Origin of the sequence: Pseudomonas sp. Irchel 3E13, assembly GCF_900187455.1 — a bacterium.
In the GTDB taxonomy this organism is placed as follows: Bacteria; Pseudomonadota; Gammaproteobacteria; order Pseudomonadales; family Pseudomonadaceae; genus Aquipseudomonas.
Genome location: NZ_FYDX01000006.1, coordinates 394,498 through 440,678 on the forward strand (window position 1 = coordinate 394,498; position 46,181 = coordinate 440,678).

A 46,181-nucleotide genomic window follows, 5' to 3' on the forward strand; every position below is an offset into this window, starting at 1 on the left:
CCGTTGGAACCGTGGCTGTCGCGCGTGGAGCGGCGCGATGCGCGGCTACCGGCGACCGATTCCGCTTGCCCGCCACAGGTGCCAGCAACGGCACCGCCGCTGTCCATCGTCGGCGTGCGCCAGGGCGACCAGCTACGGCGCCCGGCCACCAGTCGCGAGACACTGCATGTGGATGTGTCCGCGCTGGGTGGCGATGGTCAGCGCTGGTGGTTCCTCAACGGTGCGCCGCTGGGTGAAACCGCCGGCCAGAGCCTGTTGAAGGCCAACCTCGACGAGGCGGGCCAGTACGAACTGAGCGTGCTCGATGCCAGCGGCCAGACCGCGCGGCTGACTTTCCAGGTCACTCAGTAGCGGCGAATCATCCACACCCCGCCGAGGATCAACACCAGCCCGGCGATCTTGCCGAGGCTGGCCGGCGCTTCACGAAAGCCCGCCCAGCCGAAATGGTCGAGGGCCATGGCCATCGCCAGTTGCCCGGCCAGCACCAGCGCCATGAACAGCATGGCGCCGATGCGCGGGCCGGCGAAGGCGGCGGTGGTGATGAAGAACGCCCCCAGCAGTCCGCCGCTCCAGTGCCACCAGGTCAGGCCTTTCAGCGCGGTGAGGCCGGGCATCTCACGCTGGCTCAGAACCAGCGCCAGCAGGGCGACGGTGCCCACCGCAAATGAAATAAGGGCGGCGGCCAGCACGCTGGACACCTGTTTGGCCAACTGGCCATTGATACCGGCCTGCAAGGGCAGGAAAGCACCGGCGATAAAAGGCAGGCAAAGCAGCCACCAGACAGGGGCAGGCATGGAAAATCTCCAGGAAAAAAGTGCTACGAAACTCGCCGGACAAGCTCCCGGCCAAGTGAAAACCCGCAAGGGGGCGCGGAGTCTACTGTAGTCAACGGGGTTTCCCGAATCGCTTTTCATGCATCGCCGCCGGGCTGCCAATGCGTGTGCCAGGCACCAGAAATTGGCGCCAGCTACCCGTCAAATGGATATAGCGCGAAAGTCGAAGTGCTATCACCTGGGCTGAAAGAGGTTCTCAAACCATTGAACTAAAAGAACTTTTTTGGCCATCGCCGGCGTATATAAACGGTTAATACCAAGTTCAGAATTGTGACTCCTCGCTTGGGGGGCTGATATGGCGTTACGGAAGTGGAGGTTCCGCTCTGGGACCGTCCGTAAACACCAAGCAGCGGCAGCGAAAGCTATGGAGTCGCCATCATGAATACTCAAGCGTGGATTAAGGCAAGCACAGCACTGGCATTGGTTCTGGCTGTAACCGCATCGGCGGGTTGCAGCAGTGGTGGCGGTGGCCATCACAGCTCAGTGGACGGTTCTTCGCAAACTGACGGCGGCGGTGCTGCCGGCGGAGGCGATGGTGGAACCGGTGGCGGCACGGGCGGCGGTGATGGTGGAACCGGCGGCGGCACGGGCGGCGGCGATGGCGGAACCGGCGGTGGCGGCACGGGCGGCGGCGATGGCGGAACCGGTGGCGGCGGCACGGGCGGCGGCGATGGCGGAACCGGCGGTGGCGGCACCGGCGGCGGCGATGGTGGAACCGGTGGCGGCGGCACGGGCGGCGGTGATGGTGGAACCGGCGGTGGCGGAACCGGTGGCGGCGGTACGGGCGGTGGTGATGGTGGAACCGGCGGAGGCGGCACCGGCGGTGGCGGTACGGGCGGCGGTGGCACTGGCGGTGGCGGCACCGGTGGCGGTAACGCCGGCGGTGGTGGCAACACCACCACACCTCTCATTACCGGCCAGGTTCTGGATCAGGTCGGCACCGGGGTCTCCGGGGTTGGAACGGCTGTCAGCAGCCTTGGTACGACTGTCAACGCGTTGCCGGTGCTGGGCAACGTCAATGCCGGTGGCCTGGTGAACTCCGCGGGTCAAGCAGTCACCAGCATCGGTACTGGGGTGAGCAACGGCCTCGGCGAACTGGGCACTGGCGGTAATGCCGTTGGCAAGACCCTTTCCGGGGTCGGCGCTGGTGTCGCGAACCTTGGCAGTGGAGTACAGGCACTCGCCGGTAGCAATGTCATCGAGCAGGTACCTGTGGTTGGTGGCCTGGTCGGCCAGGTTGGCCAAGCGGTCACCATGCTGGGCAACACTCTCGACACTCAGAGCACGACTGGCCCGCTCGGCAGTCTCAACCAGCAACTCAGCAACACCGCTGTGCAAGTCGTGTCGTTGGTGGAGAACACCACCGGCAACCTGGGCAAGGTGACCGGGCTGGGTACCCCGGTTGATGGTGTGGTACAGAAAGTCGGTGGCCTGGTCGACAAGGTAGGCGACAGCGTCACCGCCGCCGGCAACGGTAACCCCCTTACTACTGCGGTGGGTGGCTTGCTGAGTAATGTCGGTGGTGGCACCTCTACCGCCGGTGGCCTGGTTGGCGACGGCAAGGCGGGTGGTTCGACGGGCTTGCTGGAAACCGTGGGCGGCGTCGTTGCAGGTGTCGGAACCGGCCTCGATGCAGGCAGCAATAATGGTGTGGTGAGCGCTGGCGGCAATGCCACGACCGGTGTTGGCGGCACGGTGGCTTCGCTGGGAACGCTGCTTGGCGGTAACGGTGTCGCCAGCAGCGGCGCGGCCGCACCGGCTGCGGCACTGACCAGCTCGGTGAGCTCGGCGGTTACGCCGGTCGTCAACACTGTCGCTGGCGTGACCCAGCAGGTCGGGGCTGCTACTGGCCTGGGCGCTCCGGTGAGCGGTCTGGTCGGTCAGGTCGGCGGTGCAGTCAGCGGGCTTGGGACCCAACTGGCCAATGCTACTAACAACCCGGTAGTGGATCAGGTTGGCGCAACGCTTAATGCAGTCGGGGCAACGGTTACCCAAACGGGCGGCCTGGTCAACGGCCAAGCCAGCGGTGGTGGTGTCGGCGCAGGGCTCAGTGGCGTGGTCAACACGGTAACCAATACCTTGAGCGGTGCGACTGGCGGAACGGGTGGTGCAGGCGCAGGGCTTAGTGGCGTGGTCAACACGGTAACCAATACCTTGGGCGGCGCGACTGGCGGAACGGGTGGTGCAGGCGCAGGGCTTAGTGGCGTGGTCAACACAGTAACCAATACCTTGGGCGGCGCGACTGGCGGAACGGGCGGTGCCGGTGCAGGGCTGGGTACCGTGGTCAGTACCGTGACAGGAACCTTGAATGGCACCGTCGGGGCCAGTGTCGGTGGTTCCGTGGGGGCCGGTGCCGGAGCTACCGGCGGCGTTGGCGGCCTGCTCAACGGCCTGACCGGGGGCCTCAAAAAATAAAAAGCCATCACTGTTGTTAGACGATCTTACGGGCAACACCTACGCTTGAGTCTGACGAGGGAACCGCCTTGGTTCCCTCGTACTTTTCAGGATCATGGAGTGTCCTATGCGATCGATGGCAGTCGCGTTAGTGGGTTTGTCCTGGGTCAGTGTGCTTCAGGCCGAGCCGCTCCCAAGCTATCTGAACAGCAACGAAACCGAACGCAACCTGCCGGCGCCCAACTTGCCGGCTGATGCTTTCAGGCCGACAACTCCCAAGCTGCAAGTGCCGAGTCCGGCAACCGCTCAACCCCAGCCGCTGATGATGAATACCAAGGTGCTGATCCACAAGATTCGCATCGAAGGCGGGACGGTTTACCCGCTGAGTGAATTGCGTGAGAACTACCAGGGGCTGATCGATCGCGAGGTGACGGTCGGCGAGCTGATCGAGGCAACCCGGCGTCTCACCCAGCGGTACCAGCAGGACGGCTACCTGTTGTCCTACGCGTTTCTCCCCGTGCAGGATTTCGCCGAAGGCCGGCTGCGGGTCGTGCTGGTCGAAGGCTATATCAGTGATTACGAACTGCAGGGCGATGTTGGTCGTGTCTCGGGCTACCTGGACAAACTGGTGACCAAGCTCAAGGCCGTACGACCGCTGACGCGCAAGGCATTCGAACGCTACACCTCGCTGATGAGCCGCGTGCCCGGGATCACCTTGCAGGCCAGTGTGCCTCCACCCGGCACCACTGACGGGGCGAGCAAGCTGATGGTGCAGGCTTCCCGCAAGCCGTTCACCACCACGATGAACCTCACCGACGGTAGTCGCGACGATATCCAGGCCCTGTTCGGCGCCAACAGCAACGCGCATACCGCGGTAGCCGAGCAATTGAGTATCAGCGCCCTGTTTCCTCCCGGCGAGGACAAGGAACACTACTTCCGCGCCGACTATTCGCAGTCCCTGGACAGCGAAGGCACCCAACTGATCCTGTCGGCATCCCGCTACCGCAGCGACCCCAGCGCGGTGGTGCGGCTGACGGATAACATCAACCTCAAGCAGCACCGCGAAAACGACCGCTACTCCATCGGCCTGACCCATCCGCTGATCGCCTCGCCCAACGAGTGGCTGAGCCTGTCAGCGCGCTTCTACGCCGTGGACGACACCACCGATTACCGGGTCATCGGCTTCCCGCTGAAAGTCAGCACCAACACCGACATCCGTGCCCTGGCCTTCGAAGGCGATTGGCGCAAGGCGACTGAAAAACAATTGCGGATCATCAGCGCGGGTGTCTATCAGGGCCTCGATAATTTCGGCGCCAATACCAACGCGGGCTACGACCTGGATTTCTTCCGCCTGCGCCTGTCCGGTGTACAGAGCGACCGCTTCTTCGACAACTGGCAGGGCGTGGCTTCCGCCGCGTTGTACTGGACCGACGACAGCCTGCCCGACAGCGAGCGGGCGGTGTTCGGTGGGCAGAACTTCGGGCGCGGTTACCCCGTGGATCAGGCGTCAGGCGACAAGGGCTGGGGCGCGGCCTATGAGGTCAACTACAGCTTCAAGCGCGAGGGCGAGTGGGTGAAGATGCTGCAGCCTTATGTGGTGCTGGATGCGGCGCGGACCTGGTTCAACGAACTGCAGGTGCAGGATTCGCGAATGTCATCGCTGGCCCTCGGCCTGCGCTTTGGCGATGCGCATTACTACAACATCTCGCTGGAGGCAGCCAAGCCGATGTCGGACATGGCACTGGACAGTTTCAACCGCCGGCCGCGGTTCACCGTGAGCTTCAGTTATCAGTTGTGAGTGAGCCGTAATGGAAAAGCCCCGGGGCTGCAAAGCAACCCCGGGGCTTTTACGTATGCGCTAGGGAACAGCGTGCAGTCTGTCGTGCATGCTCTCCAGCGGAAACAGGCTGCTCAGCGTATCCAGCAAACGGGTGTGATAGATCGGTTTGCGAAAGACCCCCTGTACCTGCAAACGTTCCAGTTCGTCGGCGACAACGGGGTCGATCTGTCCACTGCAGACGATCACCGGCAGATACTCCCGGGCCGTGTGGTCGCGCAGGCGTTTGATCAGGGAGATGCCGGACTCTTCCGGCATGTTCAGGTCGGTGATGACCAGGGCGATATCCGGGTGCCGGGTCAACTGCTGGAGGGCGAGCTTCACCGATGTCGCCGTGTGGCAACAAAAGCCTTCGCCGTCCAGCAGTTCAGCCAGTTCGTTCAACGCTTCCTCTTCATCATCCACTAACAGCAACTGTTCGCGTGGGGGGGAAGCAGGCATGGCGTAGTCCTGTCACGGGTTACGTTGGGCTCGTGGGAGAAACGTTCGAGGCCTTGCCGGGACACGGTGATTATGAAGCGGGCAGAGCTGCCTCGATCGTTGTGAAGATGTTGGTCACACCCTCGGAAATGGTTGGCACAAATGCCACCAGGGCAACGGCGACCATGCAGGCGACCAGCGCATATTCGATACCCGACGCGCCGTCGGTGCTTTTGAAGAATCCCCGGATGGACTGGATGATTTTGGAAAGATGCATGATGTTGCTCCTTAGCGCTGGAAGCGCTGGTAACACGGGGCTTTGGTGATTCCCCTTTGCAACCAGAGCATCGCCAAGAGTTAACCCTTCGGCAAATGTAAGAAAGCATTAACACCAAAGTGATAATGGAAAATTGCCGCCAATAAGCTGTTGTTTTATGAGGGTGACAGAAATGCCACCGAAAATAATCTGACGGTGTAATGGCGTTTTGGCCTACCTGCGCTACCGTCAAATAGCGAAATAGTTACTTCCAATTGAGTATTTGTGAGCCCGTTAACAAGACGTACGGGCTGATGGGGCGCAGGGCAGGGAGGGGCCGGACATGAGCAGTCGCATCACGTTGATACTCGCCGGACTGTTTTTGCTGGGGGCCATCGTCGCCGGCTACTGGGGACTGACCCTGGGCAGGAAGCCCGCGACAGAAACGCCGCCACCCGCGCCGGCAACCCAGCCGGTGACGCAAGCCGTCAACAACGTCCAGGATGAATTGCGCAAACCGGTGGTGGTGTTGCGCCGGGATGTTGCCGCCAATATGCCATTGAGCACCGACGATCTCGCCGTGGAGCGCCTGCTGGTGGCGCCGGCCGGCAGTTTCCAGACCCCCGAGCAAGTTGCCGGACGCACGCCGTGGCGCGATCTGCCCGCAGGCACCTGGCTGGAAGAAAGCAGCTTCGAGGCCGGTGGTCCGCTGGCGCGAATGATCCAGCCGGGCGAGCGGGCCCTGACGCTCGCAGTGGATGAGGTCAGCGGCGCAGCCGGGCAGATCCGCCCTGGCGATTACGTCGACGTGCTGCTCTATCTGAAAGATGAAACCGACAATCCCCTGGCCAGCGCCCAAGTGGTGATCCCGGCCTTGCGCCTGCTCAGTGTCGGCCAGCAGATGGGGCTGGCCAGTGACGGCAAACCGGCCGAGCCGGTCGAGGTCGATCCCAAGGTCCGCGAGCAGAAACGCCGCGATGCCCCGCGTACCGTGGTGGTCGCGGTGCCCGAAGGGCTGGCGAGCCGGCTGGTGCTTGCCGCCCAGGCCGGCAGCCTACGCCTGGCCGTGCGCAGCGCCGAAGAAAAACGCCTGGCCCGCTACTGGGCCGACCCGAAAGCCGCGGACAGCACCCTGGCCAACGCCAATCGCGAACTCTATCGCTTCAGCCAACTGGCCATGGTCCAGGCCCCGGCGCCTGTCCGTGGTAGTCCGGCGCCACCCCGGGCCATGGAAATCATTCGCGGCACGCAGTCTTCCGAACAATCCCATTGAACCCAGCAAGGATGTCCTTCAATGAGCAGCCGTTCTTCACGGATCCCTGGCTACACCTTGATGGCCATGCTGGCGGGGCTGCTGCCGTTGTCCCAAGCGCATGCCGCAAACAAGGGCTGTTCGGCACTGCCGCAGGTGCCGGCAGTGATCGAAATCGACCAGGGTCTGCAACAGGAGGTCCGCCTGCCGGTCGGCATCAGCCGTGCGGCGGTGGGCGATCCGAAAGTCGCCGATGTGCATCCCGTGGGCAATGACGCGGTGCTGCTCACGGCCATGGGGCCCGGCGCTACCAGCCTCACTCTGTGGACCCATTGCACCAGCACACCGCGCCAGACCATGGTGTTCGTGCGTGGGCGGGCGACGGCGGACATGGTTTCCACGCAAGTGCCGGCCTCGCTGGATGCGGAAACGCCCAGCCAGGTGCAGGCCGATATACGCTTCGTCGAAGTCAGCCGCACCAAGCTCAAGGAAGCCGGTGCGCGCTTGTTCTTCAAAGGTTCGAACAACTCGCTGATCGGCTCGCCCGGCACAGTGCCGAATACCAACGTGACGCCGGGCAATGTGCCGGTGGTCAACCCGTTGATCCCGCTTGGCAACGATATGTTCAACATTGTCTGGGGCGGCGGCAGCAGTCGCTTCCTCGCAGCGATCAACGCCCTGGAGAGCAGCGGCTTCGCCTACACCCTGGCACGGCCCAGCCTGGTGGTGCTCAGCGGCACGACCGCAAGCTTCCTCGCCGGTGGAGAAATCCCGATCCCGGTGCCCAGCAGCGGCAGCGACAACGTGTCGATCGAGTTCAAGGAGTTCGGCATTCGCCTGGCGTTGACGCCAACGGTGGTGAGCCGCGACCGCATCATGCTCAAGGTCGCCCCTGAAGTCAGCGAGTTGGATTACTCCCGAACGGTCAATATTGCCGGCACCACGGTTCCCGGTCTTAAAGTCCGGCGCACCGATACCAGCATCTCCCTCGCCGATGGTGAGAGCTTCATCATCAGCGGCCTCATCAGCACCACTAACCGTTCCGACGTGGACAAATTCCCGGGCCTCGGCGACGTGCCAATCCTTGGCGCGTTCTTCCGTCAGTCAAACGTGCAGAGCGAAGAAACCGAACTGCTGATGGTGGTCACGCCGCACCTTGTCAGACCGCTGGCCGTCAATGCGAAGCTGCCGGAACTCCCGGGTGAGCGCCTGCGCACCTACGACCCGAGCTGGGGGCGGCTTTTCTTCCTGGAAAACGGCGACTTCGAACGTCGCAGCGGGTTATCCCAATGAGCGAAAGCCTGAGTCAGACCTTCCTTGCCATCACCCGCAACGAGGGTGATCTGCAATGGCTGCAGACCGCGCTGGCGCCGCTGGGGCAGGTGGTCGGCGCCGGCAGCGGCAGCCTCGATGAAATGCTGGCGCTGGTCGACGTGACCTTCGCCAATCTGGTGTTCATCGGCCTGGACCGCGACCATGTGGTCAACCAGTGCGCACTCATCGAAGGGGTGCTGGAGGCCAAGCCGATGCTGGCCATCGTCGCCCTCGGCGATGGCATGGACAACCAGCTTGTGCTCAATGCGATGCGCGCCGGCGCGCGGGATTTCGTTGCCTACGGTTCGCGCTCGAGCGAGGTGGCCGGGCTGGTCCGGCGCCTGGGCAAGCGCCTGCCGCCAGTGACCACCAACCCGCACCTGGGCGGCCTCACTGTGCTCTATGGCACCCAGTGTGGTTCCGATGGCGCGCTGCTTGCACTGCACCTGGGGGAGGTGGTGCAGAAAAGCGGCCAGCAGACCCTGTTGCTTGACCTCGGCCTGCCGCGCGGCGACAGCCTGGCGTTGCTGGGCTTGGAATCGTCCTTCCATTTCGGTGACGCCCTGCGCCACCTGCGCCGCCTCGACAGCACCCTGATCGACAGCGCCTTCGCCCGCGAACCCAGCGGCCTGCGCCTATTGGCCTACGCCGCGGGCGACGAAGCACTGGAGCGCACCAGCGCCGCCGAGTTGTACATGTTGCTCAGTGCGCTGCGGCAACACTTCCAGCACATCATCGTCAACCTCACCGGACAGGCCGACAGCGAGGCGCTGCGCACCTTCGTCAGCCACTGCGACAAGCTGATCTGGTACACCGACCAGAACGTCATCGAGTGTCGGCGCAACCTTGAAGTGCTGAACACCTGGCGTGAAAAAGGCATGAACCTGGAGCACGCCAAACTGCTGGTCGATCGTTATCTGCGCGGCGTGGTGCCGGATGCCGAGGCCCTCGGCAAACGCTTCGCCTTGCCGGTGCTGACTGAATTGCCCTCCAGCCCCGAAGTGCGGCTCAACTCGCGGAACCAGGGCCTGAGCCTGTTCGAGCTGGCCCCGCGCGACAACCTCACCCATGCCCTCAAAACCCTGGGCGAGCGCCTCGCGCGCCGTTCGGAAAACCTCAAGCCCAAGGCCAACAACTGGCTGACCCGGCTCTGGGGCAACAAAAATGAGCAGTGACGAGCTGTTCGGCGGACCCCGGGCCAACCTCGGCAGCGATCCCCAGGCACTCAAGCGTGCGCTGCACCGCCACATCATCGATGCCATCGAAGACTCCGGCCGCAACCTGCTGGAAGGCTCGCGACCGGCGCTGGCGCAATTCGTCACCGAGCAGGTCGGCGATTACATCGCCCGCCTGCACCTGGCGCTGTCGCGCTATGAAATGGAGCGGCTGGCCGAGGAACTGGTCGACGAACTCACCGGCTTCGGTCCGCTGGAAGTTCTGCTGCGCGACACCAGCGTTACCGAAATCCTGGTCAACGGTCCGTATCGCGTGTTCGTCGAGCGCGCCGGGGTGTTGCATCAGACCGACCTGCGCTTCATCGACTCGCACCATGTCGAGCGGGTGATGCAACGCATCCTCGCGCCGCTTGGCCGGCGTCTGGATGAGTCGTCGCCGATGGTCGATGCGCGCATGCCCGACGGCAGCCGGGTCAACGCGATCATTCCGCCGGTGGCGCTGGACGGGCCTTGCCTGTCGATCCGCAAATTCCGCAAGGACATGCTCAAGAGCGCCGATCTGCTGGCGACCCGCGCCATCGATCCGGGGATCATGGCGTTCTTCGAACTGGCGGTGAGCAAGCGTTGCAACGTGCTGGTCAGCGGCGGCACCGGCACCGGCAAGACCACGTTGCTGAACATCCTCAGCCAGTTGATCAGCCCGCACGAGCGACTGGTGACCATCGAGGACGTGGCCGAGCTGCAATTGGACCACCCTCACGTCGTGCGTCTGGAAACCCGGCCGCCGAATGCCGAAGGCCATGGCGAGATCAAGGCCAGCGAACTGATCCGCAACGCCCTGCGGATGCGCCCGGACCGCATCCTGCTCGGGGAGATTCGCGGGGTGGAGGTCATCGACGTGCTGACCGCAATGAACACCGGCCACGACGGCTCCATGAGCACCGTCCACGCCAACACCGCGCAGGACGCGCTGTTGCGTCTGGAAACCCTGGTCGGCCTGACCGGGCTCCAGGTGGCGGAGAAGACCCTGCGGCAGATGATCTGCGCCGCCCTTGATGTGGTGATCCAGTTGACCCGCCTGCCCGATGGGCGCCGTTGTGTCAGCGAGGTGCTGGAAGTGGTTGGCCTGCGCGATGACGTGTACGTCACCAACACCCTGTTCCGCCTTGATCGGCGAGGCGGCACGGCCTTCGTGCGCGACGCGGTCAACCCGGCCGGAGATAAGCTGCGTCACGATCCGCTGGAGTCCGCGCCATGATCGCCCTGGTCTTGGGGCTGTTCGGCCTGCTGTTGCTGAGCGCTTCTGTCAGCCTGTTCTACAGCGGCGTGCGCAAGTCGGCGCAAGAGCGCACCTTGCAGCGGCTGGGCCAATTGCCGGAGCCAGTGGCGGTCGAGGCGCCGACCCGCGGCTGGCTGGAATTGCTGCTGTTGCGCGCCGGCTTCGACCGGCGCGCCGACCGCCTGCTGCTCTGGGGGGCGGCGTGGCTGCTGCTGATTGCCCTGGCCGGCAGTTTCTCGGGCTGGCCGGGAGCACTGACGATGTTGGTGCTGGGCCCGCTGCTGTGGCGCCTGTACATGAGCTGGCGCTTCCAGCGTCGGCTGCGGCGGATGATCGAGCAACTGCCGACACTGCTCGATCACGCCGTGCGCAGCCTCAAGGCCGGGCGCACCCTCAGTGACGCCATGCTGGGCGCCATCGAAGTCTCCGCCGACCCACTGAAAAGCGCCATGCAACGGGTTCAGCGCAACGTGCAGATGGGGGTCAGTCTGGATGAGGCCCTGCTGGATCTGGCCGAGCTGTATGACCAGGACGAGTTCCACATGCTCGCCCTTGGCTTGCGGATCAACCACCGTTATGGCGGCAATGCCAGCGAGCTGCTGGAAAACCTGGTCAAGCTGATTCGCGAGCGTGAGCAGGGGGGCCGCCAGTTACGCGCCATGACCGGCGAAACACGGATGACCGCTGTGGTGCTGGCGTTGCTACCAATCAGCATGGTCGGCTACTTCATGATCGCCAACCCGGGTTACCTGTTGTCGATGTGGCACAACCACAGCGGCCAGATGATGCTGCTGACCGCGTTCATCTTGCAGTTGCTGGGTTGCGTGACGCTTTGGCGCATGTTGCGGAGTATCTGAAATGGCGTTGCTGATCAGTGCCGGACTGTTCTTGCTCACCTTCATGCTGTTGGTGTTTCACCTGGCGCGGCAACACCGTCGCGAGCAGTTGGTCGCCCTGCGTTTGCAAGGCCGGCAAAGCGCCGAGGCGGCGCAGGATAGCTGGCTGGAGCGCCTGGGCAACAGCTCGCTGGCCCAGCGCTCGCTGAGCCTGGATGGCGAGACCCGTTTGTTGCTCGACCGCATTGGTTGGCGGCGCACACGCCAGCGTTCGCTCTTCGCCGCACTGCAGATCGGCGTGCCGCTGTGCGCTCTGGTCGTCGCCGTACTGGTCCAGCATTTCGTCTACCCCGACAGCAAGACACCCTGGATGCTTCCGGTGTTCGCCCTCGGTATCGGTTACCTGCTGCCCAAACGCATCCTCGCCTACGTCGCGGCACGACGGCAGCAGCAGATTGCCGATGAGGTTTCCAGTTTCATTCCGCTGCTGCGCATCCTCTTCGATTCCGGACTCGCGGTGGAACAGAGCCTGCGCATCCTCGGCACTGAAGGGCGACAATTGCTTCCCGTGCTCAGCCAGGAACTGCAACTGATTCTGGTTCGGGTGGACTCGGGACTGGCGTTGGCGCCGGAGCTGGAAAAGACCGCGAAGTTGCTCTCGGTGGACGAGTTCAACGACACCTGCGTGATCCTGCAACAGTTGCTGACCCAGGGCGGTGGTGCGATGAAGTCGCTGCTGGCGCTCAAGCAACTGCTCGATGACCGGCGCCTGACGCGGCTGCAGGAACGTATTTCGAAAATGTCCGGGAAGATGTCCGTCGTCATGATGGTCTTTCTCTTTCCCGCCTTGTTGATCGTGCTGGCCGGGCCGGGTCTGACCGCGCTGGCCCGGGCCTTCAGTCACTGAATGGGGAGCTGTGCATGAGAGTCGGCGTATTGATACTGGGCGTGGTGCTGTTGAGCGGCTGCGCCAACCAGGGCGGTGCGCCCTGGTTGGCGCAACTGGGCGGTTCGGCCAGTTGCGCCAAGCCGGATTCTTCCCAGGAACTGACCTTGAACATGGCTGATGAAATGCTCGCCGACGGCCGTCCTCATGCCAGCCTCGCGCACCTTGAGGAAATGCCCGACAACCTTGCCCAGGTGCGCGTGCGCAAGGCCAAAGTGCTGCGCCTGCTGGGCAGCAGCGAGGCCGAGCCGCTGTACCGCAGCCTGCTGGGTAGTTGCATGGCCGCCGAGGCGGAACATGGTCTGGGGCAACTGGCCTCGGCACGTGGCGATAACGTCCAGGCCCGGCAGCACCTGCTGCGCGCGGTGCGCCTGGCGCCCACCGACGAGAAAATCCGCAACGACCTCGGCGTGATTTACCTCAACCTCGGCGAAATGGAAAAAGCCCGTTTCGAGTTTCTTACCGCCATCGAGTTGAAAGACACCGACCGGCTGGCGGCGGTCAACCTGGTGACCCTGCTGCTGTACCAGGACAAGTGGCAACAGGCTGCCGACCTGGTCAGCCGCCTGGGTCTGAGTTCGGCCCAGTTCAGCGAAGCCCAGGCCCGTGCCGAGCAACTCAAACCCGGCGGCGCACAGCCGCCCAGGAGTTCCTGATGAACGTGCGAATCCCGTTGTTGATCATGCTGGCCGGCTTCTCGTGTGCTGCCGCGGCGGTTCCCGAAGGGCCTTCGTCCAAGGCCCAGGAAACCACCGAAACCTGGCTGCAACTGCAACCCAAAGGGCTGCACGCCTCCAGCAACCCGCAGGCGACCACGCCCAAGGAATACGACAAGACCATGGAGCGCTGGCAGAAGGTGTACGACTACAAGATTCCTGATGTCTTCAAGTGGGAGAAGGTGACGTCGTCGGGGAGTCAGTGAGTCGGGCGGAAGCTTTCCAGCGTTCTTGAGATCGAGCACCGCCTAAGCGGCGTTCGATCTCAAGGGCGCTCAATGCTCCGTCACCCGCTGCCACGGCGTCGATGATCCAGGCGATAGCGCCAGGGCCAGTTGCGTGCGGTTGTGCATGTGGGTCAGGCGCAGCACCTGCGAGACATAGAGCTTCACCGTGTTCTCGGTGATGCCCAGTTCACAGGCGATCTGGTAATTGGTCTTGCCCTTGCCGACCAGCCGCGCGACATCAAGCTGGCGGGGCGACAGCGGGGAGAAGATGGTCGGGATGGTGACGCTGTCGTGCTCGCTGTCTTCGCTGCCGTCGCCTTTGCCGGGCGCCTGCCCGCGAGCCTTGTCGAGGTCCTGATAGAGATCGTCGATGGAGTCGGCGAGGTACTTGAGCTTCTGGTTCAGGTGGCCAAGTTGATGGAAGTTCTTCTGCCGTTTCAGCAATTCCGTTTCCTGATGCTGCAGGCCCTTGAGCAACTCTTCGAGGTCGACCGGCTTCTGGTAATAGTCCGCGAAGCCTTCGCGCAGGGCCTTGATGACATCCTGCTTTTCGGCGCGGCCGGTCAGCATGATGGCTTCGAAGGCGCGCTCTTGCCCGGCACTTTTCTTCAGCGCCTTGACCAGCTCGATACCGTCGTACTCGGGCATGTTCAGGTCGCAGAGGACCAGGCCGATGGCCGGGTCGGCGTTGAAGCGATCGATGGCAGTGACGCTGGAATGGCAGGGGACGCAGAGATAACCGCTGCTTTCGAGGAATTCACAAAGCTCTTCGACGATCAGTGGTTGGTCATCGACGACCAGAACTTTCACTTGGTTGGTTGGCATTTAACTCGCAACTCCATGCTGAGGTGCCCTCCCTGAAAGCTGCCAAGGCGGTCCCGGGTCACGGTGGGGCACTAACTCAAAAGTAGTCGCTCCTTTCGACTATTTACAAGGCGTAACACCCGTGCCACAGGCACCAGGCGACTAATGGATCCATAAAGCAGCTAGCAGGAAGCCCGCCATGAGGAATGGGGCGAAGGGCTGCTTTTTTGACACTTCCTCGTGGATCGCCTGCAAGCGCTTCTTAACCTTCTGATTAAGCAGCGACCACAGCCAGCGTCGGCTGATCAGCCAGACCAGCACCGCGACTCCTGCGCCGATGAAAGTGCCCAGCAGATACCACTGGTCAGTTGCCAGGGCCAGGGCGCCCAACATCTTCACGTCGCCAGCTCCCAAGCGGCCAAGGATATAACCCGGAAGGGTTAACAACATCACCAGTACCAGCGCGACCGCCGCATCCGTGGGCTCGGCACCGATCCAGGTGTGGCCGGTGACGAACAGATAGGCGAGGGCGAGGGCGGCTGCACCGAGGGTGAGGACGTTGGCGATCTGTCGTTCGCGCACATCCTGTTCGGCACAAAGGGCAAGCCACAACAGCACGACTAGACTTTGCATTGGCGAAAGGCCATCCCCTGGTCTGTTTGATTCTATGCTTGTCAAAGAGGTGTCACTGTCAGGGTAGACGCGATCATGAAAGCGAGCTTAGGTGGACGGGAAAAAGGTGCGGTGGCGATTGAGTTCGCCCTGGTCTTCGTAATGTTCTTTACGGTGTTCTACGGGCTGCTCAGTTACAGCCTGCCCATGCTCATGGTGCAGTCGTTCAACCAGGCCAGCAGCGAAGCGGTGCGCCGCTGCGTGGCGCTGGACCCGACCAGTGCGACCTATGGCACCGACGTCACCAACCTGGCCAAACAGGTGCTGGAGCAACAACTGGCCTGGCTACCTGGTGCATTGCGTTTCCAGTACGCCAGTGACGCCACCGTGACGCTGACGTCGGGCAAGCTGCTGACGGTGAGCGTCCACTACGACAAAGCCAAGATCACTTCGGCGATGCCGGTGCTGGTGTTGCCGGTCATCGGCGAAGTGCCGCGACTGCCGGCGCGACTGGGTGCTCAAGCGAGCCTGCAACTTTGAGCGGCGGCTCGGGGTTATTCGACCGCTGGCGGACCCGCGCCGGCGAACTTCCGACCTGGCCCGAAACCTCGGCACCGCCCGCGGTCGGCCTGCAACTGTGGCTGGATAATCAGGCGCGAGTGCTGCGCCTCAGCGGCCCGTTGCGCACCGTGCTGGCCTTGCCGGCGCAGATGCCGGCGCGATTGCAGGACTATGTGCAGCCTCATAGCCTGCTGGCCCTGGAAGGCGAGCCGCCGGACTGGCAGGCGCACCCGCTTGACCTGGACTTCCGCGCCGCCGCAGGTCACACCTTGCATACCCGTGGCTGGTTGCTGGCTCAGCCCGAGGGCTGGTTGCTGCAACTGTTCGACATCGGCGACCTGGTGCAGCAACAACGCCAGGGCCTGGCTGCGCAGCAGCGACAAATGCTCGCCAGTGAAGTCGCGGCGGCGCTACGCGATTGCAGCCTTGAGCGCCTGGCGGAACAGGCCGGCGAGCAGTTGCGCCGTCTCGCCTGGCACTGGCAGGCGGGTTGGGCGATGTTGTGGGTACGGGGCGCCGGCGGCTGGAAAAACTACGTGCACTACGGCGACAACCTGCCCTGGAGCGAGCAACGGCTGGGCCTGCTGCTCAACGACCTGCCGGCCGAGCACCTGATCCACAGTGCTGCCCAGCCCACTTTGCAGGTGCTGGAATTGCCGTTCTACCTGATGCCCCACACCCAGCAGCACGAAGTGCAGGCCTGGTTGCTGTGCGAGGACCGCGGCCAGCCACGTCTGGACGACGACGCCTTGCTGCTCGCCGACGCCGTGGCCGAGCCGCTGTTGGCACGTCTTGCGGGTGATCGGCTGCAGGCCAGTCAGCAGCGCCTGGACAATGTGCAGGGCCTGCTCGGCGCCGGTTGGTGGGAGTGGTCGCCGCATGATCCTTATCTGCATCTGGCGCCGGGGCTGGCGATCAGCTTCGGCGTGCCGGCGCGGGTCACCCTGGCCGACTGGCTGACCCAGGTGCACCCGGCCGATCGCGAGGCGGCGCTGCTGGCATTCACCAGCCTGCAACGCCAGGGCGACAGCCTGCAATTGTGCCTGCGCCTGCTTGGCGACACGCCGCGCTGGTACCGTTTGTGCGGCGAGCTGCGTGGCCAGGGCGAGGCGCGCCGGCTGCACGGCTTCATGCTCGACATCAGCGACATCAAGCAGCAGGAACAACAGGCCAGCGCCGCCCACGCGCGGCTGGACAACCTGATCGCCAGTTCGCCGGCGGTGATCTATATCCAGCACTACGACGACGGCGCGCTGCACGCCGAATTCTTCAGCGCCAGCCTGCAACCGTTGCTCGGTTGGCAGCCCGTGCCCGGTGAGCGCCTGCAACCGGCGCAATGGGTGCATCCTGACGACCAGCCGCTGTGGCTGGCGCGCACCCGCACCCTGTTGCGCGAAGGCCAGGTGCGCAGCCGCTACCGCCTGCGCGACAGCGAAGGCGGCTGGCACTGGGTGCTCGACGAGGCCCGGCTGTTGCGCAATGACCTGGGCATCCCGGTGGAGGCGGTGGGCATCTGGCTCGACGTCACCGAGACGACCCAGGCCGCCGAGCGGGTGCGCCAGAGCGAGGAGCGCTATCGCGTGCTGGTGGAGGATTCGCCGGCGATGATCTGTCGCTACCGCCCCGATCTCGAACTGCTCTACGGCAACCGGCCGCTGGCCGATTACCTGGAATACACCCCGGCGCAACTGCCGGGCATGAACCTCGGCGACTGGTTGTCGCCGGGGCAGCGCGAGCTGTTTGTCGAGCGTATTGCGCGGCTCAGCCCCGAGGCGCCGGTGAGCAGCGACGAGGTCTGCCTGCAACTGCCGGGGCGCCAGCATGCCTGGTGGATCTGGTCGGACCGCGGCCTGTTCGATGCCGACGGCCGTCTGCTGGAGATCCAGGCGGTGGGCCGCGACAACACCGAGGTCCGGCGCAGCCAGCAACTGCTGTTGCAAAGCGCGAAGATGGCCACCCTCGGCGAGATGTCCACCGGGCTCGCCCATGAGATCAACCAGCCGCTCAACGTGATGCGCATGGCGGTGGTCAACGCCCTCAAGCGTCTGGAAGGCGGCGAGGTGGATGTCGATTACCTGCAGGAAAAACTCAAACGCATCGACGCCCAGGTGGTGCGGGCGTCGAAGGTGGTCGATCACATGCGTGTCTTTGGCCGCCGCTCGGAGGTCGAGCGCGGGTTGTTCGAGCCCTGGATTGCGGTGGAGGGTGCACTGTCGCTGTTGGCCGATGGTCTGGCCGCCAAAACTGTGGCGGTGCGCCTTGGCGATCCGCTGATGGGCTGCCCGGTCAGCGGCCATGTGGATCAGTTGGAACAGGTGTTGATCAACCTGATGGTCAACGCCCGCGATGTGCTGATGGAGCAGAAGCCGGCGCAGGCATGGATCTCGCTGCGCGGCGAGCGCGACGGCCAATGGGTGCGGCTGTTGGTGGAAGACAACGGCGGCGGCATCGAGCCGCGTCTGCTGGAGTGCATCTTTGAACCGTTCTTCACCACCAAGCCGGCGGGTGTCGGGACCGGACTGGGGTTGTCGGTGAGTTACCGGATCGTCGAAAGCATGGGCGGCACCCTGAGTGTCAGCAATGGCCGCGACGGCGCGCGTTTCGTCATCGAGCTGCCGGTTCAGAGCACCAGTTGAGCGCGGTTGCTGCTGCAGTCAAGGTGAGCGGCGACGTCGGTCACCACCAGATCGATGCCCAGCACTTTCAGCAGTGAATTGATCAGCGGATTGGTCAGGTTGTTGAGCAGGGTGGTGATTTGGGGTACCAGAATATTCTTCACGCCCGTGAGCAGGCTGGTGGCCGAGGTGACCACCTGCCCCAGCGGGTGGCTGCCCTGCGGCTGATACGTCAGTAGCTGCACGCCAGTGAGGGTGGTGCCGAGGCTGGCAACGGCATTGCTGGCGCCGTTGATCTCCTTGTACACCGGCGGCTGGTTGAGCTTGGGCAACTCGGTGGGGCCACTGAACAACAGATTCACGGGCGCACTTGGCGGCGTGCCGATCATGGTGGTATCGACCTTGATGCCGACGCCTCCGCCCGCGAAGGGCACGCGGGTCCCGCAGCCAAAGGAAATGATGGTCAGGTTGGTACACACGTTGGTGCCGAAGTCGATCAGCGGGATGGGCTGGATTGACGTGTTGCCCTTGGTGAAAAAGTCGCTGGGCGTGTCGAACTTGCCCACAGCGACTTTCGCCGCCGCGCTTTGGGTACTCGCGGTGAGGGTCTTGGTGGGCGTGCAGGTGTAGTTGCTGACGTGGCTGGTGGCTTCTGCCACTTCCAGGCCGACATTGATCTGCTGCACGTTCGGCAACAGTTGAATGTCACTGACTTTGCAAGGCACCAGCAGGGCGCAGCCGATGGATTGCAGAGTGCCCTTTAGGTTCAGGGTCAGCAGGTTGCCGATCAGCGTGGTCAGCGGCGAGGCGAGCGAGAGCACCGCATTGGTCAGGCCGGTGATGCTGCTCAGAACCGGCAGGTTGAGTGAAATCAGCGCCCGCACCTGGGCCGTGTGCACCGTGATGTCGTCGGTCGCCGGATTGCCAATGGCGGAAAGCTGCTCCGGCTCGATCACCTTCAGTTGAATCGTGCCCGTCACCAACCCCAGCAGGTTCAGCGGAACCTGCGCCACCGCAGCGCTCTGCTGGGCCGCCAGCAGCACCGACGCCTTTACCAGGTCGATGACGTTGACCATGGTGTCGAGGCCCGCCTTGGCCGTGCCGTTCTGGATATCCAGCATGTCGCCCAAGTGAATCACGGTGCTGTTGTTCGCGCCCACCACCACCTTTCCGAGGTTGGTCACGACATCGGCCAGCGCGCCTGACTGGCTCGCCACATTTGCGGCGACCTGGACGATATCGGTGACATGCAGGTCCTTGGTCAGCAGTTCGTCGTAATGGCCGGCGCCGACATTGGCCTTGATCGCCAGCGCGTCGAGAAAACTCAGCAGGTTGATCTGCGTGTTGGCGATGCCCTGCCAGCCCACGGCATCCAGGGTCACGCGCCCGCCCAGTGGGTCGATCAGCGCATTGAGCAGCGCCGACTTTTGCGTGTCCATGGTCAGCAGGGTCGAACGCAGGCGCAGCATGGCCACCGGCGGCAGCGGCGCGGCGGCCACGGCCTGGGCATGCAATTGCAGGGTGTCGGGAATGGACTCGCCGGCCACCAGGTTTCGGATGCCGGCGGCGATGCTGGTGGGCACGTTCACGGTGCCCGCGACCTTGATGGCCTGGGCCAGGCTGGCATTCGGGCTGAAGCTGCGCAGGCTGTTGGCGCCGGTGCTGACGCTGCCGCAAGTGGTGACCAGGGTGTTGCCGCCGCCGAGGGTGAAACCGTTGCGCACCGCGCTGGTGTTCGCCAGCGGCGCGGCCTGCGGTCCGATGCCATTGCACGTGGCGCTCTGGCCGGCGGCTTCCAGGGCGGCCATATCGACGATCCGTTGCAGCTTGCGCTGTTCCATATAGAGCCGCCCGCCGTCCACCGCGAGCAGGCCGAAAACCACGGCGAGGGCCAGTGTCAGCGCGGTCATCAGGCCGATGGCACCGCCCTGGCGTGTAGCGAATCGGGAAGACACGAGCACTCCTTTGCCGGCACATGGCCGTGCACGTCGCGTGCGTCCAAGGAGTGTAGTCAAGAACATGGCCAGTCGCCTTTATCGGCGACCGGCCATGGACGAAGGGTCAATGAGGTGGGTAGTTGGCCAGCACCTGATTGACGGTTTTCTGGATCGCGGTGTTGCGTTCTTCCGGCGTCGGCGGGTAGTGGTTCATGGTCTGCTCGGCGCTGCCGCGCCAGACCAGCTTGCCGTCGCGGCCGTCGAACAGGTCGATCTGGATGGTCGCCACCTTGTACTCGACGGTGCGGGTTTCGTTGAACGCCGGGCCGCCCCAGTAGCCTCCCCAGTAACCGCCCCACGCGCCACCGTACTGGGTGGTGACCTGTTGATGACGGTTTTCCACGATCAGGTAAGTCTGCACGTTCAGATCGCCGCGAGTGCCGGGCTGCGCGGGACGCAGGCCGCGCTGGTCGAGTTGCCCGCTGACGGCCTGGCGAATGCGTTGTTCGGTGAGGTCGCTCTTGATCCGGGGATCATCCGGGCGGTATTGCAGCGCCGGTTCCAGCCAGGTCCAACTGCGGTACGCGGCGAAGTCGCGGCTGGCATCGAAGTCCTGGCTGACGTTGTTGGTCTGGCAGGCTGCGAGCAGTGCCAGCAGCGAGAATAAAGCAAGTCGGCGGAACATGGTCGTACTCCAATGACGTTGACTAGCTGGGAGGATAGCCGCTCATGGCTTTTTCGACGGCCTTGCGCAGGGCCTCTTCGCGATCGCCCAGGGAACCCTGGCTGCCGCTCTCGGCACTGGCGCTCCAGACCGGCTGGCCGCTGCCGGCATCGAACAGATCGACGCGCACCACCATCACCTCGATCTCGTAGGTTCGCACCACGGGCACGCTGCCGTAGAGCCCGTAGCTGTTGCCGTAGTAACCGTGGCGATAGCCCATTCCGCCATAGCCACCATAGGGATAGTAATCATCGTCGCGGTACTGCCGCAGGCGCCGTTCCATGCGCATGCCGGCGCTGACCAGCAGGTCGCCGCGGCCACCACGGGCGGGGCGCAGACCGCGCTGGTCGAGGGCATTGCTGACCACATCGGCCAGTTGCGCGGCGTCGGTCGCGGCGTTGCCGGCGGGCAACTGACCGTCGCGCCAGGTCCAACTGCGGTAGCGACCGTAGTCGCGGGCCGGTGCCGGGTAGGCGCTCTGGTCGAAGGTCGTGGCCGCCTGCGGGGGCGCGGGCGGCAAGGGCCGGGAGTCGGCGACATAAGGGTTGCTGCCCTGGCAGGCGGCCAGGGCAAGACAAGTGAGGGCGAGGACGACACGGTACGGCATGTGGCTCTCCCAGGGCGTTGGGCCCTAACGGGGTCGACATATCCAGTGCAGGTAACGACCGAGGCCGGCGAAGGCCGGGTGACGACGGTGGGCCAGTTCCATTTCGAGCAGGTCGATCAGTTCGGCGCGGGCCTGGAATTCCGTGGGCATATAGTCATGGAACACGCGCACGCCGCTCTCGGTGTCTATCTGCCATAGACCTTCAACTTGCGCCCTGAGTTCGCGCGGATCAAGGGGTTTCTGTGGCGTCAGGCTCTGCTTTTCACCGGCCAGGGTGTTGCGCCGCATCTTGCGGAAATGGCCTTTGAGCAGGTTGCGGTAGACCAGCGCGTCGCGGTTGTAGAACGCCAGCGACAACAGGCCATCGGGGCGGGTGAGCTGATGCAGCACTGGCAGGATGGTTTCCGGCTCGGCGAGCCATTCCAGCACCGCGTGGCAGATCACCAGGTCATAGGGCTCGGTCAGTTCGCCGAGCAGGTCCTGCCACGGCGCCTGGATGAAGGTAGCCGGCTGGCCGGCGGCCGCGAAGCGCTCGCGGGCGCCGTCGAGCATCGGCGCGGCGGGTTCGGCCAGCGTCAGGTGATGCCCGCGCTCGGCCAGCCACAACGACATGTGGCCCAGGCCCGCGCCAATATCCAGCACCCGCAATGGGCGATCCGGCAGGCACTCGGCGAGGTCTGCCTGGAGCACCGCGAGGCGGATCGCGCCTTTGGCGCCGCCGTAGATCTTCTCGGCGAAGCGGGTCGCCAGGGCATCGAAATGACGGTCGTTCATTTGGCGAAGCGCCTCTCGCTGTCGGCCAGTTTGGCGCGCACCACCTGCTCCAGGTCCAGCCCCAGTTCGCTGCACAGCAACAGCAGGTAGAGCACCACATCGCCCACTTCCTGGCCGGCGTGTTCCAGCTGTTCGGCGGACAACTGCCGCGACTGGTCCTCGCTCAGCCACTGGAAGATTTCCACCAGCTCGGCCATTTCAACGCTGGCGGCCATGGCCAGGTTTTTCGGGCTGTGAAAACCACGCCAGTCATTGTTGTCGCGGATGCGGTGCAGCCGTTGAGTGAGTTCTTGCAGATTCATGTGGGGTCTCCTGAGGCGGTATAGCTTCAGGGGGAAGCGGGTGGCTGGCAAGCGATGCGTGTCTAATCGAGCGGTCGCCATGTGCCGCTCACATGCACCAGCCCGCCATGCCCGCTCAAGCGGAACTGCCCGCTCGGCGCCTCTTTGCTGCCATCGAGGATGACCTCGCTCGGCAGCCGCACCGGCTTGTGAAAATCCACCGCCACTTCATAGCCACTGCGCGGCAAGTGCCCGCGCAGGTGAGCCAGGGCCACGGCCTTGCTCCACATGCCGTGGGCGATGGCCTGTGGAAAACCGAACAGCTTCGCGGTCGCGGCGCTGAGGTGGATGGGGTTGTAGTCGCCGCAGACCCTGGCGTAATGCCGGCCGATATCGCTGTCGGCATACCAGCGGGTCAGCTCGCTCATTTCCAGTTGCGCCAGCTCTTGCGCCACGGGCGGCTCACCTTCGAGTTTCATGCCGCGACAAAGCATGCGGCTGCTCTCCGACCAGAGCAGCCCGAGGCCGTCTTCGGCGTCGGTGCGCAGGTCGAAGGTGGCGCCTTTTTCGTGAGGCTGAAGGTTATCCACAGACACCGCGAAGCGCAGCCGCGACACGCCGCCCAACGGGCGCAGCACACAGATGCGATTGCTCAGGTGCACCAGCCCCAGCAGCGGAAACGGAAACGCTTTGTCCGTCAGCAACTGCAATTGCAGGGCGAACGCCATCACATGTGGATAAGTCGGCGGCAGGCGGCCGTCGTTGCTGAACAGGCAGAGCTTGCGGTAAGCGGCCAGATTGCGTTCATCGACGCTGAGCGAGCAGCGCAGGCCGGTGGTCGGCAGCGTGTCGCCGCTGATCTTGCGCTTGCTCGCGGCCTTCAGGTACAGCCCGGAAAGGCCGGCGGTGTGACCAACGTCGTGCCAGGTCTGGGTCATGGTCAGGCCCCCATCACGGCTTGGCCGCACACCCGCAGCACTTGGCCGTTGACCGCGCCGCTGCCCGGCTGCGACAACCAGGCGACTGCTTCGGCGACGTCCTGCGGCAGGCCGCCCTGGCCGAGGGAGCTCATGCGCCGCCCGGCTTCGCGCAGGGTGAAGGGAATTGCCGCGGTCATGCGGGTTTCGATAAACCCCGGCGCCACGGCGTTGATGCTGGCGCCGCGCTCGGCTAGCAGCGGCGCCCAGGCCTGCGCGAGGCCGATCAGGCCGGCCTTGCTCGCCGCGTAGTTGGATTGCCCGCGATTGCCGGCGATCCCGCTGATGGAGGCGAGCAGGACGATCCGCGCGTTGTCGTGCAGGGCGCCGCCGTCGAGCAGGGCCTGGGTCAGCACGGCCGGGGCCTTGAGGTTGACCGCCAGCACCGAGTCCCAGTATTCCGGGGTCATGTTGGCGAGGGTCTTGTCGCGGGTGATGCCGGCGTTGTGCACGACGATATCGATGCCCTCCGGCAGGCCTTCGAGCAGTTGCGTCGCTGCGTCGCTGGCGCAGATATCCAGCGGCAAGGCACGGCCGCCGAGACGCTCGGCCAGGGCGTGCAGATCATCGCTGGCCTGCGGTACGTCCAGCAGCACGACATCGGCACCATCCCGGGCCAGGGTTTCGGCGATGGACGCACCAATGCCGCGCGCCGCGCCGGTCACCAGCGCCGTGCGCCCGGCGAGCGGGCGGGTCCAGTCCTGCACCTCGCTGGCGCAGGCTTCCAGGCGCAACACCTGGCCGCTGATGAACGCGCTTTTCGGCGAAAGGAAGAAACGCAGCGCGCCTTCGAGCTGGTCTTCCGCATCGCGGGACACATAGAGCAGTTGCAGGGTGCCGCCGTTGCGCAGCTCCTTGGCCAGCGACCGGCTGAAACCTTCAAGGGCGCGCTGGGCGACCCTTGCCAGTACCTCGTCGAGGTGTTCCGGCGCACGCCCGAGAATGACGATATGCGCGCTGCCGGCGAGGCTGCGCAGCAGCGGCTGGAAGAACTCGCGCAACTGCTTGAGCTGATCGATATCGCTGATGGCGCTGGCATCGAACACCACCGCCTTGAGCTTGCTGCCCAGCCCGGCGACCCAGGCCGGCAAGCCCAGGGTTTCGTCGGCGAAGCTGTAGGACTCGTCAGTGAGACGATTGGCGAACGCCGCCACCTTCGCCGCCAGCGGCCCGCCGCCGAGCAGCAGGGCGCCCTCCACCGGGCGTAGCCGACCGGCTTCCCAGCGCTCCAGGCGGGCTGGCGCGGGCAGGCCGACAGCACCGACTACACGGCGTCCGAAATCGGAGTTGGCGAAGTTGATATAGCGATCGCTCATGAGTACGTCTCCCTGAAATAAGCCACAAAGTGTGGACCATGATCGGCCATTGGTCGTTCGCTCCGGGAAAAAACACCTACGCTGTAGGCGTCTATTTCGCGAAGTAAGGAAAGTTTTCTATGCGAGTTTTGCGCCGGGTCGCGATCATTGGCGGCAATCGAATCCCTTTCGCCCGCTCCAACGGTCCTTATGCCCACGCCAGCAATCAGGTGATGCTGACCGCTGCCCTGGAAGGGCTGATCGAGCGCTTCAGCCTGCACGGCCTGCGCCTGGGCGAAGTCGCCGCGGGGGCGGTGCTCAAGCATTCCCGCGATTTCAACCTGACCCGTGAATGCGTGCTTGGCTCGCGCCTGTCGGCGCAGACCCCGGCCTACGATATTCAGCAGGCCTGTGGCACCGGTCTGGAAGCGGCGTTGATGGTTGCCAACAAGATTGCCTTGGGGCAGATCGAATGCGGCATTGCCGGCGGCGTCGACACCACCTCCGATGCACCCATCGCCGTCAACGAAGGCCTGCGCCGGGTGCTGCTGGAAGCCAATCGCGGCAAGAGCACGGGAGAGAAACTCAAGGCCCTGCTCAAGTTTCGCCCGAGCTACCTGAAACCCGAACTGCCGCGTAATGGCGAGCCGCGTACCGGGCTGTCCATGGGCGAGCATTGCGAGCTGATGGCGCAGACCTGGCAGATCGGCCGTCAGGAACAGGACGAACTGGCGCTGCGCAGCCACCAGAACATGGCCGCGTCCTTCGCCGAAGGCTGGCACAACGATTTGCTGACGCCGTTCCAGGGCTTGTCCCGCGACCACAACCTGCGCCCGGACCTGACCCTGGAAAAACTCGCCAGCCTCAAGCCGGTGTTCGAGCGCAGCGAGAAGGGCACGCTCACCGCCGGCAACTCGACGCCGCTCACCGACGGTGCCTCGGTGGTGCTGTTGGCGAGCGAGGACTGGGCGAAAGAGCGCGGCTTGCCGGTGCTGGCCTACCTGCTGGATGGCGAAAGCGCCGCGGTGGATTTCGTCAAAGGCCAAGAAGGGCTGCTGATGGCGCCGGTTTACGCGGTGCCGCGGCTGCTCGCGCGCCACGGCCTGAGCCTGCAGGACTTCGATTACTACGAAATCCACGAAGCCTTCGCCGCGCAGGTGCTGTGCACCTTGAAAGCCTGGGAAGACGCCGACTACTGCCGCGAGCGGCTGGGCCTCGACCAGCCGCTGGGGTCCATCGATCGCAGCCGGTTGAACGTGAAGGGCAGCTCGTTGGCCGCCGGCCATCCGTTCGCTGCTACGGGCGGGCGTATTGTCGCCAACCTGGCCAAGCTGCTCGACCAGGCGGGTCAGGGCCGCGGGCTGATTTCCATCTGCGCCGCGGGCGGTCAGGGCGTGACGGCGATTATCGAGCGCTGATCAGGGCGGCCGCTTCCCGGGCCGGCTGGCTGGCGTAGTGCTCGGCCATGATCGAGCAGACGATCAGTTGCAGCGGGTGATAGATCATGATCGGCAGCAGGATCAGTCCCAGGCCCGGGTGAGCGCCGAAAATCAGCGCGGCCATCGGCGCCCCGGCGGCCAGGGACTTCTTGCTGGCGCAGAACACCGCGGCGATCTCGTCGGGACGGCTGAATTTCAGCGCCCGCGCGCTGCGGGTGGTCAGCCACAGGACCAGCGCCAGCAGCACCGCGCTGCCGACCAGGGCGGTGACGATCACCGACAGCCCTTGTTGCTGCCACATGCCCGACATCATCGAGTTGCAGAACGCCGCGTAGACCAGCAGCAGGATCACCAGCTTGTCCATGACATTGGTGTAGCGCTTGTGCCGGGCGAAGAAGCGTCCCAGCCAGGGCCGCAGCGCCTGGCCCAGCAGCAGTGGGGCCAGCAGCAGGCCACAGAGGTCGAGCAGGGTGGCGCCGAGGTCGATGCCGTCGCTGCCGCTCCCCACCACCAGGCTCACCAGCCATGGCGTGATGAAGATCCCCAGCACGCTGGACAGGCTGGCGTTGAGAATCGCCGCCGGCACGTTGCCGCCGGCGCTGCCGGTCAGTGCCACCGAGGACGAAATGGTCGAGGGCAGGGCGCACAGGTACAGGAAGCCGAGCATCAGCAGCGCCGGAACCTGGCTGCCGAGCAGTGTCTTGCCCAGCAGCCACAGCAGCGGGAAAACCACGAAGGTGAAGAGCTGCACCATCAGGTGCAGGCGGGTGTTTTTCAGGCCGTGGCGGATCTGCTCGCTGGACAGGTTGATGCCGTGGAGGAAGAACACCACGAACACGCCGATATTGATCACGTATTCGGCATGCATCGCCCCGCCCGCCGCGCCGAAGTGCGGGAACAGCCAGGCGAGAAACGTGGCCAGGAACATACCGCAGAGGAACCAGTCGGTAACCACGCGCTTGAGGTGCTTGAGTGCTTGCATAGGCGGACCTTCGAATCATCTTGTAATAATCGTGGTTGAGGCTAACCTGCCCGTCAGTTTCCGTCTTGCGACATAAGGCCAAGCGATGCCGAGTAACGGACAAAATTCCGCCCCTCGTCGGATTCCCGACCTGACGGCGCTGCCGCGGCCGCTGTATGCCCGTGCCGAAAGCCTCGGCGCCGGCTCCTGGACGCCGCGTCATCGGCACGATTGGGTGCAGTTTTCCTACGCCATCAGCGGAGTGCTCGGGGTGCATACCGTCGAGGGCAGCTATTTCGCCCCGCCGCAGTGGGGCGTGTGGATTCCGGCCGGGGTCGAGCATGAGGTGATCACCTCGACGCGGGCGGAGATGCGCAGCCTGTATGTGCGCAGCGAAGATTCGTCCTGGGCTGCATCGCACTGCCGGGTGCTGGAGGTGACGCCGCTGGCGCGGGAGTTGATCAAGCAGTTTTGCGTGTACCCGGTGGACTACCCCGAAGGCGACAGCCACGAGGCCCATCTGGTACAGGTCTTGCTCGATCAGTTGCAGCGTTTGCCGGAGGTGGGCTTCTCGCTGCCTTCACCGCAACACCCCGGTTTGTTGCGGTTATGCAACGAATTGCTGGCCCACCCTGAGCAGACGCACACCCTTGAACACTGGGCGCAGCGCCTGGGGCGCTCGGAAAAAACCCTGATGCGGCTGTTCCAGCGCGAGACCGGTTTGAGTTTTCGTGCGTGGCGCCAGCGCATGCGTCTGTTATCGTCCCTCGACGCCCTCGAACAGGGCCAGAGTGTCACCCAGGCGGCGCTGGGCTGTGGTTATGACTCGACCTCGGCCTTCATCGCGGCCTTCAAAGGGTTGTTTGGTGCCACTCCCGGGGAACTGTTCAGAAATTGAGCTGACGTAAATTGAAACCCCTCGCCCTTGATCCGGGTCCGTTTCCGGCAGGGCGCCTGAGCTATCGTGTGCGCGCGGCGCCACGGCAGCGCATCCATCAGTGGCAGAGACAGGAGCAAGAACAAAAGCCGATGAAGACTCCCAAACGGATAGAACCGCTGATCGAAGACGGTCTGGTAGATGAAGTGCTGCGCCCGCTGATGAGCGGAAAGGAAGCAGCGGTGTACGTAGTGCGTTGCGGCCAGCAACTGCGCTGCGCCAAGGTCTACAAGGAAGCGAACAAACGCAGTTTCCGCCAGGCTGCCGAGTACCAGGAAGGGCGCAAGGTGCGTAACAGCCGCCAGGCCCGGGCGATGGCCAAGGGCTCGAAATACGGCCGCAAGGAAGCTGAAGATGCCTGGCAGAACGCCGAAGTGGCGGCGTTGTTCCGCCTGGCCAGTGCCGGCGTGCGGGTGCCCAAGCCCTTCGATTTTCTCGACGGCGTGCTGTTGATGGAACTGGTCGCAGGCGAGGACGGCCAAGCCGCGCCGCGACTCAACGATGTCGACCTGGAGCCGGAACAGGCCCGTGAGTACCACGCTTTCGTCATTCGGCAGATCGTGCTGATGCTGTGCGCGGGCCTGGTGCACGGTGACCTTTCCGAGTTCAACGTACTACTCGACCCGGAAGGCCCGGTGATCATCGACCTGCCGCAGGCCGTGGACGCCGCCGCCAACAACCACGCTTTCAGCATGCTGGAGCGGGATGTGGCGAACATGGCCCACTACTTCGGGCGCTTCGCCCCGGAGCTCAAGGAAACCCGCTTTGCCCGCGAGATGTGGTCGCTGTACCAGGCGGGCGAGCTGCAACCGGACAGCGTCCTGAGCGGACAGTGGAAAGACGATGAGCACACCGCCGATGTGAACGGCGTGATGCGGGAAATCGAAGCGGCGCGGATCGACGACGAGCGGCGCAAGGCTGCGAGGGCCGATGCCGAGCATGGCCCGACCAAGGGCGAGGAGCCCCCGCCGCCTTGGATGCAGTGAGTCAGTGACAGCAACCGGCTGCCAGATCCTTGAGGATCGGGCAGTCGGGGCGATCATCGCCCTGGCAGTGGGCGACCAGTTCGCTGAGGGTGTCGCGCAGGCTCACCAACTCTTCGATACGCCGGTTGAGGTCGGCGATATGTTCGCTGGCCAGCGCCTTCACGTCGGCGCTGGCGCGCTGGCGGTCTTGCCACAGGGTCAGCAGCTTCGCCACTTCTTCCAACGAAAATCCCAGGTCCCGCGAGCGTTTGATGAACGTCAGGCTGTGCAGGTCGTCCTGCCGGTAAAGACGGTAGCCGCTGTCGCTGCGCGAAGCCGGCTTGAGCAGGCCGATGGACTCGTAATAGCGGATCATCTTCGCGCTCAGGCCCGTGCGCTTGGCCGCCTGGCCGATATTCATGGCTTTTGCTCCTCTGTCGGCGTGTCCGGTTTCCAGGTCTTGAGCAGCAGGGCGTTACTCACCACGCTGACGCTCGACAGTGCCATCGCCGCGCCGGCCAGTACCGGGTTGAGCAGGCCGAAGGCCGCCAAGGGAATTCCGATCAGGTTGTAGATGAAGGCCCAGAACAGGTTCTGGCGAATCTTCGCGTAGGTCTTGCGGCTGATTTCCAGCGCCGCGGGCACAAGGCGCGGGTCACCGCGCATCAGGGTGATGCCGGCAGCCTGCATGGCAACGTCGGTGCCGCCGCCCATGGCAATGCCGATATCGGCGGCGGCCAGGGCCGGGGCGTCGTTGATGCCGTCGCCGACCATCGCCACCACGCCGGTCTTCTTCAGTGCGCCGACTTCGGCGGCTTTGTCCGCGGGCAGCACTTCGGCGTGCACGTCCTTGATGCCCAGCGCCTCGGCCACCACCTTGGCGCTGCCGCGGTTGTCGCCAGTCAGCAGGTGGCTGCTGATGCCTTGCGCGGCCAGTTGCTTCACGGCCTGCTCGGCGCCGGGCTTGAGGCTGTCACCGAAGGCGAACAGGCCCAGCACCCGCGCCTGCGGAGCATGCTCGATCAGCCAGGACAAGGTGCGGCCCTCGGCTTCCCAGGCTTGCGCGCTGCTCGCCAGTTCGCCCGGTTGCAGGCCGCTTTCATCCAGCAGGCGGCGGTTGCCCAGCGCCAGCGAGCGGCCGTCGAGGCTGCCGGCGATACCGCGACCGGTCAGCGACTGGCTGTCCTGGGTCTCGGGTACGTTCAGTTGCTGTTCGGCACAGGCATCCAGCACCGCCTTGGCCAGCGGGTGCTCGCTGCCGCGCTGCAGGGCGCCGGCCAGTTGCAGCAGTTCATCGGCTGACACCGCCAGTGCCTGGCTGTGGACGATGCGCGGGCTGCCGGAGGTCAGGGTGCCGGTCTTGTCGAAGACCACGCGGTTCACCGCATGGGCGCGTTCGAGGGCTTCGGCGTCCTTGATGAGGATGCCGTGGCGCGCGGCCACGCCGGTGCCGGCCATGATCGCGGTGGGCGTTGCCAGGCCGAGGGCGCACGGACAGGCGATCACCAGCACGGCGACGGCATTGATCAGCGCCACTTCCATGGAGGCGCCGGCCAACCACCAGCCGATCAGGGTGACCAGCGCCAGCACCAGCACCGTCGGCACGAAGACCTGGCTGACCCGGTCCACCAGTTTCTGGATCGGCGCCTTGGCCGCCTGGGCGTCTTCCACCAGTCGAATGATCCGCGCCAGCACGGTTTCCGTGCCCAGCGCGAGGGTGCGGACCAGCAGCCGGCCTTCGCCGTTGATGGCGCCGCCGGTGACACGATCACCCGGCTGCTTGGGCACCGGCAGGCTCTCGCCGCTGATCAGGGCTTCATCGGCGTGGCTCTGGCCTTCGATGACCTCGCCGTCCACCGGAAAGCGCTCACCGGGCTTGACCAGCACCAGGTCGTCCAGGCGCAGTGCGCTGATCGGTACATCGCGTTCCACACCGTCCACCACTTGCAGCGCGCGCTCCGGGCGCAACGCTTCGAGGGCGCGGATGGCGCTGGCGGTCTGGCGCTTGGCGCGGCTTTCCAGGTATTTGCCCAGCAGTACCAGCGCGATGACCACCGCCGAGGCTTCGAAATACAGGTGCGGCGCCATGCCGGCGTGGGCCTGGCTCCATTCGTACAGGCTCAGGCCGTAGCCGGCGCTGGTGCCGAGGGCGACCAGCAGGTCCATGTTGCCGGCACCGGCGCGCACCGCTTTCCAGGCCGCTACATAGAACCGCGCACCGAGCACGAACTGCACGGGCGTGGCCAGGGCGAACTGCGCCCAGGCCGGGAGCATCCACTCGATACCGAAGGGTTGCAGCAGCATCGGCAACACCAGCGGCAGGGCCAGCAGCAACGCCAGGCCCACCGCCCAGCGCTCGTGGCGCAGGCGCCGTTCGCTGTCATCCACGGCCGTGTTGCCGGTTTGCGGAAGGCTGGCGCTGTAGCCGGCGCGCTCGACGGCGGCAATCAGCAGGCTGCTGTCGGGTTGGCCGATGACTTCGACATGGGCACGCTCGCTGGCCAGGTTGACGCTGACCGATTGCACGCCGGACACCTTGTTCAGGGCCCGCTCGACACGGCCGGCGCAGGACGCGCAGGTCATGCCGCCGATCTGCAACTCAAGGCTCTGCAGCGGCACGCTGTAGCCAGCCTGGCTGACCGCTTCCACTAGCGCCGGCAGGCGGTCAGCCGGGGCCAGGATGCGGGCCTGCTCGGTGGCGAGGTTGACGTTGACCTGCTCGGCGCCGGCGACTTTGCGCAGCGCCCGCTCCACCCGACCCGCGCAACTGGCGCAGGTCATGCCGGAGATCGGCAGGTCGAAGGTGATTGACTCGGGCATGGGGGCTCTCCTCCGTGGACTGGCCGCCAGCATCAACCTTGCCATGCTGGCAAGGTCAATAGTTCAAGTCGGCCTTCTTCAGGTAGAGGCCATTCTGGCCCGAGGCGATGCGGTATTTATTGATCTGGCCGTTCTGCAGGGTGAATCGCTGGCTACGCTGGTTTTCGATGCCGTTGTCGCAGCCTGGTGCCTGGCCGGGCAGCAGACGCAGACGGATATCCACCTGGCCGGCCGGCAGATTGAAGGAGACGGAGTCTTCCTGGAATACGCGACCGGAGAGCTGGTCGTTGAGGTAAATCCCGATCTCGCATGTGGTGGCCACTTCCAGGCGCTCGCGGGAAATGATCAGCACGCTGTAGTCCTGACTTTCAGCGATGGCCGGGGAAACGCTGCTGAACAGCCCCAGCACACCGAGAAGGCCCAACGCTGCCTTGCCCATGGGTGAATCTCCTGCTGATGAATCGACAAGCACGCAGCTTGGCCGAGGCGGGCGAGGATTTCCAGCCCGGCAGCGCCACGACAAACTTGACCTTGCCCCGGTGGCAAGCTTGAAACTGCGACCAAATCCAACCAGGAGGTAGCGACGATGCAAGTATTCAATGTGCAAGGCATGACCTGCGGCCACTGCGTCAAGGCCGTGACCAACGCGGTACAGCGTGAAGATGCGACGGCGCAAGTCACCGTCGATCTGGCGCAGAAACAGGTGTCGGTGAAGAGCGAATTGCCCTCGGAGCAGATTCTCGAGCTGATCCGCGAAGAAGGCTACGAAGCGCGGGCGATCTGACTGATCCTGCTTCATCGCCGGCCGGCGCCCCTGCTTGCCGGCGATGAGGGTCGAAAAGAATTTCCTTATAACTCCTTCAGCGAGAACCCCGCGGGCCAGTTAGACTAGCCAACTTGCTTAGCCTGCTACGGATTCCCGATGAACCTGCGAACCATCCTCATACTCGGCGCACTCAGTGCGTTCGGGCCGTTGGCGATCGACTTCTATCTGCCCGGCTTTCCCGCGATGGCGGTGGCCTTTGGCACCGATGAAAAACATATCCAGACCACCTTGGCGGCGTACTTTCTCGGCCTGTCCATCGGCCAACTGGCCTACGGTCCGGTAGCCGACCGCTTTGGCCGGCGCATCCCGCTGTTGGCCGGCGTCACCTTGTTCACCCTGGCATCGCTGGCCTGCGCCTTCGCGCCAAGCCTGGATACGCTGGTGGTCGCGCGCTTCGTCCAGGCCCTGGGCGGCTGCGCGGGGATGGTGCTGTCGCGGGCGATCGTCAGCGACAAGTGCGACGCGGTCGGCTCGGCGAAAGTGTTCTCGCAATTGATGCTGGTGATGGGGCTGGCGCCGATCCTCGCGCCGATGCTCGGCGGGGTGCTGGTCAACCTCTATGGCTGGCAGTCGATCTTCATCGCCCTGACCCTGTTCAGTGCCGTCTGTGCGCTGACCGTGGCCTGGGGCTTGCCGGAAAGCCTGCCGGCGAATCAGCCACGGCCACCGTTGTCCGGGGCGCTGGGGCAATACGGGCGGCTGCTCAAGGATGGAGTGTTTCTCGGTTACGCCCTGACCGGCGGGATCGCCATGGCCGGGATGTTTGCCTACGTCGCCGGTTCACCGTTCGTCTTCATCAAGTTGTACGGCGTGCCAGCCGAGCACTACGGCTGGCTGTTCGGCATGAACGCGGCGGGGTTCATTCTGGTGGCACAGGTCAACGCCCGCCTGTTGGCCAAGCGCGCGCCCAGCTCGCTGCTGGCGCGCACGATCTGGGTGTATCTGGCGGCGGGCCTGGTGGTGTTGGGCATCAGCGCGCTGCACACGCAAGCGCTGTGGCCGCTGTTGGTGCCGTTGTTCCTGTGTATCGCCAGCCTGGGTTGCATCATTCCCAACGCCTCGGCCTGCGCGATGAACGGGCAGGGCGCCCGCGCCGGCAGTGCCTCGGCATTGCTGGGTTGTCTGCAGTTCAGTGTGGCGGCAGGAGCGGCTGGGCTGGTGAGCGCGTTGCACGACGGCACCGCGCTCCCCATGGCGTTGGTTATCACCCTGTGCGGTGCCGGGGCGGTGACAGCGGCGGTATTGACCCGCCGCCTGCAACTCAAGCGTAGCGCCTGAGCGGATGCGGCGCCTGAAGCCGGGCTTGAAGGGTATTTATAAAGGCCCGGGCTTCGGCCTCGCTGCGAAAACTCACCACATGCTGATCGAGCCGGACTTCCCAAGGGCAGCCCGGTTTTTTGCCTGACGCATTAAGCACAATCTTCATCGCGGCATACCTCCGGTTGGCAAAGGCTGCCGCATTGTAGACGCCGTGTTCGCGCAGACGGCATGACCTCGAGCAATCCGCGGACTGACGGTCATGCCGTGCGTCGGATGCCTCAGAAGCCTTCGAGTACGATCTTGCCTTTGGCGCTGCCGCTCTCCAGCAATGCGTGGGCGCGGCGCAGGTTGGCGGCGTTGATCTGACCGAAATGCTCGCCGAGGGTGGTCTTCAGGGTGCCGGCGTCGATCAGTTCGGCCACCCGGTTGAGCAACTTGTGCTGTTCCAGCATGTCCGGGGTTTCGAATAGCGAACGGGTGTACATGAACTCCCAGTGCAGCGACAGGCTCTTGCGCTTGAGCTTGGTCACGTCCAGTTGCTTCGGATCGTCGATCAGCGCCAGCTTGCCTTGCGGCGCCAGGGCTTCGACCAGTTGATCGAGGTGTTCATCGGTCTGGGTCAGGCTGGCGACATGGGTGACCTGATCGATCCCTTGCGCCTTCAACTCTGCGGCCAGTGGCTGGCGATGGTCGACCACATGATCGGCACCCAGCTCGCGCACCCACTGTTGGGTTTGCTCCCGTGAAGCACTGCCGATCACCCGCAGGCCGGTGAGCTGGCTGGCCAGTTGGGTGAGGATCGAACCAACACCGCCGGCGGCGCCAACGATCAGCAGGCTCTGCCCCAGGTCCTGTTTGCCTTCGGCGACCTGCAGGCGCTCGAACAGCAGTTCCCAGGCAGTAATCGCAGTGAGTGGCAGGGCAGCGGCTTCGGCGAAACTCAGGGTTTTCGGCATGTGGCCAACGATGCGCTCGTCGACCACGTGCAGTTCGCTGTTGCCTCCGGCGCGGGCGATAGAGCCGGCGTAATAGACCTTGTCGCCCGGCTGGAACAGGCTGACTTCACTGCCCACCGCCTTGACCACCCCGGCGACATCCCAGCCCAGCACCTTGGCCGCGCCACCTTCGGGTTGGGCGTTGCGGCGCACCTTGGTGTCCACCGGGTTGACCGAGATTGCCCGGACTTCCACCAGCAAGTCGCGCGGGCCGGGTTCGGGGGCCGGCAGTTCAATGTCCTGCAGGGCGGCGGCGTCTTCGATCGGCAGCGACTGGTAATAGGCAACGGCTTTCATCAGGGGATTCCTCGTGAACGGATGCTGGCCATCATTGACCCTTTCGTTTCCAGTTAAAAGCCGCTAAAACCGCAGAAACTTTCAAAATAATTTTGAAAATGGAGGCCGCCTTGCTGCGCTTCGATGACCTGCAATTATTCGTCAGTGCCGCCGAGCACGGCAGCCTGTCGGCGGCGGCGCGCTTGCTCGACCTGTCGCCGGCGGTGGCCAGCGCGGCGCTCAAGCGCCTGGAGGCGCAACTCGGTGCGCGTTTGCTGGCCCGCTCCACCCGCAGTCTGCGCCTGACCGCCGAGGGCGAGGGCTTTCTCGCGCACGCCCGGGCGGCCCTGGCCAGCCTCGACGAAGGACGGCGCCTGCTGGCCCGCGAGCAGGATGAAATCAGCGGGGTGTTGCAGTTATCGGCGCCTTCGGACTTTGGCCGCAACGTGCTGCTGCCCTGGCTGGACGAACTGCAGCGTGCCCATCCGCTGCTCAACGTGCGCCTGTTGCTGGGCGACCGCAACGCCGACCTGTTCCGCCAGCCGGTGGATATCGCCCTGCGCTACGGCACCCCGGAGGATTCCAGCCTGGTCGCGGTGCCGCTGTGCCTGGACAACCGCCGTGTGCTCTGCGCCGCGCCGGACTATCTTGCGCAACATGGCGAGCCGCGCAGCATCGCCCAACTGAGCGATCACAACTGCCTGCTCTATCAGTTGGGCAGCGGCGTGCATGACCACTGGCGTTTCCAGTTGCAGGGCCGCGAGGAAAGCGTGCTGGTCAGCGGCGACCGTTTCTGCGACGACGCCGATGTGGTGCGGCGCTGGGCCCTGGCAGGTGTCGGGATCGCCTACAAATCCTGGCTGGATGTGGCCGCCGATGTGCGGGCCGGCCGCCTGCGGGTATTGCTTGGGCACTATCGCGGCGAGTCCACGCCGCTGAACCTGCTGTGCACTCACCGGGCGCAGTTGAGCAAGCCGGTCCAACGCTTGAGCGCCCTGCTCAAGGAGCGCTGCCGGTTGTTGCTGGATGAGTTGAAAACAGAGGCAGGTTAATCATTCGTTTTCATGTCCGACATACACTGCGCATATGTATGAAGGAAGTTATTACTTTGAATGTAGGTAAAGTAACTATTCAATTTGCCTTGATAACTTTCCTGTCATCCTCGATGCCATGAATACATAGGCACTTGCGCCGCAAAAATGGCCGTTGTCCCGCAGAACACCTAGCGTCGGGCTTTCACCCAGGGTTGCGAAAGCATGGGCAGTTTGTCGCAAAAGGCGGCGCTTACACCGGAATAAGCAGGCTTATACTGGACCGGGCAATTGCCATCATCGGGATAATGTTTCCAGGTTGAAGCAAGGGCGGGATGCCCTTTCCCCATGAACTTCTACCTCGAGTAAGTACCGTACCGGTTTCCTGGTATCGGCGGTCGGGCCATTGTCTGCCCGGCTTGAAGATGGGAGGAGCCCGCATTCGCCAATGACAACTACGCAGGGAGTGGACAGATGCAACCGATAGCCAGTATCAGCCAGATCGCCAGTTTGATGGCCGATCCCAAACGCAGTGCAATGCTCTGGGCACTTATCGATGGAATGGCGCGTCCCCTGGAGGAACTGGCCACCCTGGCCGGGCTGACACCTTCTTCGGCGTGCGCGCATCTGGCCCGGCTGTCGGCCGGGGGGCTGCTCAAGCGTGAGGCTCGCGGGCGCAAGCGCTACTTCCGGCTGGCCGCACCGGAAATCGGCACTGCCGTGGAAGCACTGGCCAGCGTGACAATCCGCGACTTCGAGCGGCCGGCGACATCACGCGAGCAGGCTCCGGTGACGGTGCCGCTGGCAATGCGTCGGGCGCGGCTGTGTTGGGATCACCTGGGCGGCGAGGTGGCGGCTGATCTGCTGCAGCGCCTGCTGGACGCGCAGTGGGTGCAACAGGCCGAGCAGCAACTGGAAATTACCCTGCACGGCCGCGTTCATTTCGCTCGCCAGGGCATCTTCATCGACGCACTGGCCCCACGCGATGGTCGCCTGTGCAGCCTCTGCAACTGCTGCAGCGAGGTCCACGACCGACGCTCGCACCTGGGCGGCGCGTTGGGCAGCAGTCTCATGAAGTTGTTCGTTCAGTCGGGTTGGGTGCGGATCAGCGATGAGTCCAGGGTCGTGCAGTTGACCCCCGGTGGACTGCGCGGCATCCAGCAAATCGCCCGCATGCCGGCGCCGCTGTCGATGGGCTGAACACGACGCCCGGCGAGAAGGTCGCCGAGCGTTTGTTCAGGCGTTTCAGGCTTTGACGAGGCGGGCGTCCAGGCTGTTCTGGGCGAGGCGACGGGCTTGGTCTTCGGTCATGCCGAGATGGGTGTGCAGGGCGTGGAAGTTCTCGGTGACATAACCGCCGAAGTACGCCGGGTCGTCCGAGTTCACCGTGACCTTCACGCCGCGTTCGAGCATGTCGAGGATGTTGTGCTGGCTCATGTGGTCGAACACGCAGAGCTTGGTGTTGGACAGCGGGCACACGGTCAGCGGGATTTGCTCGTCGATGATGCGCTGCATCAGACGCTCGTCCTCGATGGCGCGCACGCCGTGGTCGATACGCTCGATCTTCAACAGGTCCAGCGCTTCCCAGATGTACTCGGGCGGACCTTCTTCGCCGGCGTGGGCGACACTCAGGAAGCCTTCGCTGCGGGCACGGTCGAAGACGCGCTTGAACTTGCTCGGTGGATGACCTTTCTCCGAGCTGTCGAGGCCCACGGCAATGAAGGCATCGCGAAACGGCAGGGCTTGGTCGAGGGTCTTCTGGGCTTCTTCTTCGCTCAGGTGGCGCAGGAAGCTGAGGATCAGCCCGCTGCCGATGCCCAGTTGCTCGCGGCCGTCCTTGAGTGCGCGGGCGATGCCGTCGAGGACCACTTCGAAGGGAATGCCACGGTCGGTGTGGGTCTGCGGGTCGAAGAAGGGCTCGGTATGGATGACGTTCTGAGCCTTGCAGCGTTGCAGGTAGGCCCAGGTCAGGTCGTAGAAGTCCTGCTCGGTGCGCAGCACGTCGGCGCCCTGGTAGTACAGGTCGAGAAACTCTTGCAGGTTGTTGAAGGCGTAAGCCGCGCGCAGGGCTTCGACATCATTCCAGGGCAGGGCGATCTTGTTGCGCTCAGCCAGGGCGAACAGCAACTCGGGCTCCAGCGATCCTTCCAGGTGCAGGTGCAATTCTGCCTTGGGCAGCGCGTTAAGCCAGTCGTACATGGTCAATTCTCATCAGGTGCAATCGGCGCATTCTACAGAGGTTGTCGGACCGGGGCGGTGAAACCTGACCGGCCGGTTGAACTATAGCTGCGCCGTGACACCTGTCCGGGCCGTTTCACTTTGCGTGGAACGGCCCCTTCGCAGGAGAAATCACCAGACCAGCGATTCGCCCTTGTAGTTGATGTAATGCACGCCGCCCTTGCCGGCGTAAGCGTTGACTTGCTCGACCATACCGCGGGTGCTGGTGAGCACGTCGATGTCGGCGCCGTCGCCGCCCATGTCGGTCTTGACCCAGCCCGGGTGCATGGCCAGCACGCTCAGGCCGGTTTCGCCCAGGCGCACGACGAAGCTGTTGATCATCGAGTTCAGTGCGGCCTTGCTGGCTTTGTACAGGGCCAGGTCCGGAGCGTCGGGAATGCTGATGCTGCCGAGGATAGAACTCATGAACGCGATAACGCCGCTTCCACGCACTTGCCCGGCAAAGCGCTGGGCCACGCGGATCGGTGCCACGCTGTTGGTCAGGAACAGTTCTCCAATCTCGTTCAGTTGTGCGACTTCAGCGTTTTGATTGTCCGGCCCTTTAACTCCTGCGTTGACGAACAGTAGGTCAAACGCCTGGCCATCGAGACGCTTTTGCAGGGCGTCGAGCTGGGTGGTGCTGTTCATTTCCAAGGTTTCCACCTGGATGCCTGGCAATGCCGCCAGTGCACTGGCCTTGGCCGGGTCGCGCACGGTCGCGACGACCTTCCAGCCGTCTTCGCTCAGGCGTTCAGCCAGGCCGAGGCCCAGACCACGGGAGGCTCCGATGATCAGGGCGGTTTTCGGGTTAGTCATGCGAGAGCTCCTTTCAATGAGGGGGACGCCGTCAGGCGCAAGGGACAGCGTTGCTGCAGCCGTTCACGCAACTCCTGGCGCAACTGATCAAGGGCCTCTATCCGGGCTTCGACCAGTGCCAGCTTGTCTTCGATAAAGCGCGTGACCAGCGCTTCCGGGTCTTTCGCCTGCCACAACTCGGCGACGTTCTGGCTGATTTCGCCAAGGCTGAAACCGAGCTTCTGCGCGGTCTTGATCAGCAGCACCAGTTGCACGGTTTCTGCCGGGTAATTGCGGTAGCCGTTGGCACTGCGATGGGCGCGGATCAGGCCGCGCTCCTCGTAGAACCGCAACGTGTCGCGGCTTACGGAACAGGTCTGGGCCAGTTCTCCGATACGCACAATTGATTCCTGAGGAAGGGTTGACCCTGGAGCATACTCCAGGCTTTAGCCTGCTGCCTTTACTTTCCAGCAAGGAGCGGCACATGTGGAGTCAGAAGGGTTATCGGGGTTTGGTCAGGGCCAGTGGCTGGTACGACCTGTTGGTCACGGCGGCATTCGTAACGCCTTGGAGCCTGGCCTTGTTGCACGGTGCGTTGAGCCAGTTGAGCGCCGGTTGGGGATTGGCGGGAGAACTGCCGCCCTTCGCCCCGATGCACGTGTTGATGGCCAACCTGATGGGCTCGATTGTCTGCGTCTGGTCTGTGCTGCGTATTCGCGATCCACAGGTGCAATTCGGTCGCTATGACGCCGCGGGCCGATTGCTGTTCGCCAGTTGGCAAGCGTATGCGCTGATGCAGGGCGCGACCGAATTGATCTGGGGGATTCTGGTGATGGAGTTGGCCTGGGCGGCGCTGCAGTTGTGGCCAATACGCGCTGTGGAAAACTCGGATGATCAAAAAACGATCAACTGCCCCGCGTGACGGCCAGGCAAGCGATTGGCGCAGGCGTGCACGGTTTATCCACAACTTGCTCCACAGTATTTGTGTGCAACACCGCGCGGGGGATCCAGACCCGGATTCGTTGCTTTCCAACGCTGATAACCGGACTTAAGCGGCTGATTTTTGGACGAATAAGCGGTTGTCATCAGATTGTGATCAAAATCTGATCGTTTCCCTGCAGGCCTTGCTGGACAAGGCCTGTAGAGGAGTGCGCAGAGGTTATCCACAACCGGGCCCACAGCACATGTGGGCAAATCGTTCAGCAGGGCTCGAGCAGGATTCGGCCACGGCTGAGGTCCGCCAACTGCCGCTGCACGGTATCGATCTGCGCTGCGCCAAGGGCGAGGCGGACATCGACGCCATTTGAGGTGAACTCCTCGCCCAGCACCACGCCATCGGCTTCGCTCACCCGTAACTTGAGCAACGCCAATTCGCTGAACGAGCAACTGCACTTGAGCTCCGTACGACTGACCAGCAGGCGCTTCGGCGCCTGTTGCAGGCACTTGTTGGCGCCGCCGCCGTAGGCCCGGGCCAGTCCGCCGGTGCCCAACTGAATGCCGCCGTACCAGCGGATCACCAGCACTACCACTTGATCACAGTCCTGGGCTTCGATGGCGGCGAGTATCGGCCGACCGGCAGTGCCGCCGGGTTCGCCGTCGTCGCTGCTGCGGTATTGCTCGCCGATCTTCCAGGCCCAGCAGTTATGGGTGGCGGCGAGGTCGCTGTTCTGCTCGATGAACGCCTGGGCGTCGCCAGGCGTGCTGATGGGCGCGGCCAAGGTAATGAAGCGGCTCTTGCGAATCTCTTCGCGGTATTCGCAAGTGTCCAGCAGGGTAGAAGGCATAAGCGGGTGTCAGTTCGGCGGCGTCAGGCCACAGCCTTTGAGGATGATGTGGATAAGATTGTTGCCGGCTTCTTCCATGTCTTGCTTGGTCAGGCGGCTGCGGCCGGTGACCTGGCAGATCTGGGTGGCGAAGTCGGCGTAGTGCTGGGTGCTGCTCCAGAGCAGGAAGATCAGGTGAACCGGGTCGACCCGGTCCATCTTGCCGGCATCGATCCAGCCTTGGAACACCGCGGCCCGGCCTTTGAACCATTCGCGGTAGTCCTGGCTGAAGTAGTCGCTCAGGCACTGGCCGCCGCTGATGATCTCCATGGCGAAGATCCGCGAGGCCTGTGGGTTGCGTCGCGAGAACTCCATCTTGGCGCGGATGTACTGGGCGAGGGACTCGGCCGGGTCATCATCGACGCTCAGGGCGTTGAAGGTGCTGTCCCACAACTCGATGATGTTGCTCAGGACCGCGATGTACAGCCCCAACTTGTTGGTGAAGTAGTAGTGCAGGTTGGCTTTGGGCAGCCCGGCGTTCTGGGCGATGGTGTTCATGCTGGTGCCTTTGAAGCCGTGCCGTGCGAATTCGTCCTCGGCGGCCTGGATGATGGCTTGCTCGTTCTTCTGGCGAATTCGCCCGGCGGGCTTGGCGGCCAAGGGGCGGTGGGCGGGCACTTCGAGGGTCATGGGCGATTCCGGCAAGAGCTGGGAAATAGAGGCACCTGCACTGATACCCCAGCCGCAGCGGGCAGACAAGCGCGAAGCGGCAGAATATCGCAAATGCGTCTCATCGTGTCGCAGCCAGACTCTCGAGGAAGCTCTCCAGCACCAAGTGAGGGCGCCGCCCCTTGCGTGTTACCCAGGCCAGGCTCAGGTCGTAAAAACGCTCGCTGGGTTTGAGTGCACGCAGGCGCCCCTGCTGCACCCAGAAGGTCGCATAGTGATCCGGTAGGTAGCCGATGTAGCGTCCGGTGAGGATCAGGAACGCCATGCCTTCGCGGTCAGACGCGCTGGCGGTGCAGTGAAGTGCCTGGTAGTGCTCCTGGATTTCCGCAGGGAGCCGGAAGGTCGGGGCGATGGCGTCCTGGCTGTTGAGGCGCTGGTCGTCCAGTTGGCGGTCATCGGCATAGAACAGCGGGTGGCCCACCGCGCAATAAAGCAGTGAACGCTCGCTGTACAACGGCTGGTATTCGAGCCCGGACAGCGGGCTGGCCTGCGGCACCACGCCGACATGCAGGCTGCCGTCGAGCACGCCTTGTTCGACCTGGCTCGGCGGGATCATGCGGATGCGGATGCGCACGTCCGGGCCACGGTCCTTGAGCTGGGCGAGGGCATGGGTGATGCGCATGTGCGGCATGGTCACCAGATTGTCGGTCAGGCCGATGTTCAACTCGCCGCGTAGATGCTGGTGCAGGCCGTTGACCTCGGTGCGGAAACTCTCCAGTGCGCTGAGCAACTGCAGCGCCGACTGATAGACCTCCCGACCTTCCTCGGTCAGCGAGAAACCGGCACGCCCGCGCTGACAAAGGCGCAGCCCGAGGCGTTGTTCCAGATCGCCCATTTGCTGGCTGATCGCCGAGCGCCCGATCCCAAGCACGTTCTCCGCCGCAGAGAAGCCGCCACATTCAACAACGCTGCGGAAAATCTTCAGTAGCCGGATGTCGAAATCACTGACTTGGGAAAGCGGCTCCGGGCGACGGCTCATAGTTTAGTGTCCAGTGAACTGAGGATTAGAAAAGTACAGTTTTCCAGACTTTATAGCCGTGACAACGTATCGGCAACACAACGCTTTCTTCGAATGCTGTTCAATCCGCCTTGCGAGGTCTTGACGATGAACCTGCCTGAAAACGCTCCCGCCGGTCTGGCTAGCCAGCTGAAGCTGGATGCGCACTGGATGCCTTACACTGCAAACCGTAATTTCCAGCGCGATCCGCGCCTGATCGTCGCCGCTGAAGGCAACTATCTGGTCGATGACAAAGGCCGCAAGATTTTCGACGCGCTATCGGGCCTGTGGACCTGCGGCGCCGGTCACACCCGCAAGGAAATCCAGGAAGCCGTTTCTCGTCAGTTGGGTGTGCTGGACTATTCGCCAGCGTTCCAGTTCGGTCATCCGCTGTCGTTCCAGTTGGCCGAGAAGATCACCGACCTGACGCCTGGCAACCTCAATCACGTCTTCTATACCAACTCTGGTTCCGAGTGTTGTGACACTGCGGTGAAGATGGTCCGTGCCTACTGGCGCCTGAAAGGCCAGGCCACCAAGACCAAGCTGATTGGCCGTGCCCGTGGTTACCACGGCGTGAACATCGCCGGCACCAGCCTGGGCGGTGTGAATGGCAACCGTAAACTGTTTGGCCAGTTCCTCGATGTCGACCACATTCCGCACACCGTGCTGCCGGGCAACGCCTTCAGCAAAGGCATGCCAGAAGAGGGCGGTATCGCCCTGGCCGATGAGATGCTCAAGTTGATCGAGCTGCACGATGCGTCCAACATCGCCGCGCTGATCGTCGAGCCGCTGGCTGGCTCCGCCGGCGTCCTGCCGCCGCCTAAGGGATATCTGAAACGTCTGCGGGAAATTTGCGACCAGCACAACATCCTGCTGATCTTTGACGAAGTCATCACCGGCTTCGGTCGCATGGGCGCGATGTTCGGTGCCGATGCCTTCGGCGTGACCCCGGACCTGATGTGTATCGCCAAGCAGGTCACCAACGGCGCCATCCCTATGGGCGCGGTGATCGCCAGCAGCGAGATCTACCAGACCTTCATGAATCAGCCAACGCCTGAGTACGCGGTGGAATTCCCCCACGGCTACACCTACTCGGCGCACCCAGTGGCCTGCGCGGCCGGTATCGCCGCACTGGACCTGTTGCAGAAGGAAAACCTGGTGCAGTCCGCCGCCGAACTGGCGCCGCACTTCGAGAACGTGTTGCACGGCATCAAGGGCACCAAGAACGTCATCGATATCCGCAACTACGGCCTGGCCGGCGCGATCCAGATCGGCGCGCGGGACGGCGACGCCATCGTGCGTCCTTACGAAGCGGCGATGAAGTTGTGGCAAGCCGGCTTCTATGTCCGTTACGGCGGCGACACCCTGCAGTTCGGCCCGACCTTCAATACCAAGCCACAAGAACTGGACCGCCTGTTCGACGCAGTGGGCGAAGCCCTGAACGCCATCGACTGATTTCCTCTTCCGGGGTGGGCGCGGTCTTGCGCCTGCCCGAACCCGAATTCTGGAGTTTTGCATGAGCACCGTTGCACACCTGATCAATGGCGAGCTGGTTTCCCCGAACGAGCGCAGTGCCGACGTTTTCAACCCGGCCACTGGCCAGGCGATCCATAAAGTGTCGCTGGCCAGCCGCGCTACCGTGCAGCAGGCCATCGATGCAGCCAAGGTTGCGTTCCCGGCCTGGCGCAATACCCCGCCTGCCAAACGCGCCCAGGTCATGTTCCGTTTCAAGCAATTGCTGGAGCAGAACGAAGCACGCATCTCCCAGCTCATCAGCGAAGAGCACGGCAAGACCCTGGAAGACGCCGCCGGTGAGCTGAAGCGCGGGATCGAGAACGTTGAGTTCGCCTGCGCCGCTCCTGAGGTGCTGAAGGGCGAGTACAGCCGCAACGTGGGTCCGAACATTGATGCCTGGTCCGACTTCCAGCCGCTGGGCGTGGTTGCTGGCATCACCCCGTTCAACTTCCCGGCCATGGTGCCGCTGTGGATGTACCCACTGGCGATCGCCTGCGGTAACACCTTTATTCTCAAACCATCGGAGCGTGATCCGAGTTCGACCCTACTGATCGCTCAACTGCTGCAGGAAGCCGGCCTGCCGAAGGGCGTGCTGAACGTCGTGCATGGCGACAAGGAAGCCGTGGACGCACTGATCGAAGCGCCGGAAGTCAAAGCGCTGAGTTTCGTGGGCTCGACCCCGATTGCCGAGTACATCTATTCCGAAGGCACCAAGCGCGGCAAGCGCGTCCAGGCGCTGGGCGGCGCGAAGAACCATGCGGTGTTGATGCCGGATGCGGATCTGGACAATGCGGTCAGCGCGCTGATGGGCGCTGCCTATGGTTCCTGTGGCGAGCGTTGCATGGCCATCTCCGTTGCTGTGTGCGTGGGTGACCAGGTTGCCGATGCGCTGGTGGCCAAGCTGGTTCCGCAGATCAAGGGGCTGAAGATTGGCGCTGGCACTTCCTGTGGCCTGGACATGGGGCCGCTGGTAACTGCGGCTGCGCGGGACAAGGTCGTTGGCTATATCGACGATGGCCTGGCGGCGGGTGCCGAGCTAGTGGTGGATGGTCGCGGTTATCGCGTGGCCGGTCATGAAGACGGTTACTTCGTTGGCGGCACGCTGTTCGATCGCGTCACGCCGGAAATGCGCATCTATAAAGAAGAGATCTTCGGACCGGTGCTGTGCATCGTCCGTGTCGGCAGCCTGGAAGAGGCCATGCAACTGATCAACGATCACGAGTACGGCAACGGCACCTGCATCTTCACCCGTGACGGTGAAGCGGCGCGGCTGTTCTGCGACGAGATCGAAGTGGGCATGGTCGGCGTCAACGTGCCGCTGCCGGTGCCTGTGGCTTACCACAGCTTCGGCGGCTGGAAGCGTTCGCTGTTCGGCGACCTGCATGCGTATGGCCCGGACGGCGTGCGCTTCTACACCCGGCGCAAGGCGATCACCCAGCGCTGGCCGCAACGTGCCAGCCATGAGGCTTCGCAGTTCGCGTTCCCGAGTCTGTAACGCGAGCTATATAGAAGAAGGGCGGCAAGGCCGCCCTTCTTCGCTTTTCAGCGCTTTTGACCGAGATGGCAACTTTGTTGCAATAAGTGCTTGACGCCCAGTTTTATCTGTCTATAATTCGCCCCACTTCCGGCGCAGTCGAAACGTAAAACTCCTTGAGATTCAACGAGTTAGAAGTTTCAGGTAGCGTAGGAAGTGTTTCGGTCTCCACCGAAAGCGGTGAAAAAAGGCAGTTGACAGCAGGTTGTAACGCTGTAGAATTCGCCTCCCGCTGACGAGAGATCGCAGCGAGTCAAGTGTTTGAAGTTGAAAGAGAAATTCTGAAAAACTTCAAAATAAACGCTTGACAGGCTGAGAGGAAAGCGTAGAATGCGCGCCTCGGTTGAGACGAAAAGCTCTTAACCAACCGCTCTTTAACAATTGAATCAAGCAATTCGTGTGGGTGCTTGTGAATTTGGACTGATAGTCAGCAAGATTATCAGCATCAC

46 protein-coding genes and 1 pseudogene (1 of these 47 running past the window's edge) are annotated in these 46,181 nt (G+C 63.7%); 24 read left to right on the forward strand and 23 right to left on the reverse strand.

Features of this window, described 5'->3' with window-relative positions:
* A protein-coding gene (pbpC, locus tag CKW37_RS12820; RefSeq protein ID WP_095156049.1) for a peptidoglycan glycosyltransferase PbpC crosses the window boundary here: on the forward strand, positions 1 to 351 show its final stretch. The gene continues 2,004 nt to the left of window position 1, outside the view; 351 of the gene's 2,355 nt are visible here — the last part of the coding sequence; its start codon lies beyond the left edge, outside the window; its stop codon occupies positions 349 to 351.
* Here pbpC and CKW37_RS12825 read toward each other — a convergent pair.
* Positions 345 to 794 (reverse strand): DMT family transporter, encoded by a 450-nt coding sequence (locus CKW37_RS12825; protein ID WP_095156050.1) that lies wholly within the window; start codon positions 792 to 794, stop codon positions 345 to 347. The genes pbpC and CKW37_RS12825 overlap by 7 nt on opposite strands.
* 417 nt (positions 795 to 1,211) lie before the next feature.
* On the opposite strand from CKW37_RS12825, the pseudogene CKW37_RS33620 reads away from it, so the two are divergent.
* From CKW37_RS33620 to CKW37_RS12835, 3 genes and pseudogenes are all read left to right on the forward strand, one after another.
* A pseudogene (locus CKW37_RS33620) lies at positions 1,212 to 2,060 on the forward strand (hypothetical protein); the annotation flags it as partial.
* Between the two features lie 27 nt (positions 2,061 to 2,087).
* On the forward strand, positions 2,088 to 3,248 hold the full coding sequence (locus CKW37_RS33625) for a collagen-like triple helix repeat-containing protein (RefSeq protein WP_371864287.1): 1,161 nt from the start codon (positions 2,088 to 2,090) through the stop codon (positions 3,246 to 3,248).
* Positions 3,249 to 3,354: 106 nt separating this feature from the next.
* Complete coding sequence (locus CKW37_RS12835) at positions 3,355 to 5,025, forward strand: ShlB/FhaC/HecB family hemolysin secretion/activation protein (RefSeq protein WP_095156052.1); 1,671 nt, start codon at positions 3,355 to 3,357, stop codon at positions 5,023 to 5,025.
* A 60-nt stretch (positions 5,026 to 5,085) separates the two neighbouring features.
* Here the strand turns inward: CKW37_RS12835 and CKW37_RS12840 are convergent, their stop codons facing one another.
* Both CKW37_RS12840 and CKW37_RS12845 read right to left on the reverse strand, forming a co-directional pair.
* Positions 5,086 to 5,505 carry a response regulator gene (locus CKW37_RS12840; RefSeq protein WP_095156053.1) on the reverse strand — a complete coding sequence of 140 codons (420 nt, stop codon included), beginning with the start codon at positions 5,503 to 5,505 and terminating at the stop codon, positions 5,086 to 5,088.
* 70 nt (positions 5,506 to 5,575) lie between these two features.
* Positions 5,576 to 5,761 (reverse strand): Flp family type IVb pilin, encoded by a 186-nt coding sequence (locus CKW37_RS12845; RefSeq protein WP_095156054.1) that lies wholly within the window; start codon positions 5,759 to 5,761, stop codon positions 5,576 to 5,578.
* A 322-nt stretch (positions 5,762 to 6,083) separates the two neighbouring features.
* Between CKW37_RS12845 and cpaB the strand changes: the two genes are divergently transcribed.
* Genes cpaB through CKW37_RS12885 form a run of 8 tightly spaced genes read left to right on the forward strand, consistent with a single transcriptional unit; the run spans position 6,084 to position 13,464 of the window.
* On the forward strand, positions 6,084 to 7,013 hold the full coding sequence (gene cpaB / locus CKW37_RS12850) for a Flp pilus assembly protein CpaB (RefSeq protein ID WP_095156055.1): 930 nt from the start codon (positions 6,084 to 6,086) through the stop codon (positions 7,011 to 7,013).
* Positions 7,014 to 7,034: 21 nt separating this feature from the next.
* Entirely contained in the window at positions 7,035 to 8,285 is a 1,251-nt protein-coding gene (locus CKW37_RS12855; protein ID WP_095156056.1) for a type II and III secretion system protein family protein, read from the forward strand.
* Positions 8,282 to 9,481: a pilus assembly protein gene (locus CKW37_RS12860; protein ID WP_095156057.1), complete on the forward strand. Its 1,200-nt coding sequence runs from the start codon at positions 8,282 to 8,284 to the stop codon at positions 9,479 to 9,481. Before CKW37_RS12855 ends, CKW37_RS12860 begins: the two co-directional genes overlap by 4 nt.
* On the forward strand, positions 9,471 to 10,739 hold the full coding sequence (locus tag CKW37_RS12865) for a CpaF family protein (RefSeq protein WP_095156058.1): 1,269 nt from the start codon (positions 9,471 to 9,473) through the stop codon (positions 10,737 to 10,739). The genes CKW37_RS12860 and CKW37_RS12865 overlap by 11 nt, the downstream gene beginning before the upstream one ends.
* Positions 10,736 to 11,617, forward strand: a complete 882-nt coding sequence (locus tag CKW37_RS12870) for a type II secretion system F family protein (RefSeq protein WP_095156059.1) — start codon at positions 10,736 to 10,738, stop codon at positions 11,615 to 11,617. Before CKW37_RS12865 ends, CKW37_RS12870 begins: the two co-directional genes overlap by 4 nt.
* Before the next feature lies 1 nt (position 11,618).
* Positions 11,619 to 12,503 carry a type II secretion system F family protein gene (locus CKW37_RS12875; protein WP_095156060.1) on the forward strand — a complete coding sequence of 295 codons (885 nt, stop codon included), beginning with the start codon at positions 11,619 to 11,621 and terminating at the stop codon, positions 12,501 to 12,503.
* Between the two features lie 14 nt (positions 12,504 to 12,517).
* Positions 12,518 to 13,198 carry a tetratricopeptide repeat protein gene (locus CKW37_RS12880; protein ID WP_095156061.1) on the forward strand — a complete coding sequence of 227 codons (681 nt, stop codon included), beginning with the start codon at positions 12,518 to 12,520 and terminating at the stop codon, positions 13,196 to 13,198.
* Positions 13,198 to 13,464, forward strand: coding sequence for a DUF3613 domain-containing protein (locus tag CKW37_RS12885; RefSeq protein ID WP_095156062.1), 267 nt, complete (start codon positions 13,198 to 13,200; stop codon positions 13,462 to 13,464). The genes CKW37_RS12880 and CKW37_RS12885 overlap by 1 nt, the downstream gene beginning before the upstream one ends.
* Positions 13,465 to 13,533: 69 nt before the next feature.
* Here CKW37_RS12885 and CKW37_RS12890 read toward each other — a convergent pair whose 3' ends face one another.
* Together CKW37_RS12890 and CKW37_RS12895 are read right to left on the reverse strand one after the other, a co-directional pair.
* Complete coding sequence (locus tag CKW37_RS12890) at positions 13,534 to 14,310, reverse strand: response regulator transcription factor (RefSeq protein ID WP_095156063.1); 777 nt, start codon at positions 14,308 to 14,310, stop codon at positions 13,534 to 13,536.
* A 141-nt stretch (positions 14,311 to 14,451) separates the two neighbouring features.
* Positions 14,452 to 14,922, reverse strand: coding sequence for a prepilin peptidase (locus CKW37_RS12895; RefSeq protein WP_095156064.1), 471 nt, complete (start codon positions 14,920 to 14,922; stop codon positions 14,452 to 14,454).
* 75 nt (positions 14,923 to 14,997) lie between these two features.
* Between CKW37_RS12895 and CKW37_RS12900 the strand changes: the two genes are divergently transcribed.
* Positions 14,998 to 15,441: a TadE/TadG family type IV pilus assembly protein gene (locus tag CKW37_RS12900; protein WP_095156065.1), complete on the forward strand. Its 444-nt coding sequence runs from the start codon at positions 14,998 to 15,000 to the stop codon at positions 15,439 to 15,441.
* A complete protein-coding gene (locus CKW37_RS12905) occupies positions 15,438 to 18,098 on the forward strand; it encodes a PAS domain-containing sensor histidine kinase (RefSeq protein ID WP_095156066.1) in 2,661 nt (886 codons plus the stop codon). The genes CKW37_RS12900 and CKW37_RS12905 overlap by 4 nt, the downstream gene beginning before the upstream one ends.
* Here the strand turns inward: CKW37_RS12905 and CKW37_RS12910 are convergent.
* From CKW37_RS12910 to CKW37_RS12940, 7 genes are all read right to left on the reverse strand, one after another.
* Positions 18,083 to 20,032 (reverse strand): pilus assembly protein TadG-related protein, encoded by a 1,950-nt coding sequence (locus tag CKW37_RS12910; protein WP_095156067.1) that lies wholly within the window; start codon positions 20,030 to 20,032, stop codon positions 18,083 to 18,085. The genes CKW37_RS12905 and CKW37_RS12910 overlap by 16 nt on opposite strands.
* A 106-nt stretch (positions 20,033 to 20,138) precedes the next feature.
* The gene (locus CKW37_RS12915) at positions 20,139 to 20,699 is read right to left on the reverse strand and encodes a DUF4136 domain-containing protein (protein WP_095156068.1); all 561 of its coding nucleotides are present in this window, start codon (positions 20,697 to 20,699) and stop codon (positions 20,139 to 20,141) included.
* 22 nt (positions 20,700 to 20,721) lie between these two features.
* Positions 20,722 to 21,345 (reverse strand): DUF4136 domain-containing protein, encoded by a 624-nt coding sequence (locus CKW37_RS12920; protein WP_095156069.1) that lies wholly within the window; start codon positions 21,343 to 21,345, stop codon positions 20,722 to 20,724.
* Positions 21,346 to 21,369: 24 nt separating this feature from the next.
* On the reverse strand, positions 21,370 to 22,119 hold the full coding sequence (locus CKW37_RS12925) for a methyltransferase (protein ID WP_095156070.1): 750 nt from the start codon (positions 22,117 to 22,119) through the stop codon (positions 21,370 to 21,372).
* On the reverse strand, positions 22,116 to 22,421 hold the full coding sequence (locus CKW37_RS12930; protein ID WP_095156071.1) for a MazG-like family protein: 306 nt from the start codon (positions 22,419 to 22,421) through the stop codon (positions 22,116 to 22,118). The genes CKW37_RS12925 and CKW37_RS12930 overlap by 4 nt, the downstream gene beginning before the upstream one ends.
* Before the next feature lie 62 nt (positions 22,422 to 22,483).
* Positions 22,484 to 23,338, reverse strand: coding sequence for a MaoC/PaaZ C-terminal domain-containing protein (locus CKW37_RS12935; RefSeq protein WP_095156072.1), 855 nt, complete (start codon positions 23,336 to 23,338; stop codon positions 22,484 to 22,486).
* 2 nt (positions 23,339 to 23,340) lie between these two features.
* Positions 23,341 to 24,693, reverse strand: coding sequence for a 3-oxoacyl-ACP reductase (locus CKW37_RS12940; protein ID WP_095156073.1), 1,353 nt, complete (start codon positions 24,691 to 24,693; stop codon positions 23,341 to 23,343).
* A 119-nt stretch (positions 24,694 to 24,812) separates the two neighbouring features.
* On the opposite strand from CKW37_RS12940, the gene CKW37_RS12945 reads away from it, so the two are divergent.
* Positions 24,813 to 26,090, forward strand: coding sequence for an acetyl-CoA C-acetyltransferase (locus CKW37_RS12945; RefSeq protein WP_095156074.1), 1,278 nt, complete (start codon positions 24,813 to 24,815; stop codon positions 26,088 to 26,090).
* Here the strand turns inward: CKW37_RS12945 and CKW37_RS12950 are convergent.
* A complete protein-coding gene (locus CKW37_RS12950; RefSeq protein WP_095156075.1) occupies positions 26,077 to 27,093 on the reverse strand; it encodes a bile acid:sodium symporter family protein in 1,017 nt (338 codons plus the stop codon). The two genes, CKW37_RS12945 and CKW37_RS12950, sit on opposite strands and share 14 nt — an antisense overlap.
* Before the next feature lie 85 nt (positions 27,094 to 27,178).
* Between CKW37_RS12950 and CKW37_RS12955 the strand changes: the two genes are divergently transcribed.
* Together CKW37_RS12955 and CKW37_RS12960 are read left to right on the forward strand one after the other, a co-directional pair.
* On the forward strand, positions 27,179 to 27,970 hold the full coding sequence (locus CKW37_RS12955; protein ID WP_095156076.1) for a helix-turn-helix domain-containing protein: 792 nt from the start codon (positions 27,179 to 27,181) through the stop codon (positions 27,968 to 27,970).
* A gap of 131 nt (positions 27,971 to 28,101) precedes the next feature.
* Positions 28,102 to 28,995 (forward strand): PA4780 family RIO1-like protein kinase, encoded by an 894-nt coding sequence (locus tag CKW37_RS12960; protein WP_095156077.1) that lies wholly within the window; start codon positions 28,102 to 28,104, stop codon positions 28,993 to 28,995.
* Between the two features lies 1 nt (position 28,996).
* Here CKW37_RS12960 and cueR read toward each other — a convergent pair whose 3' ends face one another.
* From cueR to CKW37_RS12975, 3 genes are read right to left on the reverse strand one after another with little or no spacing between them, the layout of a single operon-like run.
* Positions 28,997 to 29,395 carry a Cu(I)-responsive transcriptional regulator gene (gene cueR / locus CKW37_RS12965; RefSeq protein WP_095156078.1) on the reverse strand — a complete coding sequence of 133 codons (399 nt, stop codon included), beginning with the start codon at positions 29,393 to 29,395 and terminating at the stop codon, positions 28,997 to 28,999.
* Positions 29,392 to 31,794 carry a heavy metal translocating P-type ATPase gene (locus CKW37_RS12970; RefSeq protein WP_095156079.1) on the reverse strand — a complete coding sequence of 801 codons (2,403 nt, stop codon included), beginning with the start codon at positions 31,792 to 31,794 and terminating at the stop codon, positions 29,392 to 29,394. Before CKW37_RS12970 ends, cueR begins: the two co-directional genes overlap by 4 nt.
* 55 nt (positions 31,795 to 31,849) lie before the next feature.
* Positions 31,850 to 32,233, reverse strand: coding sequence for a hypothetical protein (locus tag CKW37_RS12975; RefSeq protein WP_095156080.1), 384 nt, complete (start codon positions 32,231 to 32,233; stop codon positions 31,850 to 31,852).
* A 147-nt stretch (positions 32,234 to 32,380) separates the two neighbouring features.
* Here CKW37_RS12975 and CKW37_RS12980 point away from each other — a divergent pair, with 147 nt between their 5' ends.
* Both CKW37_RS12980 and CKW37_RS12985 read left to right on the forward strand, forming a co-directional pair.
* Positions 32,381 to 32,578 carry a heavy-metal-associated domain-containing protein gene (locus tag CKW37_RS12980; protein ID WP_095156081.1) on the forward strand — a complete coding sequence of 66 codons (198 nt, stop codon included), beginning with the start codon at positions 32,381 to 32,383 and terminating at the stop codon, positions 32,576 to 32,578.
* Between the two features lie 138 nt (positions 32,579 to 32,716).
* Positions 32,717 to 33,898 carry a multidrug effflux MFS transporter gene (locus tag CKW37_RS12985; RefSeq protein ID WP_095156082.1) on the forward strand — a complete coding sequence of 394 codons (1,182 nt, stop codon included), beginning with the start codon at positions 32,717 to 32,719 and terminating at the stop codon, positions 33,896 to 33,898.
* A 260-nt stretch (positions 33,899 to 34,158) separates the two neighbouring features.
* Here CKW37_RS12985 and CKW37_RS12990 read toward each other — a convergent pair whose 3' ends face one another.
* Positions 34,159 to 35,172 (reverse strand): zinc-binding alcohol dehydrogenase family protein, encoded by a 1,014-nt coding sequence (locus CKW37_RS12990; RefSeq protein ID WP_095156083.1) that lies wholly within the window; start codon positions 35,170 to 35,172, stop codon positions 34,159 to 34,161.
* Between the two features lie 110 nt (positions 35,173 to 35,282).
* Here CKW37_RS12990 and CKW37_RS12995 point away from each other — a divergent pair, with 110 nt between their 5' ends.
* Together CKW37_RS12995 and CKW37_RS13000 are read left to right on the forward strand one after the other, a co-directional pair.
* Positions 35,283 to 36,203, forward strand: coding sequence for a LysR family transcriptional regulator (locus CKW37_RS12995; protein WP_095156120.1), 921 nt, complete (start codon positions 35,283 to 35,285; stop codon positions 36,201 to 36,203).
* 453 nt (positions 36,204 to 36,656) lie between these two features.
* On the forward strand, positions 36,657 to 37,382 hold the full coding sequence (locus CKW37_RS13000; protein WP_095156084.1) for a helix-turn-helix transcriptional regulator: 726 nt from the start codon (positions 36,657 to 36,659) through the stop codon (positions 37,380 to 37,382).
* A gap of 45 nt (positions 37,383 to 37,427) precedes the next feature.
* Here the strand turns inward: CKW37_RS13000 and CKW37_RS13005 are convergent, their stop codons facing one another.
* From CKW37_RS13005 to CKW37_RS13015, 3 genes are all read right to left on the reverse strand, one after another.
* Entirely contained in the window at positions 37,428 to 38,381 is a 954-nt protein-coding gene (locus tag CKW37_RS13005) for an adenosine deaminase (protein ID WP_095156085.1), read from the reverse strand.
* Positions 38,382 to 38,531: 150 nt separating this feature from the next.
* Entirely contained in the window at positions 38,532 to 39,215 is a 684-nt protein-coding gene (locus CKW37_RS13010) for an SDR family oxidoreductase (RefSeq protein ID WP_095156086.1), read from the reverse strand.
* Positions 39,212 to 39,595 carry a MerR family transcriptional regulator gene (locus tag CKW37_RS13015; RefSeq protein ID WP_095156087.1) on the reverse strand — a complete coding sequence of 128 codons (384 nt, stop codon included), beginning with the start codon at positions 39,593 to 39,595 and terminating at the stop codon, positions 39,212 to 39,214. Before CKW37_RS13015 ends, CKW37_RS13010 begins: the two co-directional genes overlap by 4 nt.
* Positions 39,596 to 39,678: 83 nt before the next feature.
* Between CKW37_RS13015 and CKW37_RS13020 the strand changes: the two genes are divergently transcribed.
* Positions 39,679 to 40,116: a hypothetical protein gene (locus CKW37_RS13020; protein WP_095156088.1), complete on the forward strand. Its 438-nt coding sequence runs from the start codon at positions 39,679 to 39,681 to the stop codon at positions 40,114 to 40,116.
* Between the two features lie 277 nt (positions 40,117 to 40,393).
* On the opposite strand, the gene CKW37_RS13025 is transcribed toward CKW37_RS13020, so the two are convergent.
* From CKW37_RS13025 to CKW37_RS13035, 3 genes are all read right to left on the reverse strand, one after another.
* Positions 40,394 to 40,978, reverse strand: coding sequence for a YigZ family protein (locus CKW37_RS13025; protein ID WP_095156089.1), 585 nt, complete (start codon positions 40,976 to 40,978; stop codon positions 40,394 to 40,396).
* A 9-nt stretch (positions 40,979 to 40,987) separates the two neighbouring features.
* Positions 40,988 to 41,647 carry a TetR/AcrR family transcriptional regulator gene (locus CKW37_RS13030; protein ID WP_095156090.1) on the reverse strand — a complete coding sequence of 220 codons (660 nt, stop codon included), beginning with the start codon at positions 41,645 to 41,647 and terminating at the stop codon, positions 40,988 to 40,990.
* A gap of 100 nt (positions 41,648 to 41,747) precedes the next feature.
* A complete protein-coding gene (locus CKW37_RS13035) occupies positions 41,748 to 42,665 on the reverse strand; it encodes a LysR family transcriptional regulator (RefSeq protein WP_095156091.1) in 918 nt (305 codons plus the stop codon).
* A 126-nt stretch (positions 42,666 to 42,791) separates the two neighbouring features.
* On the opposite strand from CKW37_RS13035, the gene CKW37_RS13040 reads away from it, so the two are divergent.
* Together CKW37_RS13040 and CKW37_RS13045 are read left to right on the forward strand one after the other, a co-directional pair.
* Positions 42,792 to 44,138: an aspartate aminotransferase family protein gene (locus tag CKW37_RS13040; protein ID WP_095156121.1), complete on the forward strand. Its 1,347-nt coding sequence runs from the start codon at positions 42,792 to 42,794 to the stop codon at positions 44,136 to 44,138.
* Between the two features lie 61 nt (positions 44,139 to 44,199).
* On the forward strand, positions 44,200 to 45,693 hold the full coding sequence (locus CKW37_RS13045; protein WP_095156092.1) for a CoA-acylating methylmalonate-semialdehyde dehydrogenase: 1,494 nt from the start codon (positions 44,200 to 44,202) through the stop codon (positions 45,691 to 45,693).
* Positions 45,694 to 46,181: the final 488 nt, after the last annotated feature.

What these genes read in the sequence shown, in the direction of transcription:
- CKW37_RS13020 (WP_095156088.1), top strand. Translation starts at nt 39,679, where the DNA reads ATGTGGAGTCAGAAGGGTTATCGGGGTTTGGTCAGGGCCAGTGGCTGG.
- CKW37_RS12875 (WP_095156060.1), top strand. Translation starts at nt 11,619, where the DNA reads ATGGCGTTGCTGATCAGTGCCGGACTGTTCTTGCTCACCTTCATGCTG.
- CKW37_RS13000 (WP_095156084.1), top strand. Translation starts at nt 36,657, where the DNA reads ATGCAACCGATAGCCAGTATCAGCCAGATCGCCAGTTTGATGGCCGAT.
- CKW37_RS12955 (WP_095156076.1), top strand. Translation starts at nt 27,179, where the DNA reads ATGCCGAGTAACGGACAAAATTCCGCCCCTCGTCGGATTCCCGACCTG.
- CKW37_RS12880 (WP_095156061.1), top strand. Translation starts at nt 12,518, where the DNA reads ATGAGAGTCGGCGTATTGATACTGGGCGTGGTGCTGTTGAGCGGCTGC.
- CKW37_RS12860 (WP_095156057.1), top strand. Translation starts at nt 8,282, where the DNA reads ATGAGCGAAAGCCTGAGTCAGACCTTCCTTGCCATCACCCGCAACGAG.
- CKW37_RS13025 (WP_095156089.1), bottom strand. Translation starts at nt 40,978, where the DNA reads ATGCCTTCTACCCTGCTGGACACTTGCGAATACCGCGAAGAGATTCGC.
- CKW37_RS12930 (WP_095156071.1), bottom strand. Translation starts at nt 22,421, where the DNA reads ATGAATCTGCAAGAACTCACTCAACGGCTGCACCGCATCCGCGACAAC.
- CKW37_RS12980 (WP_095156081.1), top strand. Translation starts at nt 32,381, where the DNA reads ATGCAAGTATTCAATGTGCAAGGCATGACCTGCGGCCACTGCGTCAAG.
- CKW37_RS12975 (WP_095156080.1), bottom strand. Translation starts at nt 32,233, where the DNA reads ATGGGCAAGGCAGCGTTGGGCCTTCTCGGTGTGCTGGGGCTGTTCAGC.
- CKW37_RS12945 (WP_095156074.1), top strand. Translation starts at nt 24,813, where the DNA reads ATGCGAGTTTTGCGCCGGGTCGCGATCATTGGCGGCAATCGAATCCCT.
- CKW37_RS33625 (WP_371864287.1), top strand. Translation starts at nt 2,088, where the DNA reads ATGCTGGGCAACACTCTCGACACTCAGAGCACGACTGGCCCGCTCGGC.
- CKW37_RS12900 (WP_095156065.1), top strand. Translation starts at nt 14,998, where the DNA reads ATGAAAGCGAGCTTAGGTGGACGGGAAAAAGGTGCGGTGGCGATTGAG.
- CKW37_RS13035 (WP_095156091.1), bottom strand. Translation starts at nt 42,665, where the DNA reads ATGAGCCGTCGCCCGGAGCCGCTTTCCCAAGTCAGTGATTTCGACATC.
- CKW37_RS13030 (WP_095156090.1), bottom strand. Translation starts at nt 41,647, where the DNA reads ATGACCCTCGAAGTGCCCGCCCACCGCCCCTTGGCCGCCAAGCCCGCC.
- CKW37_RS13010 (WP_095156086.1), bottom strand. Translation starts at nt 39,215, where the DNA reads ATGACTAACCCGAAAACCGCCCTGATCATCGGAGCCTCCCGTGGTCTG.
- CKW37_RS12825 (WP_095156050.1), bottom strand. Translation starts at nt 794, where the DNA reads ATGCCTGCCCCTGTCTGGTGGCTGCTTTGCCTGCCTTTTATCGCCGGT.
- CKW37_RS12915 (WP_095156068.1), bottom strand. Translation starts at nt 20,699, where the DNA reads ATGTTCCGCCGACTTGCTTTATTCTCGCTGCTGGCACTGCTCGCAGCC.
- CKW37_RS12895 (WP_095156064.1), bottom strand. Translation starts at nt 14,922, where the DNA reads ATGCAAAGTCTAGTCGTGCTGTTGTGGCTTGCCCTTTGTGCCGAACAG.
- CKW37_RS12940 (WP_095156073.1), bottom strand. Translation starts at nt 24,693, where the DNA reads ATGAGCGATCGCTATATCAACTTCGCCAACTCCGATTTCGGACGCCGT.
- CKW37_RS12835 (WP_095156052.1), top strand. Translation starts at nt 3,355, where the DNA reads ATGCGATCGATGGCAGTCGCGTTAGTGGGTTTGTCCTGGGTCAGTGTG.
- CKW37_RS12885 (WP_095156062.1), top strand. Translation starts at nt 13,198, where the DNA reads ATGAACGTGCGAATCCCGTTGTTGATCATGCTGGCCGGCTTCTCGTGT.
- CKW37_RS12845 (WP_095156054.1), bottom strand. Translation starts at nt 5,761, where the DNA reads ATGCATCTTTCCAAAATCATCCAGTCCATCCGGGGATTCTTCAAAAGC.
- CKW37_RS12990 (WP_095156083.1), bottom strand. Translation starts at nt 35,172, where the DNA reads ATGAAAGCCGTTGCCTATTACCAGTCGCTGCCGATCGAAGACGCCGCC.
- cpaB (WP_095156055.1), top strand. Translation starts at nt 6,084, where the DNA reads ATGAGCAGTCGCATCACGTTGATACTCGCCGGACTGTTTTTGCTGGGG.
- CKW37_RS12960 (WP_095156077.1), top strand. Translation starts at nt 28,102, where the DNA reads ATGAAGACTCCCAAACGGATAGAACCGCTGATCGAAGACGGTCTGGTA.
- CKW37_RS12855 (WP_095156056.1), top strand. Translation starts at nt 7,035, where the DNA reads ATGAGCAGCCGTTCTTCACGGATCCCTGGCTACACCTTGATGGCCATG.
- CKW37_RS12840 (WP_095156053.1), bottom strand. Translation starts at nt 5,505, where the DNA reads ATGCCTGCTTCCCCCCCACGCGAACAGTTGCTGTTAGTGGATGATGAA.
- CKW37_RS13005 (WP_095156085.1), bottom strand. Translation starts at nt 38,381, where the DNA reads ATGTACGACTGGCTTAACGCGCTGCCCAAGGCAGAATTGCACCTGCAC.
- CKW37_RS13045 (WP_095156092.1), top strand. Translation starts at nt 44,200, where the DNA reads ATGAGCACCGTTGCACACCTGATCAATGGCGAGCTGGTTTCCCCGAAC.
- CKW37_RS12970 (WP_095156079.1), bottom strand. Translation starts at nt 31,794, where the DNA reads ATGCCCGAGTCAATCACCTTCGACCTGCCGATCTCCGGCATGACCTGC.
- CKW37_RS12920 (WP_095156069.1), bottom strand. Translation starts at nt 21,345, where the DNA reads ATGCCGTACCGTGTCGTCCTCGCCCTCACTTGTCTTGCCCTGGCCGCC.
- CKW37_RS13040 (WP_095156121.1), top strand. Translation starts at nt 42,792, where the DNA reads ATGAACCTGCCTGAAAACGCTCCCGCCGGTCTGGCTAGCCAGCTGAAG.
- CKW37_RS12950 (WP_095156075.1), bottom strand. Translation starts at nt 27,093, where the DNA reads ATGCAAGCACTCAAGCACCTCAAGCGCGTGGTTACCGACTGGTTCCTC.
- CKW37_RS12865 (WP_095156058.1), top strand. Translation starts at nt 9,471, where the DNA reads ATGAGCAGTGACGAGCTGTTCGGCGGACCCCGGGCCAACCTCGGCAGC.
- CKW37_RS12925 (WP_095156070.1), bottom strand. Translation starts at nt 22,119, where the DNA reads ATGAACGACCGTCATTTCGATGCCCTGGCGACCCGCTTCGCCGAGAAG.
- CKW37_RS12985 (WP_095156082.1), top strand. Translation starts at nt 32,717, where the DNA reads ATGAACCTGCGAACCATCCTCATACTCGGCGCACTCAGTGCGTTCGGG.
- cueR (WP_095156078.1), bottom strand. Translation starts at nt 29,395, where the DNA reads ATGAATATCGGCCAGGCGGCCAAGCGCACGGGCCTGAGCGCGAAGATG.
- CKW37_RS12870 (WP_095156059.1), top strand. Translation starts at nt 10,736, where the DNA reads ATGATCGCCCTGGTCTTGGGGCTGTTCGGCCTGCTGTTGCTGAGCGCT.
- CKW37_RS12935 (WP_095156072.1), bottom strand. Translation starts at nt 23,338, where the DNA reads ATGACCCAGACCTGGCACGACGTTGGTCACACCGCCGGCCTTTCCGGG.
- CKW37_RS12890 (WP_095156063.1), bottom strand. Translation starts at nt 14,310, where the DNA reads ATGCCAACCAACCAAGTGAAAGTTCTGGTCGTCGATGACCAACCACTG.